This window comes from Blastococcus litoris (assembly GCF_003075095.1).
Taxonomy (GTDB): domain Bacteria; phylum Actinomycetota; class Actinomycetes; order Mycobacteriales; family Geodermatophilaceae; genus Blastococcus_B; species Blastococcus_B litoris.
On the sequence record NZ_QCZF01000005.1, the window covers coordinates 1 to 54,903 of the forward strand.

The 54,903-nt window shown below is 75.3% G+C and carries 54 protein-coding genes and 1 pseudogene (1 of these 55 only partly in view); 32 read left to right on the plus strand and 23 right to left on the minus strand.

Going from position 1 to position 54,903, the window contains the following annotated elements; all coding sequences use genetic code 11:
- Positions 1-1,611: thiamine pyrophosphate-binding protein (locus tag DCS98_RS11700; RefSeq protein WP_206340210.1), on the plus strand; the 1,611-nt coding region annotated here is incomplete at its 5' end.
- Between the two features lie 3 nt (positions 1,612-1,614).
- On the opposite strand, the gene DCS98_RS11705 is transcribed toward DCS98_RS11700, so the two are convergent.
- From DCS98_RS11705 to DCS98_RS11720, 4 genes are all read right to left on the minus strand, one after another.
- A complete protein-coding gene (locus tag DCS98_RS11705) occupies positions 1,615-2,250 on the minus strand; it encodes an NUDIX hydrolase (protein WP_116451573.1) in 636 nt (211 codons plus the stop codon).
- Positions 2,225-2,980: a DivIVA domain-containing protein gene (locus DCS98_RS11710; protein WP_116451574.1), complete on the minus strand. Its 756-nt coding sequence runs from the start codon at positions 2,978-2,980 to the stop codon at positions 2,225-2,227. Before DCS98_RS11710 ends, DCS98_RS11705 begins: the two co-directional genes overlap by 26 nt.
- A complete protein-coding gene (locus DCS98_RS11715; RefSeq protein WP_116451575.1) occupies positions 2,977-4,116 on the minus strand; it encodes a globin domain-containing protein in 1,140 nt (379 codons plus the stop codon). The genes DCS98_RS11710 and DCS98_RS11715 overlap by 4 nt, the downstream gene beginning before the upstream one ends.
- 61 nt (positions 4,117-4,177) lie before the next feature.
- On the minus strand, positions 4,178-5,434 hold the full coding sequence (locus tag DCS98_RS11720; RefSeq protein WP_116451576.1) for a globin domain-containing protein: 1,257 nt from the start codon (positions 5,432-5,434) through the stop codon (positions 4,178-4,180).
- 140 nt (positions 5,435-5,574) lie between these two features.
- On the opposite strand from DCS98_RS11720, the gene DCS98_RS11725 reads away from it, so the two are divergent.
- The gene (locus DCS98_RS11725; protein ID WP_116451577.1) at positions 5,575-6,318 is read left to right on the plus strand and encodes a sulfotransferase family protein; all 744 of its coding nucleotides are present in this window, start codon (positions 5,575-5,577) and stop codon (positions 6,316-6,318) included.
- Here the strand turns inward: DCS98_RS11725 and DCS98_RS11730 are convergent.
- Complete coding sequence (locus DCS98_RS11730) at positions 6,284-7,276, minus strand: YihY/virulence factor BrkB family protein (protein ID WP_116451578.1); 993 nt, start codon at positions 7,274-7,276, stop codon at positions 6,284-6,286. The genes DCS98_RS11725 and DCS98_RS11730 overlap by 35 nt on opposite strands.
- 111 nt (positions 7,277-7,387) lie before the next feature.
- Between DCS98_RS11730 and DCS98_RS11735 the strand changes: the two genes are divergently transcribed.
- Together DCS98_RS11735 and DCS98_RS11740 are read left to right on the plus strand one after the other, a co-directional pair.
- On the plus strand, positions 7,388-7,717 hold the full coding sequence (locus tag DCS98_RS11735) for a hypothetical protein (protein ID WP_116451579.1): 330 nt from the start codon (positions 7,388-7,390) through the stop codon (positions 7,715-7,717).
- Between the two features lie 44 nt (positions 7,718-7,761).
- Entirely contained in the window at positions 7,762-9,705 is a 1,944-nt protein-coding gene (locus DCS98_RS11740; RefSeq protein ID WP_164704526.1) for a M12 family metallopeptidase, read from the plus strand.
- A gap of 1 nt (position 9,706) precedes the next feature.
- Here the strand turns inward: DCS98_RS11740 and DCS98_RS11745 are convergent, their stop codons facing one another.
- Entirely contained in the window at positions 9,707-10,483 is a 777-nt protein-coding gene (locus DCS98_RS11745) for a glycoside hydrolase family 16 protein (RefSeq protein ID WP_116451581.1), read from the minus strand.
- A gap of 17 nt (positions 10,484-10,500) precedes the next feature.
- Between DCS98_RS11745 and DCS98_RS11750 the strand changes: the two genes are divergently transcribed.
- Positions 10,501-11,028 carry a GNAT family N-acetyltransferase gene (locus DCS98_RS11750; RefSeq protein WP_116451582.1) on the plus strand — a complete coding sequence of 176 codons (528 nt, stop codon included), beginning with the start codon at positions 10,501-10,503 and terminating at the stop codon, positions 11,026-11,028.
- On the opposite strand, the gene DCS98_RS11755 is transcribed toward DCS98_RS11750, so the two are convergent.
- Positions 10,995-11,864, minus strand: coding sequence for a hypothetical protein (locus DCS98_RS11755; protein ID WP_116451583.1), 870 nt, complete (start codon positions 11,862-11,864; stop codon positions 10,995-10,997). The two genes, DCS98_RS11750 and DCS98_RS11755, sit on opposite strands and share 34 nt — an antisense overlap.
- A 136-nt stretch (positions 11,865-12,000) precedes the next feature.
- Between DCS98_RS11755 and DCS98_RS11760 the strand changes: the two genes are divergently transcribed.
- From DCS98_RS11760 to DCS98_RS11775, 4 genes are read left to right on the plus strand one after another with little or no spacing between them, the layout of a single operon-like run.
- A complete protein-coding gene (locus tag DCS98_RS11760; protein WP_116451584.1) occupies positions 12,001-13,275 on the plus strand; it encodes a hypothetical protein in 1,275 nt (424 codons plus the stop codon).
- Positions 13,272-14,021, plus strand: a complete 750-nt coding sequence (locus DCS98_RS11765; protein ID WP_206340211.1) for a glycosyltransferase family 2 protein — start codon at positions 13,272-13,274, stop codon at positions 14,019-14,021. The genes DCS98_RS11760 and DCS98_RS11765 overlap by 4 nt, the downstream gene beginning before the upstream one ends.
- Positions 14,018-14,857 (plus strand): ChbG/HpnK family deacetylase, encoded by an 840-nt coding sequence (locus tag DCS98_RS11770; protein ID WP_206340212.1) that lies wholly within the window; start codon positions 14,018-14,020, stop codon positions 14,855-14,857. The genes DCS98_RS11765 and DCS98_RS11770 overlap by 4 nt, the downstream gene beginning before the upstream one ends.
- Positions 14,854-15,522 carry a class I SAM-dependent methyltransferase gene (locus DCS98_RS11775; protein WP_116451585.1) on the plus strand — a complete coding sequence of 223 codons (669 nt, stop codon included), beginning with the start codon at positions 14,854-14,856 and terminating at the stop codon, positions 15,520-15,522. Before DCS98_RS11770 ends, DCS98_RS11775 begins: the two co-directional genes overlap by 4 nt.
- A gap of 9 nt (positions 15,523-15,531) precedes the next feature.
- On the opposite strand, the gene DCS98_RS11780 is transcribed toward DCS98_RS11775, so the two are convergent.
- Both DCS98_RS11780 and DCS98_RS11785 read right to left on the minus strand, forming a co-directional pair.
- Positions 15,532-15,906 (minus strand): VOC family protein, encoded by a 375-nt coding sequence (locus DCS98_RS11780; protein WP_116451586.1) that lies wholly within the window; start codon positions 15,904-15,906, stop codon positions 15,532-15,534.
- Between the two features lie 52 nt (positions 15,907-15,958).
- Complete coding sequence (locus DCS98_RS11785) at positions 15,959-17,575, minus strand: tetratricopeptide repeat-containing diguanylate cyclase (RefSeq protein ID WP_241037727.1); 1,617 nt, start codon at positions 17,573-17,575, stop codon at positions 15,959-15,961.
- Positions 17,576-17,712: 137 nt separating this feature from the next.
- On the opposite strand from DCS98_RS11785, the gene DCS98_RS11790 reads away from it, so the two are divergent.
- The gene (locus tag DCS98_RS11790) at positions 17,713-18,741 is read left to right on the plus strand and encodes an LLM class flavin-dependent oxidoreductase (RefSeq protein ID WP_116451587.1); all 1,029 of its coding nucleotides are present in this window, start codon (positions 17,713-17,715) and stop codon (positions 18,739-18,741) included.
- Here the strand turns inward: DCS98_RS11790 and DCS98_RS11795 are convergent.
- The gene (locus DCS98_RS11795) at positions 18,738-20,273 is read right to left on the minus strand and encodes an ATP-dependent DNA ligase (RefSeq protein ID WP_116451588.1); all 1,536 of its coding nucleotides are present in this window, start codon (positions 20,271-20,273) and stop codon (positions 18,738-18,740) included. The genes DCS98_RS11790 and DCS98_RS11795 overlap by 4 nt on opposite strands.
- A 45-nt stretch (positions 20,274-20,318) precedes the next feature.
- On the opposite strand from DCS98_RS11795, the gene DCS98_RS11800 reads away from it, so the two are divergent.
- The 6 genes from DCS98_RS11800 (at position 20,319) to DCS98_RS11825 (ending at position 26,164) form a co-directional block, all read left to right on the plus strand.
- The gene (locus tag DCS98_RS11800) at positions 20,319-21,545 is read left to right on the plus strand and encodes a saccharopine dehydrogenase family protein (RefSeq protein ID WP_116451589.1); all 1,227 of its coding nucleotides are present in this window, start codon (positions 20,319-20,321) and stop codon (positions 21,543-21,545) included.
- Between the two features lie 82 nt (positions 21,546-21,627).
- Complete coding sequence (locus DCS98_RS11805; protein ID WP_206340213.1) at positions 21,628-22,479, plus strand: SGNH/GDSL hydrolase family protein; 852 nt, start codon at positions 21,628-21,630, stop codon at positions 22,477-22,479.
- A 65-nt stretch (positions 22,480-22,544) separates the two neighbouring features.
- Positions 22,545-23,747, plus strand: a complete 1,203-nt coding sequence (lhgO, locus tag DCS98_RS11810; protein ID WP_116451591.1) for an L-2-hydroxyglutarate oxidase — start codon at positions 22,545-22,547, stop codon at positions 23,745-23,747.
- A 110-nt stretch (positions 23,748-23,857) separates the two neighbouring features.
- On the plus strand, positions 23,858-24,451 hold the full coding sequence (locus DCS98_RS11815; RefSeq protein WP_116451592.1) for a hypothetical protein: 594 nt from the start codon (positions 23,858-23,860) through the stop codon (positions 24,449-24,451).
- A 586-nt stretch (positions 24,452-25,037) separates the two neighbouring features.
- Positions 25,038-25,760 (plus strand): dienelactone hydrolase family protein, encoded by a 723-nt coding sequence (locus DCS98_RS11820; RefSeq protein WP_116451593.1) that lies wholly within the window; start codon positions 25,038-25,040, stop codon positions 25,758-25,760.
- A 32-nt stretch (positions 25,761-25,792) separates the two neighbouring features.
- On the plus strand, positions 25,793-26,164 hold the full coding sequence (locus DCS98_RS11825) for a DUF6221 family protein (RefSeq protein ID WP_116451594.1): 372 nt from the start codon (positions 25,793-25,795) through the stop codon (positions 26,162-26,164).
- On the opposite strand, the gene DCS98_RS11830 is transcribed toward DCS98_RS11825, so the two are convergent.
- Positions 26,122-26,463: a hypothetical protein gene (locus DCS98_RS11830; protein WP_206340214.1), complete on the minus strand. Its 342-nt coding sequence runs from the start codon at positions 26,461-26,463 to the stop codon at positions 26,122-26,124. The two genes, DCS98_RS11825 and DCS98_RS11830, sit on opposite strands and share 43 nt — an antisense overlap.
- Positions 26,464-26,530: 67 nt before the next feature.
- Here DCS98_RS11830 and DCS98_RS11835 point away from each other — a divergent pair, with 67 nt between their 5' ends.
- Genes DCS98_RS11835 through DCS98_RS11850 form a run of 4 tightly spaced genes read left to right on the plus strand, consistent with a single transcriptional unit; the run spans position 26,531 to position 30,253 of the window.
- Positions 26,531-28,189, plus strand: coding sequence for a bifunctional 3'-5' exonuclease/DNA polymerase (locus DCS98_RS11835; protein ID WP_206340215.1), 1,659 nt, complete (start codon positions 26,531-26,533; stop codon positions 28,187-28,189).
- Positions 28,190-28,249: 60 nt separating this feature from the next.
- Positions 28,250-29,389, plus strand: a complete 1,140-nt coding sequence (locus DCS98_RS11840) for a zinc-dependent alcohol dehydrogenase (RefSeq protein ID WP_241037729.1) — start codon at positions 28,250-28,252, stop codon at positions 29,387-29,389.
- An 11-nt stretch (positions 29,390-29,400) separates the two neighbouring features.
- Positions 29,401-29,994, plus strand: a complete 594-nt coding sequence (locus DCS98_RS11845) for a hypothetical protein (protein WP_206340216.1) — start codon at positions 29,401-29,403, stop codon at positions 29,992-29,994.
- Positions 29,995-30,022: 28 nt separating this feature from the next.
- Positions 30,023-30,253 carry a hypothetical protein gene (locus DCS98_RS11850; RefSeq protein WP_116451597.1) on the plus strand — a complete coding sequence of 77 codons (231 nt, stop codon included), beginning with the start codon at positions 30,023-30,025 and terminating at the stop codon, positions 30,251-30,253.
- Between the two features lie 3 nt (positions 30,254-30,256).
- Here the strand turns inward: DCS98_RS11850 and DCS98_RS11855 are convergent, their stop codons facing one another.
- The 5 genes from DCS98_RS11855 to DCS98_RS11875 all read right to left on the minus strand — a co-directional run bounded on the left by DCS98_RS11855 (position 30,257) and on the right by DCS98_RS11875 (position 36,147).
- Entirely contained in the window at positions 30,257-31,735 is a 1,479-nt protein-coding gene (locus DCS98_RS11855; RefSeq protein ID WP_116451598.1) for a protein adenylyltransferase SelO, read from the minus strand.
- A gap of 34 nt (positions 31,736-31,769) precedes the next feature.
- Positions 31,770-33,974 (minus strand): MMPL family transporter, encoded by a 2,205-nt coding sequence (locus DCS98_RS11860; protein WP_116451599.1) that lies wholly within the window; start codon positions 33,972-33,974, stop codon positions 31,770-31,772.
- Positions 33,975-33,977: 3 nt separating this feature from the next.
- Complete coding sequence (locus DCS98_RS11865) at positions 33,978-34,592, minus strand: TetR/AcrR family transcriptional regulator (protein WP_116451883.1); 615 nt, start codon at positions 34,590-34,592, stop codon at positions 33,978-33,980.
- A 76-nt stretch (positions 34,593-34,668) separates the two neighbouring features.
- Positions 34,669-35,238: a dienelactone hydrolase family protein gene (locus DCS98_RS11870; protein ID WP_116451600.1), complete on the minus strand. Its 570-nt coding sequence runs from the start codon at positions 35,236-35,238 to the stop codon at positions 34,669-34,671.
- 51 nt (positions 35,239-35,289) lie between these two features.
- Positions 35,290-36,147, minus strand: a complete 858-nt coding sequence (locus DCS98_RS11875) for a LysR family transcriptional regulator (protein WP_116451601.1) — start codon at positions 36,145-36,147, stop codon at positions 35,290-35,292.
- A 70-nt stretch (positions 36,148-36,217) separates the two neighbouring features.
- Here DCS98_RS11875 and DCS98_RS11880 point away from each other — a divergent pair, with 70 nt between their 5' ends.
- The 7 genes from DCS98_RS11880 (at position 36,218) to DCS98_RS23610 (ending at position 42,733) form a co-directional block, all read left to right on the plus strand.
- Complete coding sequence (locus tag DCS98_RS11880; protein ID WP_206340217.1) at positions 36,218-37,207, plus strand: EamA family transporter; 990 nt, start codon at positions 36,218-36,220, stop codon at positions 37,205-37,207.
- Entirely contained in the window at positions 37,147-37,797 is a 651-nt protein-coding gene (locus DCS98_RS11885; protein ID WP_164704527.1) for a cytochrome b, read from the plus strand. Before DCS98_RS11880 ends, DCS98_RS11885 begins: the two co-directional genes overlap by 61 nt.
- A gap of 121 nt (positions 37,798-37,918) precedes the next feature.
- On the plus strand, positions 37,919-38,848 hold the full coding sequence (locus DCS98_RS11890) for a hypothetical protein (RefSeq protein WP_116451603.1): 930 nt from the start codon (positions 37,919-37,921) through the stop codon (positions 38,846-38,848).
- Between the two features lie 87 nt (positions 38,849-38,935).
- Positions 38,936-39,559 (plus strand): LysE family translocator, encoded by a 624-nt coding sequence (locus DCS98_RS11895; RefSeq protein ID WP_206340218.1) that lies wholly within the window; start codon positions 38,936-38,938, stop codon positions 39,557-39,559.
- Between the two features lie 105 nt (positions 39,560-39,664).
- The gene (locus tag DCS98_RS11900; protein ID WP_116451604.1) at positions 39,665-40,972 is read left to right on the plus strand and encodes an MFS transporter; all 1,308 of its coding nucleotides are present in this window, start codon (positions 39,665-39,667) and stop codon (positions 40,970-40,972) included.
- 125 nt (positions 40,973-41,097) lie between these two features.
- On the plus strand, positions 41,098-41,442 hold the full coding sequence (locus DCS98_RS11905; RefSeq protein ID WP_116451605.1) for a YciI family protein: 345 nt from the start codon (positions 41,098-41,100) through the stop codon (positions 41,440-41,442).
- Positions 41,443-41,461: 19 nt separating this feature from the next.
- Entirely contained in the window at positions 41,462-42,733 is a 1,272-nt protein-coding gene (locus tag DCS98_RS23610; RefSeq protein ID WP_116451606.1) for an RNA polymerase sigma factor, read from the plus strand.
- A gap of 60 nt (positions 42,734-42,793) precedes the next feature.
- Here DCS98_RS23610 and DCS98_RS11915 read toward each other — a convergent pair.
- Positions 42,794-44,077, minus strand: a pseudogene (locus DCS98_RS11915) (dihydrolipoyl dehydrogenase family protein); the annotation flags it as partial.
- A gap of 243 nt (positions 44,078-44,320) precedes the next feature.
- Here DCS98_RS11915 and DCS98_RS11920 point away from each other — a divergent pair.
- Positions 44,321-45,268: a redoxin domain-containing protein gene (locus DCS98_RS11920; RefSeq protein WP_241037732.1), complete on the plus strand. Its 948-nt coding sequence runs from the start codon at positions 44,321-44,323 to the stop codon at positions 45,266-45,268.
- A 4-nt stretch (positions 45,269-45,272) separates the two neighbouring features.
- Here the strand turns inward: DCS98_RS11920 and DCS98_RS11925 are convergent, their stop codons facing one another.
- From DCS98_RS11925 to DCS98_RS11935, 4 genes are all read right to left on the minus strand, one after another.
- Positions 45,273-45,998: an SDR family oxidoreductase gene (locus DCS98_RS11925; protein ID WP_206340220.1), complete on the minus strand. Its 726-nt coding sequence runs from the start codon at positions 45,996-45,998 to the stop codon at positions 45,273-45,275.
- A complete protein-coding gene (locus DCS98_RS11930) occupies positions 45,995-47,521 on the minus strand; it encodes an MFS transporter (protein WP_116451607.1) in 1,527 nt (508 codons plus the stop codon). Before DCS98_RS11930 ends, DCS98_RS11925 begins: the two co-directional genes overlap by 4 nt.
- A gap of 70 nt (positions 47,522-47,591) precedes the next feature.
- Positions 47,592-47,783: a hypothetical protein gene (locus tag DCS98_RS23010; protein ID WP_206340221.1), complete on the minus strand. Its 192-nt coding sequence runs from the start codon at positions 47,781-47,783 to the stop codon at positions 47,592-47,594.
- 39 nt (positions 47,784-47,822) lie between these two features.
- Positions 47,823-48,263, minus strand: coding sequence for a VOC family protein (locus DCS98_RS11935; RefSeq protein ID WP_164704559.1), 441 nt, complete (start codon positions 48,261-48,263; stop codon positions 47,823-47,825).
- Positions 48,264-48,511: 248 nt separating this feature from the next.
- Between DCS98_RS11935 and DCS98_RS11940 the strand changes: the two genes are divergently transcribed.
- Positions 48,512-49,105: a peroxiredoxin family protein gene (locus tag DCS98_RS11940; RefSeq protein WP_116451608.1), complete on the plus strand. Its 594-nt coding sequence runs from the start codon at positions 48,512-48,514 to the stop codon at positions 49,103-49,105.
- Between the two features lie 14 nt (positions 49,106-49,119).
- Here the strand turns inward: DCS98_RS11940 and DCS98_RS11945 are convergent, their stop codons facing one another.
- Positions 49,120-51,888, minus strand: coding sequence for a helix-turn-helix transcriptional regulator (locus DCS98_RS11945; protein WP_116451609.1), 2,769 nt, complete (start codon positions 51,886-51,888; stop codon positions 49,120-49,122).
- A 246-nt stretch (positions 51,889-52,134) separates the two neighbouring features.
- On the opposite strand from DCS98_RS11945, the gene DCS98_RS11950 reads away from it, so the two are divergent.
- Genes DCS98_RS11950 through DCS98_RS11960 form a run of 3 tightly spaced genes read left to right on the plus strand, consistent with a single transcriptional unit; the run spans position 52,135 to position 54,673 of the window.
- Positions 52,135-52,758, plus strand: coding sequence for a TetR/AcrR family transcriptional regulator (locus DCS98_RS11950; RefSeq protein WP_116451610.1), 624 nt, complete (start codon positions 52,135-52,137; stop codon positions 52,756-52,758).
- 55 nt (positions 52,759-52,813) lie between these two features.
- Entirely contained in the window at positions 52,814-54,277 is a 1,464-nt protein-coding gene (locus DCS98_RS11955) for an NAD(P)/FAD-dependent oxidoreductase (protein ID WP_116451611.1), read from the plus strand.
- 51 nt (positions 54,278-54,328) lie between these two features.
- Entirely contained in the window at positions 54,329-54,673 is a 345-nt protein-coding gene (locus DCS98_RS11960) for a hypothetical protein (RefSeq protein WP_116451612.1), read from the plus strand.
- Here the strand turns inward: DCS98_RS11960 and DCS98_RS11965 are convergent.
- Positions 54,670-54,903, minus strand: the final stretch of a protein-coding gene (locus DCS98_RS11965; protein ID WP_116451613.1) for a hypothetical protein. 789 nt of this gene lie beyond the right edge of the window; the window shows 234 of its 1,023 coding nt (coding positions 790-1,023); the start codon falls outside the window, past its right edge — the gene reads right to left on this strand; it ends in the stop codon at positions 54,670-54,672. The two genes, DCS98_RS11960 and DCS98_RS11965, sit on opposite strands and share 4 nt — an antisense overlap.

The window sequence follows — 54,903 nt, forward strand, 5'->3', positions numbered from 1 at the left end:
GTCGGGGAGGTCCTGGTCCGGAGCGGCCTCGGCACCGTCTTCGGCGTCGTGGGCTCGGGCAACTTCGCCGTCACCACCGCGATGGTCGCCGCCGGGGCCCGCTTCGTCGCCGCCCGGCACGAGGGCGGGGCGGCCACGATGGCCGACGCCCACGCCCGGATGTCGGGTGGGGTGACGGCCCTGAGCGTCCACCAGGGCTGCGGGCTGACCAACGCCCTCACGGGCATCACCGAGGCGGCGAAGAGCCGCACCCCGCTGGTCGTCCTGACCGCGGAGGCCACCTCGCGCCGGTCGAACTTCTTCGTCGACCAGCAGGCGCTGGCCGTGGCGGTGGGTGCGGTGTCCCTGCGCGTGGAGGTGGCGGAGGAGGCCGCCGCGACCGCCGCTGCCGCGGTGGCGACCGCCCGGGACGAGCGGCGGGTCGTCGTCCTCAACCTGCCGCTTGACGTGCAGCAGCTGCCGGCCCCGCCGGGCGGGGTCGTGGCGCCTCCTGCGCTGCGGGGGCAGCCCGCGGCGGACGAGGTGGGCCGGCTGGCCGATGCCCTGCGGCGGGCCCGCCGTCCGGTGTTCGTCGCCGGTCGCGGAGCGCGGGGGAGCGGGTCCCGCGCCGCCCTCGAGGAGCTGGCCGATCGGTGCGGGGCCCTGCTGGCGACGTCGGCGGTGGCGAAGGGGTTGTTCCGCGGGAGCCCCTGGGACCTCGACGTCTCCGGCGGGTTCGCCACCCCGGTGGCCGCGGAGCTCATCTCCGGGGCCGACCTGGTGGTCGGCTGGGGCTGCGCCCTCAACATGTGGACGATGCGGCACGGCCGGCTCATCGCCGACGACGCCGTCGTCGCGCAGGTGGACCTCGACCCCGAGGCGATCGGCGCCCAGCGGGAGGTGGCGTTCGGCGTGGTCGGCGACGTGCGGGAGGTCGCGCGGGCGGTCACCGGCGCCGTGCCCGGATTCGCCACGGGCTACCGGACGGCCGAGGTGCGCGAGCTGGTCGCCGGCCGCCGCCGCTGGCGGGACGAGCCGTTCGACGACGAGGGCGGCGCCGGGCTGGTCGACCCCCGGGCCCTCACGATCGCGCTCGACGACCTGCTGCCCGCCGAGCGCGTGCTCGCCGTGGACTCCGGCAACTTCATGGGCTACCCGAGCATGTTCCTCGACGTGCCCGACGAGTTCGGCTTCTGCTTCACGCAGGCGTTCCAGTCGGTCGGTCTCGGGCTCGCGACCGCCATCGGCGCCGCCCTCGCCCGGCCCGACCGGCTGCCCGTCGCCGCCCTCGGCGACGGCGGCGCGCTGATGGGTGCCTCGGAGCTCGAGACCGTCGTGCGGCTCGGCCTGCCGATGGTGGTCGTCGTCTACGACGACGCCGCCTACGGGGCCGAGGTGCACCACTTCGGTCCGGCCGGCCACCCGCTGGACGTCGTCCGGTTCCCCGAGACCGACTTCGCCGCGATCGCCCGCGGGTACGGCTTCGAGGCGGTCACGGTCCGGGACGTCCCCGACCTGCAGCCGTTGCGGCAGTGGCTGGCCGGCCCGCGGTCGGCGCCCTTCCTCGTCGACGCCAAGGTGACCCGGGACCGGCCCTCCTGGTGGCTGGAGGAGGCCTTCCGCGGGCACTGACGCTCAGCGCCAGGCGAACACCGGCTGCTCGAGATGGTCGACCCGGGCGACCTCGCCACGGCAGGCGATGCGGCAGAACTGGTGGATGACCGCGGCGGTCGGCGCGTGCAGGTGCCGGCCCAGCAGCGGCAGCGCGATCACCGGGGCGGAGGACTCCGGTATGCGGGTGAAGAGGGGCTCGACGTCCAGGTCGGCCAACGGGATCTGCAGGACCTCGGCCACCTCCGCCTCGTCACCCACCAGGTCACCCACCTCGCCGGCCCAGCAGACCACCGGTGTCATCACGTACCCGGAGCGGGTCACGTAGTCGTCGAGCACGCCCAGGACGTCGGCGGGGCCGACGGTCAGGAGCACCTCCTCCTCCAGCTCGCGGAGCGCGCAGTCGACGACGGTCTCGTCCGGGTCGAGGCGCCCGCCGGGCAGGGCCCACTGCCCGGCGTGCGCGCGGAGGCCGGCGGCGCGGCGGGTGATGACGAGGGCCGGCCGGCCCTCGTACTCGGTCACGCAGAGCGCCACAGCAGCCTGCCGGAGGTCGGGGCGGTGCGCCGGACGCCGCGGGAAGTCCCGCAGGCGCCCGGCCACCGCCGTCCGGTCGACCGCTCCGGTGGTGCCGTCAGACGGAGGAGGGGGAACCGGCATTGGCCGGGACGTCCTCCTCCGCGGGGGCGGCCTGCGCGACGGTGTTGTCCGAGAACGCGGTGGCCCCACCCTGCTGGGGCTCCCGGTTCGAGCGCTGCGCCGGTGGACGCGGTGGCCCCTGGGGGATGGCGGCGGGGTCGGCCCTGCCCCACTCGGTCTCCACGTCGGTGATCAGCGCCTCGAGGTAGGAGCGCAGCTGCACGCGGACCGCCGAACCGAACGCCTTGAGGTAGGCCACCTGCTCCTCGAGCTCCTCGACGCTGCGACCCGGTGCGTCCGCGCCGGCCGGCGCCGGCCCGGTCATGCGGGCCGCCGCCTCCTGGGCCGCCTGGATGATCGCGCCCGCCCTCTCGCGCGCCTCCTGGAGCTCCTCCTCGTAGACGCTGCGCGCCTCGCTGGTCATCTGCCGGCTGAACTCCTCCGCCTCGGCGACGTAGGCGTCCGCCGTCTGCTGCGCCGCCGACAGGATGCGCACCGCCTGGTCGCTCGGCGCCTCGTGCACCGGCGCGCCGTCCACGGCGGCCCGCAGCGCGCGCACCTCGTCGCGGAGCGCTGCCTTCTCGGCGATGTGCCGGGCCAGCTCCTCGGCCACCCGGCTCATCACCCGGTCGACCTCGGTGTCGACGTAGCCCGGCCGCAGCATCGAGGCACGGGTGAACCGCACGTTCTGGACGTCGGCCGGGTGCAGGCCGCGCTCCTCGCCGGTGGGCTCGTTCTGGACGCTGCTCATTCGGTCACCTCTCCGTCAAGACTGGGCCCCGGTCGGCTGGGGGCGAAGACCTCGCTGTGGATGCGCTGCGCGGGCACCCCGTGCGCCTGCAGCCGGGCGGTCGTGTCGTCGACCATCGCGCCCGGTCCGGCGACGTAGACCTCCCGGCTGAGCCAGGGGCCGTGCCGCATGACCACGTCACCCACGTCCCCGTGCTCGAGGGAGGAGACCTTGTCCTCGGAGACGGCCAGGGTGACCGTCAGCCACGGGTTCTCCTGCTCGAGCCGGCGCAGGTCCGCCCGGTCGTAGTGGTGGTCGTCGTTGCGGGCCCCCACGAACAGGTCGACCCGCCGGGCCGGCCCGTGGCGGGCCACCTGGTCGACCAGCGCCTTCAGCGGCGCCAGCCCCATGCCGCCGGCCACGAGCAGCAGGTCGCGATCCGACTCGCCGGAGAGCGAGATGTGCCCGACGGGCGGGCCGAGCCGCACGACGTCGCCCACCCGCAGCCTGCGGACCAGCGCGGAGCTCACCGGACCGCCGTCGCGGGCCTTGACGTGGATCTCCAGCAGGCCGTCGGGGCGAGGCGCATTGGCGGGGGAGTAGTAGCGCCACAGCCGTGGCCGGATGTCGGTCTCCAGCGACAGGGACTGCCCGGCCAGGTAGTCGTAGCGGGTGCGCGGCCGCAGCTGGAGGACGGCGACGTCGATCGCCCGCGTCTCGTGCCCGACGACGTCGGCGTCCCACCAGGCCGGTGCCTCGGCGGCCTCGTCGGCCGCCGCGATCATCACCTCGGCGACGAGGGTGTAGGCCTCGGTCCAGTCCTTGGCGAGCTCGGGGCTCCACTCGTCGTCGAAGTGCTCGAGGGTGGCCAGCAGGCTCGCCCCGACGGCCGGGTAGTGCGCGGCGAGCGTCCCGAACTTGCGGTGGTCGCGGCCGAGCTGCTGGAGGATCGGCACCAGCGCGTCGAGGTCGTCGACCCGCGCGACGACGTCGCCGAGCGCGCTGAAGAGCCGGTCGCGCTGGTGGGCCATCGAGACCGGGAACATCGCCCGCGTCTCGGGATGGCTCAGGAACAGGTGCGAGTAGAAGTACAGCGGGGCCTCGTCGCCGGTGGCCGCGGCCTTCGCGAAGTTGGCCCGCATCGCGGGGATGTCCACGCGCAGCTCCTAGAGGGAGACGCCGTCCGGGCGGTGCCGGACGGCGGGTGGGCAGGTCGGGTCAGGCGCTGTGGCGGCCGGCGCGCTCCGTGGCGCCGGGTGTCTCCTCCGTCGCGAGGTCGGCCTGCCACAGGTCGGGCCCGAACACCTCGTACTGGATGTCGCGGGCCGGGACGCCTCGCTCGATCAGCGCGCTGCGCACCGCCTGCATGAACGGCAGCGGTCCGCAGAGGTAGTACAGGGCGCCCCACGGCAGCTCCACGTCGCCCAGGTCCATCTGCCCCTGCCGCACGCCGTCGACCGGGAGCGAGCACTCCGCGCCGCTCTCGAACCAGACGTGCACCTGGCCGTTCGCCAGCTTCCGCACGTCGTCGAGCACCTGCTGGCGCAGCGGCCACGACGCCTCGTCGGCGTCGGCGTGCCACAGCCGGACGTCGAGGTGCGAGCCGGCCTCGACGAGGTGCGAGAGCATGCCGGCCATCGGGGTGATGCCGATGCCGGCGCTGGCGAAGACCACCGGGCGGCCGGAGTCGTCGAGGACGACGTCGCCGAAGGGCAGCGACATGGTCAGCCGGTCCCCGACGTCCACCGTGTCGCAGAGGAGGTTGGACACCTCGCCGTCGGGCTTGCCCCCGCCGCTGACCCGCTTGACCGAGAACTGGCGGTGCTGGCCGTCGTCGGCACGGGTGAGGCTGTACTGCCGCGGCTGCCGCACGCCGTCGGGCATGGGTACCTGCACGGTCACGTACTGGCCGGGCAGGGAGGTCTTCACCAGCCGGTCGTCGACCTTGCGCATCCGGAAGGTGACGACGTCGTCGGTCTCGCGGACCTTCTCCGCGACCTCCCACTCGCGCCAGACCGTCTCGGGGCGCACCCCGCGGGCGCTGTACAGCCCCCGCTCCTGGTTGATCAGGGCGTACGCCATCAGCCAGTAGACCTCGTCCCACGCGGCCGCCACCTCGGGCGTGACCGCGTCGCCGAGCACGTCGACGATGGCCCAGAACAGGTGCTCGTGGACGACGTCGTACTGGGCCGGCGTGATGCCGAGCGAGGCGTGCTTGTGCGCGATCCGCGACAGCAGGTGCTCCGGCAGCTGCTCGGGCACCTTCACCAGCGAGCTCGCGAAGACGGCCACCGAGCCGGCCAGCGCCAGCTGCTGGGTCTGCTCGGCCTGGTTCCCGCGGTTGAACACGCCGTCGAACAGCTCGGGGTGCTGCCCGAACAGGTGGCGGTAGAAGCGGGTGGCGATCTCCGGGATGTTCTCCGCGACCACCGGAAGGGTCGCCTCGATCACGGGACGGGATCGATCGGAAAGCACGTGTCCTCCTTGCCAGTCGACTAGCCCCCCGCTGGCGCGGTCACGTTCCGCTCTGCACCCGCTACCCGTCCGCACCGATCCCAGACGTACGAATTCCGCCCGGGCGTGTCGCGGAACTCCGCCGCGGGCACCCGCGGGGCGTGGACGGGATCGCCGGAGCGCTGCCGGACGTGGTGATCATCGGCGCGATGAAGTGCGGGACGACGTCGCTGCACGCCTACCTGGACGCGCACCCCGACGTGGCGATGTCCGAGCCCAAGGAGCTCAACTTCTTCGTCGGGCCCGCCGACCGCGCCGGGGACTGGACCGAGGGCAACTGGCACCGCGGGGTCGCCTGGTACGCCGGGCAGTTCGATGCCCGCGCCCGCGTGCGAGGGGAGAGCTCGCCGGGATACACGTCTCCGGACCACCCCGAGGTGGCCGGCCGGATGGCGGAGGTCGTCCCGGGCGCCCGCCTGGTCTACGCCGTCCGGGACCCGGTCGACCGGGCGGTGTCCCAGTACTGGCACCACCGGCGGGACGGGACCGAGCCCCGGCCGCCGGAGGAGGCGCTGCTGGACCCGGCGAGCCAGTACGTGGCGCGCGGCCGCTACCTCGAGCGGCTGGAGCCGTTCCTGGCGGCCGGAGCATTCGAGGGGCGGATCACCGTCGTGGCCCAGGAGGACCTCCGCGACCGTCCGCGGGCGACGATGCGCCGGCTCTTCGAGCAGCTCGGGCTCGACGACCACTGGTCGTCGGCCATGGAGCAGCGCCGCAACGCCGCTCCTGACCGGCCCGCGCCGGTGGACGCGGCCGTGCGGGAACGGCTGCGCGCGGCCCTCCGGGACGATGCCGAGCGGCTGCGCGAGGTCACGGGGGAGGAGTTCGCGGCCTGGTCGCTCTGACACCGTCCGGCGGGGTGCTGTCGGCGACGACGGCACCCCGCTCGCCCAGCGGCCGGTCGGGGCCGACCGTGGAGTCCCGGAGCGTCTGCCGCTCGGCCTCCGCGTTGACCGCCGCACCGAGGATCACCAGGAAGACGCTGATCCACAGCCACAGCATGCTGATCGCCACCCCGGCCAGCGAGCCGTAGGTCGACTCGTAGCTGCCCAGGCTCTGCACGTAGGCGAACAGGCCGATGGAGGTGGCCAGCCAGAGGACCGTCGCCACGGCGGCACCCGTGCTGGTCCACCGCCAGCGGGCCTGCCGCCGGTCGGGGGCGAACCGGTAGAGCACCGCCAGCACCACGGCCATGAGCGTGGCCAGCGCCAGCCAGGTGAAGGCGGGGCCCAGCGCACGGATCGTGGACGGCGCGCGGTCGAGCGCGTCGGAGATCACCTCGGCCACGGCGATCGCCCCACCCACCACCAGCGCGCCGCCCAGCACGAACAGGAGCCCGAGCCCCATGCGGCGCAGCAGGCCGCGGGTCTCCGTCTCGTGGTAGGCGAGGGTCAGCGCGTCGATGAGGTAGGTCGCCGCCGTCGTCGCCGTCCAGAGGGCGAGGACGAGACCGGTGATCCCGCGGACCGTGAGCACGTGCGTCGAGGCCGTCGTGATCGTCGTCAGCTGCTCGGCGACGAGCGGCTCCAGCTCGGGCGGCAGCGTCCGGGCCACCCCGGAGAGCTGGTCGAGCGCCTCGGCCGGCGTGGTCACCGCTCCGTACACCGACACGGCGGTGACCAGCATCGGCGCGATGGACAGCAGCGCGAAGAACGAGATGCCGGCGCTGAGCAGCAGAAGCCGGTCGTTGAGGACGTGCCGCACCACGCGCCGCAGGATGCTGCCCCAGTGCCGCGCCGGAATGCGGTGCGGCCACGAGGCGTCGCTCGCCCGGCCCCGGGAGCCGCTGTGCACCTCCGCCATGCGCTGACGTGTTCCCCCGTCGCGGGCCGCTGACCCGTCGCCGTGACGCTGCGGTGACGCCGGCCCACGAGGCTGACCGGCACGGGCCGGTGTCACGACCGGGGGGAGCCCATGGATCTCGAGCTGCGCTTCGACGGGCTGGACGACGACGTCCTCGACGCCGTCGTGGACGTGCGCGTCGCCGACCTCGCGGTGGCCGACGCGCCGGCGGACGGCCCGGCCGCCTCGTCGTCCGATCTCACGGTGACGGCGGCCCGGCCGACGGTCCGGGTGACCCTCGACCTGCCGGTCGGCGGCGGGATGTACGAGCCCGGGCTGCTGGTCCGGGTGCGGGGCCGGACGGCGGACGACGCCCGGGTCGAGTTCTTCACCACGAGCGCCACCCCGGTGGCGGAGCCGGCGGCGGGTCCGGTGCGGGTGCACCTGTCCCGGATCGCCTGACACCTGCAGCACGACACGGCAGCACGACCTTGGAGATGGTGGGCATGAGCACGGACGACGACAGGCAGCTCGGCGGGATCGACCACATGGCTGCCAGCCCGGTGAGCGGGGCCGGGTTCCTCACCGGCCCGGGCCTCGTCGAGCACCCGGTCAGGTTCGCGGTCGTAGACGGCCGCGCCATCCACGACGGCTGCATCGACATGGGCCCGGTGGAGGAGGTCGAGGCGGAGGCCGCCGAGATCGCCCGGCGCCGCGAGCTCCGGCTGACGACCGCGTTCGCCGGCAGCGAGGACGGCGCGCTCACCGTCGGCCCGCTGGGCATCGGTCTGCCCACGGACTCGAGCTTCCTGTGGACCAACGGGCAGGTGGCCTACGCCGTCGACGCCGGGGTGCCCGACCAGCAGCGGGTGACCGACGCGATCAACCACATCCAGGCGAACACCGGCATCCGCTTCACCCTGCGCACCTCGGCCAACGCCGGCTCGTGGCCCAACTGGATCCAGGTCGTCAGCAACGGCAACGCGTCGTCGAGCTCGTCGCCGATCGGGATGCGCGGGGGCCGTCAGGACCTGCGCCTGGCCGACGGCCACCCGTGGGGGGTGCTCGCCCACGAGTTCCTGCACTCCCTCGGCGTCTACCACGAGCAGTCCCGGTCCGACCGCGACTCGTTCGTGGAGATCAAGTGGGACAACATCAAGGACGGGCCGCCACCCGAGGGCGAGGACGACGCCCGGCACAACTTCCAGACCAAGCCCGGGTCGACCGACTACTTCGACTACGACTACGGCTCGCTCATGCACTACCACGCGACGGCGTTCGCCAAGGACACGTCGAAGCCGACGATCGTGCCGCGGCGGTCGGGCGTGACCATCGGCCAGCGCACCGGCATGAGCTTCGGCGACCGGCAGACCGTCGCGAAGATGTACGAGCGGTTCTCCGAGAAGGGCTACTCCGGGGTGTGGCGGGCGGGCACCGGGCGCTACGCGCTCTGGGTCAACGACACCTGGGAGGGCTTCGCGGCCAAGTGGCAGCAGTGGAGCGCCGACGGCCTGCGGCTGGTCGACGTCCACGTGCGGCCGGTGGCGAACGGCGCCCGGTACTCCGGGGTGTTCCTCCCCGGCACCGGCGGCCACGCCCTGTGGGCCAACGCGAGCTGGGAGAGCTTCCAGGCCAAGTGGGACGAGTGGAGCCGGCAGGGCCTGCGGCTGCACGACATCCACATCGCCAACGTCGGCGGCCAGGACCGCTACACCGGTGCCTTCCTCGCCGGCAGCGGCGGGCACGCGCTGTGGGTCGGCGCGAGCTGGGACAGCTTCCGGGCCAAGTGGGAGCAGTGGAGCGGGCAGGGCCTGCGGCTGCACGACCTGCACGTGCACCAGGTGGGCGGCCAGGACCGCTACACCGGCGTCTTCCTGCCCGGCACCGGCGGCCACGCGCTGTGGGTCAACGCCTCGTGGGCGAGCTTCGTGGCCAAGTGGCAGGAGTGGGCGGGGCAGGGCCTGCGGCTGGTGGACCTCAACCAGCACCGCGTCGGCGGTGAGATCCGGTTCTCCGGCGCCTTCCTGCCGGGGCAGGACGGCTACGCGCTCTGGGCCAACGTGACCTGGGAGAGCTTCCGGGCCAAGTGGGAGGAGCTCGCGGGCCAGGGGCTGCGGCTGGTGGACTTCGAGTTCGTCAACCCGCCGGCCGGCGCGCTGCTGGACGGCGCCGACACCGCGGAGCTGCCCGCCGCGGACGAGGTGCCCGAGCCCTTCGGCGGCATCGTCGACGCCGTGCGGACCGAGGCGGCCGACGACGGCTACGGGGCCGCCGAGCTCGACGGCCGCGTCCCCGCGACGGTCGGCGCGGGCGGCGCCGAGCTGCCGAACGTGGTCATGCCGCGCACGGCCGGCGACGACGAGGGCGCCGGCGGCCGCGCCGGCGACGACACCGCCGTGCCGTCGGGGGCCGGCGCCGGTGCCGGGGGGATGGTCCGGGACGACGGGTGAGCTAGTTCTCCGAGCCGCGGAGGTGGTCGACGACGAGCAGCGGGACGGCGTCGTCGTCCGCCTCCGGGGCGCGGTCCGGGAAGTCGAAGACCGCGACCATCATCTGCACCGGGTAGGCCGGTGGCTGCGGGCAGCTGCGGACCACCTCGCCGTCGACGGAGAACTCCGCCCGCTCCGGGGTCCAGTCGACGGCGTAGGTGTGGAACTCCGCCACGTCGATCGGCAGCCGGACGGCGGCGAAGTCCTCGGGCGTCGCCGGGTCGCGGAAGGCGTGCAGGCCCATCCCGACGGCGGCCGAGACCCCCGGCTCGACGGCGTCCCCGAAGACCTCGAACACGCAGATCTCGGCGGAGTGCTCGGGCACGTCCTCCAGGCCGACCATCCACCAGGCGGCCATCGACCGGGGCGTCAGCTCGGCGCGGGCCCGCATCTCCAGCCGCCCGTGATCGGGCGTCCAGCCCCAGAACGTCTCCTGCTCCTCGCGGACGACGGCGCCGTCCCGCCACGGCTGCTGGCCGGTCGTGCTGCCGGCCGGCCCGGAGAAGTTGCCCGACTGCACGCCCGAGACCCGCAGCGGCGGTTCGTGCTCGCCGGGCAGCCAGAGCCCCTGGTCCCGCGGGATCGACAGGCGCAGGCAACCCTCTCCCACGTGGTACGTGGCCGCCGTGGCCGCGCGCGAGCTCCACGCCGGCAGGTAGTGCGGCAACCAGACCGACCGGTCGAGCGCGGTGCCGTCGAACTCGTCGGCGAAGACGGGGCTGGTGGTGGACGGCGGCATGCCCCGATCCTGGCACCGTGCGCGTCGTGATCCGGACCGACCGGTTGCTGCTGCGCGAGCTGTCGATGGACGACCTGGACGCGCTCGCCGCGCTGTACCGGGACCCGGAGGTGCGGCGGTACTTCCCCGACGGCACCCGCACGTACGAGCAGACGCGCGAGGAGCTGGCCTGGGTCATCGACGTCTACTACCGCCGGTACGGCTACGGGCTCTGGGCCGCGGTCGACAGGGGCACCGGCTCCTTCGTGGGCCGGTGCGGTCTGCTGCCCTGGGAGATCGGCGGCCGGACCGAGGTGGAGGTCGCCTATCTGCTCGATCGAGCCGTGTGGGGCCGTGGCCTGGCCACCGAGGCGGCCCTGGCGATCGCCGGGCACGCGTTCGCCACGCTCCCGGTGGACCGCCTGATCGCGATGGTCGACCCCGCCAACACCGCCTCGCGACGCGTCGCGGAGAAGATCGGCATGACGCTGCTCTGGCCCGGCTTCGTGGACGAGTACGGCACCTGCGACGTCTACGCCGTCCAGCGGACGCCGTCAGCGGGCTGAGCCGCGGGCGTGTCCGGTTCGGCATCGGGGACACCGAAGCGGGCCAGCAGCAGGGCGCAGCCCACCGTGACGACGAACCCCACGGCGGCCAGCCAGCCCAGGCCCTCGGCCGGCCGGTCGCCGACCAGCAGCCCCAGCACCGAACCCAGGGCCGCTTCGGTCGCCACCATCGTGGTGGTCACCGCGACCACGGTGCCGCGCTGGAGGGCCAGCGCACCGGCGAGCAGGCCGGTGAGCGCGGCGATCCCGCCCGCGTACGCGCTCGGATCGGCGAGGACGCCCGGCAGCTGCACGGGACCCAGGACGCGGGCGGCCAGCGCGCGGACGCCGAAGGAGCACCCGGCCAGCGCGGCCAGCAGGGCCGCGGCGCGAGGAGAGGGCCGGCTCGGGCTCGCCACGAGCGTCAGGCCGGCGACCAGGACGGCAGCGGCCAGCACCAGCCACCGGACGAGGTCGGACACCTCGGCGGGCCCCTGCGGTGCCGCCGCCAGCGCGACGGCCACCAGGCCCACGCCCACACCGCCGAGCGCCAGCTTCTCCGCGCGGAGCAGCCGGGAGCCGAGGAAGACGGCGGCCAGGACGGCGGTCACCCCCAGGCTGGACGCCCGCCCGGCCTGGACCACGAACAGCGGCAGCGCGCGGATCGCCACGACCGACAGCAGGAAGCCGGCCGCGACCAGCGCGAGGCCCACGAGGTAGCGCGGGTCCACGGCCAGCCGGCCGAGCAGTCCCCCCACGCCGGTCCGTCCCGACCGGGCGACCGCGGCCGCCTGGAACACCGCGGACGCGCCGTAGCAGAGCGCCGCCCCGGCGATGGCGAGGACCGAGAGGACCACCGCGACCTCGTTTCCGTGACGTTGGTGCCGCATCGCCCGGGCCGTCAGCAGTCCGGCCCGTCCCACCCGTACCGCCTGTGACGACACCGCGAGTGCGGCTGTACTCGATTCCGTCCGCCGACATAGATTGCCGGACGTGACGCAGCCGACGGGGGAGAGGCTGGCGAGCGTGGTCCGGCGCCTGCCTCTCTACACCCTGGGCGCGTTCCTGCTCATGACCGCCGCGCTGTCCGCGGTGGCGTGGACCACCTACCGGTCGGTCGGAACGCTGCCGGGGCGCGACTTCCTCGACGGCCCGGGCTGGCTGGACGCGTGGTTCCAGGGCGACTCGGGCTGGTACCACCTGATCGCCTCGGAGGGGTACTCCTACACCCCGGGACGGCAGAGCCCGATCGCGTTCTTCCCCGTCTACCCCCTGCTGGTGCACGTCGCGGGACAGCTCCTGGGCGGCGACTTCTCCACCGCCGCCGGGCTGGTCACGCTCGCCTGCGCGGCAGGGGCGGCGATGCTGTTCGCCGCCTGGGTGCGGGCGCGGCTGTCGCCGCGGGCCGCCGTCGTCGCCGTCGTCCTGCTGCTGGTCTACCCGTACAGCTTCTTCCTGTACGGCTCCGGCTACAGCGACGCGTCGTTCCTGCTCACCACGCTGGGGGCGTTCGCGCTGCTGGAACGCCGGCACTACGTGCTGGCCGGCCTGGTCGGCGCCCTGGCGACCGCCGGCCGGCCGGTGGGGATCGCCGTCGCGGTGGGCCTGGTCGTGCGCGCGGTCGAGATGATCGCCCAGGACCGTGCGGCCAGCCGCGAGCCGGTGCTCGTCGGCGCCGGCGGACCCGCTCCGGACGCCCCGCCGCCCACTCCGTCCGGCCCGCTCCCGTGGCGCGCCCTCGTGCGGGCGGTGCCGGCGGTGCGGTGGCGGCACGCGGCGCTGCTGGTCTCCGGCGCCGGGCTGCTCGCGTGGATGGTCTACCTGGGCGTGCGGTTCGGCGACCCGCTGGCCTTCGCGACGGTCCAGGGGGCGCCCGGGTGGGAGCAGCCCGGCGGGCCGCGCACCTGGTTCAAGGTCGCCTTCTTCGGCCTCCTGTACTACCGCGACTGGGACGTCGCCGTCCTCGTGGTGCCGCAGGCGCTGGCCTGCCTGGCCGCGGTGCTGCTCGTCCGGGTGGTCTGGCGGCGGTTCGGCTGGGGCTACACCGCCTACACCGTGGTGTCGCTGGCCATCCCGATCATCGGCACCAAGGACTTCATGGGGTCGGGCCGGTACGTGCTGGCGGCCTTCCCGGTGATCGCCGCGGCCGCGGTGGTGCTGGCCGGCGACCGCCGCCCGCGCTGGCTGGCACCGGCGGTGGCCGCGGTGCTCCTCGTGGGGACGGTCGTGGCCACGATCGCTTTCGTGCACGGCGTGGAGGTCTCGTGAACCGGTCGGCCAAGGTCGAGCTGCTGTCGGTCTTCTTCCCCATGTGGAACGAGGAGGACTACGTCGAGCGGGCGGTGCGCGCCGCCGAGGAGGAGTGCCAGCGCCTCATCGACGTGGGCGAGATCGCCGCCTACGAGCTGGTGATCATCGACGACTGCTCGACCGACCGGACGCCTGGGATCGCCGACGCGCTCGCCGCGGCCGACCCCCGGGTGCGCGTGGTGCACCACCCGGTCAACCGGGGCCTGGGCGGCAGCATCAAGACCGGGTTCGACGCGGTCCGCGGTGACGTCGTCCTCTACACCGACGCCGACCTGCCGTTCGAGATGCTCGAGCTCGGCCGGGCCCTGCGGGTGCTGCGCCACTACGAGGCCGACATGGTCAGCGCCTACCGGCTCGACCGCACCGGCGAGGGCCCCCGGCGGGCCGTCTACTCGTTCGTCTACAACGCGCTGGTGCAGATGCTGTTCGGCACCCGTGTCCGCGACATCAACTTCGCGTTCAAGCTGGTCCGCCGGCACGTCCTCGAGGCGGCGCGGCCGGTCAGCGAGGGCTCCTTCATCGACGCCGAGCTGGTCATCCGCGCCCAGCGGCTGGGCTTCCACATCGTGCAGATCGGCGTCGACTACTTCCCGCGCTCGCGCGGGGTGTCGACGCTGTCCTCCGGGTCGGTCATCCGGCGCATGCTCTCGGAGATGCGGAAGCTGCGGTCGGAGCTCGACCGGTTGCACCCGATCACCCGGTGAGCCGCCTCCTGGTGGTCAACGCCGACGACATGGGACTCACGCCCGGTGTCTGCCGCGCCGTCGCGCGCGCCCACGAGGGGGGTGTGGTGACCTCGACGTCGGTGCTGGCGGTGGGGACGGCGTTCGAGCAGGCCGCCGACGCCGTGCGCCAGGCCGGGGACCTCGGGCTCGGGGCCCACCTGGCGATCGTCGGCGAGGACCCCCCGCTGCTCTCGGCGCGGGAGATCCCCACGCTGGTCGACCGGCGGGGCCGGTTCCCGCTGTCGTACCGCACGGTGGTCGCCCGGGGCGCCGCCGGCCGGATCGACGCCGACGACGTGGCCCGGGAGTTCCGCGCCCAGCTCGACCGGGTGCGCGGCATCGGCGTCCCCGTGACCCACCTCGACACCCACCAGCACACCCACCTGTGGCCGGCCGTCGCCCGCGTCGTCGTCGACCTGGCGCGGGAGGGCGGCATCCCGTGCGTGCGGCTGCCCGCGAGCGCCCGTCGCGGGCCGCTGGGCTCCGGCGTGCGGCTGCTGGCGGGGCGGCTGCGCCGGCGGCTGGAGGGGGCCGGCCTGGCGACCACGGAGGCCTACGCCGGTCTCGACGAGGCCGGGCACCTGGACGGCGCACGGTTCGCCGCGGCGCTGCGCCGCCTGACCGCCGGCACCGCGGGCACCGCCGAGATCAACACCCACCCGGGCGAGGCCGGCGACCCGGAGCTGGCCCGGTTCGCCTGGGGCTACCGCTGGGCCGACGAGCTGGACGCGCTCACCGCCCGCACGACCCGTGAGCTGGTGAACCGGCTCGGCTGGCGGCTGGGTACCTTTGCCGACGTGGCGGGTACCGGGTGAGCCGCTGGCCCGATCCGGCCGCACGGCAGGCGCTGCAGGCGTACCGCACCGCCCCGCCGGGCGACCGCGCGCACGTGCTGGTGCGCTGGCTGAGCTGCCCGTTCCCGCCGGTGGTCGACGCGCTCCCCTCCGCCGGGCGGGTGCTCGAGGTCGGCTGCGGCCACGGGTTGTTCAGCGCCTACCTCGCCCGTCGCCGCCCGGGCCTGACGGTGCACGGGGTCGACATCGACGCCGCCAAGGTCGCCGTCGCGACCGCGTCGGAGCGCGTCGAGGGACGGCTCGACTTCGCCGTGGCCCCGTCGGGCGCCGTCCCTCCCGGGCCGTGGGACGCCGTGGTCCTCGTCGACGTCCTCTACCTGCTCGACGAGGCCGGCCAGCGGGCGCTGCTGGAGTCCTGCGTCGCGGTGCTCGCGCCGGGCGGGGTGCTGGTGGTGAAGGACATGGCCACCACACCGGCGTGGAAGGCGCGCTGGAACGCCGCGCAGGAGGCGCTGTCGGTGCGGGTCCTGCGCATCACCGAGGGGTCCCCGGAGTTCACCTTCGTGGAGCCCCGGGAGCGCGCCCGCTGGATGACCGGCGCGGGCCTGGTGGACGTCCGTGAGGAGCGGCTGGACCGCGCCCGGGTGCACCCGCACCACCTGCTCGTGGGCCGGCGCCCCGCCTGAGCGCCCGGCTCAGCCGCCGTAGGGCCGGGTGATGACCTCGAGGACGTGGCCGTCCGGGTCGTGCCAGTAGACGCCGCGCCCGCCGTCGTGGGTGTTGATCTCGCCGGGCTGCTGCTGGAAGGGGTCGGCCCAGTAGTCCAGCCCCCGCTCGCGGATCCGGCCGAAGATCGCGTCGAACTCCTCCTCGGACACGAGGAAGGCGTAGTGCCGCGCCACCACGTGCGGATCGTCCATGAAGTCCAGCGACACGTCGTTGTCCAGCTCGACCACGGCGAACGGGCCGTAGGTGGCCGGCGGACCCAGCCCGAGCACCTCGGCGAGGAAGCGGGCCGACCGCGCCTTGTCGCTGGCCGCGACGATCGTGTGGTTCAGGTGCACGGGCACGCGCGCATGCAAGCACGGTGCCGGCCGGTCCGGGAGGCCCTCGTGCGCGGGGTCAGGACGGGTCGCCGACCACCCTGTCGCGGCCCTGGCGCTTGGCCAGGTACAGGTGCCCGTCGGCCCGGCCCAGGAGGTCGGCCGGCGCTGCGGGGGAGCTGCCGGAGGTGCCGGCCGAGCCGATGCTGACCGTCACGGGGAGGTCGCCGAGCAGCTCGTGCCACGGGTGCGCGGCGACGGTCGCGCGCAGGTCCTCCAGCCGTCCGGCGGCGGCCCGCGGAGCGGCCCCGACCTGCACGAGGAGGAACTCCTCGCCCCCCATGCGGGCGGCGAACGAGCCGTTCCCCGACGAGCCGGCCTCCTCCAGGAGCTCCGCGACCGCCCGGAGCACCTGGTCGCCGGCCTCGTGGGAGCGGGTGTCGTTGACGGTCTTGAAGTGGTCGAGGTCGAGCAGTGCCACGGTCACCGGCACGGAGCCCGCGGCGGCGCGCTCGAGCAGGCGCGGGAGCTGGTCGTCGACGTAGCGGCGGTTGTAGAGCCCGGTCAGCGGATCGCGCAGCGAGAGCTCGCGGTAGCGGCGGGTCTGCCGTCGCGCCTCGGTGGTCTCGTACATCGCCTGCAGCGCGCGGGCCCGGGCGTCACGCTCGGCGGACTGCAGGTCCATGAGCTCGTCGGTGTAGAGCCGGTGCTCCTCGTAGGCCAGCCGGAAGTCGCCGGCGGCGGCGTGCAGCTCGGCCTGCTCGCGCCGCGCCCGGACGCGGATCGAGGTCAGCCCGTGCCGCTCGCACCGGCGCACGCACTCGTCCAGGGTCGCCTGCGCCTCGTCCAGCGAGCCGCGGCGGCGCCGCACCTCGGCCAGGGTGAGCAGGAAGTCCGCGCCGGCGTCCCCGTCGAGGGTGCGGTCGAGCACCTCGGGCGCCGTCCCGGGCAGCAACGCCTCCTCGGCGTCCTCGAGCCGGCCGAGCTCCACGAGCGCCCGGCCCACGGTGTCCAGCCGCCCCACGCTCATCGGCACGTCGTGGCGGGCGGCCAGCTCCTGCAGCTGCGTGCTCCAGACCAGCGCTTCCTCGTACGCGCCGACGACGGTCTCGCAGTAGGCACGGTTGTTGAGCACCAGCAGCTGGCGGTCGACGTCGCCCAGCTCCTCGGCCAGCGCCAGGACCGTGTCGTAGCGGTCGCGGGCGGCGACGTCGCCGCCGAGGCCCAGGCAGTCGGCCAGGCGGGCCAGGTGGTCGATGCGGGTCTCGGGCAGGACGTCGTCGCCGAGCAGGTCCACCGCGCGCACGGCGTGCTCCAGGGCCAGCGAGAGATCGCCGAGCTCCTGGAAGACCGACGCCAGCACGAAGGAGCTGCGCGCGAGCAGGTGCCGCGCGTCGTGCTCGGTGGCCCAGCGCTGGATCTCCTGGGCGCGGCGGCCGGCCTCCGCGACGTCGCCCCGCCGGCGGAGCAGGTCGGCGCGCACCAGGCGGGCGCGCTGGGCGAGCTCCGCTGCGCCGAGCGCCTCGGCCGCGTCGACGGCGCGCGACGCCCGCTCGTCGACGTCGGCACGGTCGAACCGGGAGAGGTTCTCCAGCTCGCCGACGGACAGCGACAGCTCCAGGACGCCGGGCACGGGCGCGGGCACCGCGTCGCGGCAGCCCTCACCCCCGTTGCGCAGGTCCACGGTGCTGGTCACAGCAGTCCATCGGCGCGATGTCGTTGCAGCTTGAGACCTTCTCCGACGTGATCTGGCCCGCAGCGAACAGGGGCCGAGCCGGCCGGCGGTCCTCCCCGGCCGGTGGTGCGGTCGTGGGGGCCTGTTTGACTCGGCCCATGCACCTGGGCATCGACAGCTTCGTCTCGGCGGTCACCGACCCCTCGACCGGCCGGGTGGTCGGCCCGGCCGAGCGGATGGAGCACCTGCTCGAGGAGATCGAGCTCGCCGACCGGGTGGGCCTCTACTCGTTCGGCATCGGCGAGCACCACCGCAGCGAGTACTACGACTCCGCCCCGCCGGTGATCCTCGCGGCCGCGGCGGCGCGGACCTCCCGCATCCGGCTGGGCAGCGCGGTCGCCGTCCTGAGCGCGGCGGACCCGGTGCGGGTGTTCCAGCAGTTCGCGACCCTGGACCTGATCTCGAAGGGCCGCATCGACCTCGTCGTCGGCCGCGGGTCGTTCACCGAGGCCTTCCCGCTGTTCGGGCTCAGCCTGCGCGACTACGACGAGCTGTTCGCGGAGAAGCTCGACCTGCTGCTGCGCATCCGGGAGTCCGAGCACGTCACCTGGTCCGGGCGGCACCGCCCGCCGCTGACCGGGCAGGGCGTCTACCCGCGGCCGGTGCAGGACCCGCTGCCGATCTGGGTGGGGGTCGGCGGGACGCCGGAGTCCTTCGTCCGCGCCGGGCTGCTGGGTCTGCCGCTCATGGTGGCGATCATCGGTGGCCAGCCGCGCCAGTTCGGTCCGCTGGTCGACCTGTACCGCCGGGCCGGCGAGCAGGCCGGGCACCCGCGGGAGCGGCTGCAGGTCGGGCTGCACGTGTTCGGGTTCGTCGCCGAGAGCACGCAGGCCGCCGCCGACACGATCTACCCCGGCTGGCACGAGATGTTCGAGAAGGTCTCGCGCGAGCGCGGTTTCGCCCCGCCGTCGCGTGCCCAGTTCGACGCGACCAGCGGCCCCGACGGCGCCTTCTTCATGGGCGACCCGGAGACGGTGGCCGAGAAGCTGGTGCGGATCGCCGGCCAGCTCGGCGGGGTCGACCGGATCTCGCTGCAGATGACCAACCCGCGGCTGGCCCACGCCGACCTGCTGCGCGGCATCGAGCTGCTGGGCACCGAGGTGGCGCCCCGCGTGCGCGAGGGCTAGCCGAGCATCGCGCGGATCGTGTCGACGGTGTCGGCCTCGGCCGCCGTCTTGTCCGGCCGGTAGCGGAGCACCCGGGCGAAGCGCAGGGCGACACCGCCGGGGTACCGGGTGCTGCGCTGGGCGCCGTCGAGGGCGATCTCCACGACCAGCTCCGGCCGGAGCTGCACGCCCCACTCGGTGTGCTCGGCGGCGTGCTCGGGGAAGGTCCGCGTCTGCCACTCGAGCAGCTCGTCGGTCATCCCCTTGAACGTCTTGCCGACCATCACCGGCGGGCCACCGTCGGGGTCGCGGGCGCCGAGGTGGATGTTCGACAGCTTCCCGGTGCGGCGGCCGTAGCCCCACTCGGCGCCGATGACGACCAGGTCGAGGGTGTGCACCGGCTTGACCTTCTGCCACGCCTTGCCGCGCCGGCCCGCGGCGTAGGGGGCGTCCAGCGCCTTGACCACCACGCCCTCGTGACCGGCGCTCAGGGCGCCGTCGAGCACGCCGGCCGCCTCGTCGGGGCCGGGGGAGCGGACGCCGGGCATGCGCAGGGCCGCGTGCTCGTCGTCGGCGAGCAGCAGGGCGAGGGCGTCGAGCCGGACGTGCAGCGGCTCGTCGAGCAGGTCGCGGCCGTCGAGGTGCAGCAGGTCGAAGAAGAACGGGCTGAGCAGCACCTCGTCCGTCGCCCTGTCGTCCGGGAGACTGCCGAAGCGGCTCATCGTGTCCTGGAACGCGCGCGGCCGGCCGTCGTCGTCCAGGGCCAGTGTCTCGCCGTCCAGGACGGCGGTGGTGCAGGGCAGCGCCCGGACCCGCTCGACCAGCTCCGGGACGCCGTCGGTGACCTCGCGGAGGGTGCGGGTCCAGACGCGCACCTCGTCGCCGTCGCGGTGGACCTGGATGCGGGCGCCGTCGAGCTTGAACTCCACGGTGACGTCGGGGCCGAGGTCGGCGAGCGCCGCGTCCAGGGAGGAGCCGGGGCTGGCCAGCATCGGGCGCACCGGGCGGCCGACCTCCAGTCGGACGGCGCCCAGGGCCTCGACCCCGCCGGCGAGCGCGGCGGCCGCCGTCGCGTCCAGCCGGCCGGAGAGCATGAACGCCCGGCGGACGCTCGCAGCGGGGACGTCGGCCGCCGTCGCGACCGCGTCCAGGACCACTCCCTCCAGTGCCCCCTGCCGCAGCTCACCGCCGATGAGCCGGATCAGGAACTGCTGCTCGTCGGCGGTGGCGGCCGCCAGCAGCGAGGTGAGGACGGCGTCGCGCCGGGCGGCCGACCCCGCGCCGGTGGTGCCGGCGAGCTCGGCGAGGGCGCCGTCGACCGCGGCCACGGTCAGCGACGGGCTGTCCGCGGGGGAGCCGCCCAGCCGGGACAGGGTGCGCCACCCGACGCCGAGCCGGCCCTGCCGGACCTCGCCGGACAGCCACGCGGTGACCGGCCGGACCTCGTCCGGGCCCGCGGCCCGCAGCAACTCCGCGATCGTGCCGGCCTTCGCGGTGCGCGACCGGGTGGCCGCCACGGCAGCGGAGGCGGTGACGACGTCGCTGAGCAGCACGGGGCCATCGTGGCAGTGACCGCGGGCGCAGGTCAGGATGGGCCCATGGCCGACCAACGGAGCTTCGACCTGGCAGTCTTCGGCGCGACCGGTTTCGTCGGGAGGCTGCTCGCCGCCTACCTGGCCGACCACGCCCCCGAGGGCACGCGGATCGCCCTGGCCGGGCGGTCCCGCAGCCGCCTGCTCGAGGCCCGGGCCGCGCTCCCGGCGGCCGCGCGCGAGTGGCCGGTCGTCGAGGCCGACTCCGGGGACCCCGCGTCCCTGGCCGCGCTGGCGGGGCAGACGCGGGTCCTCGCCACCACGGTCGGGCCCTACGCCCGCTACGGCATGCCGGTGGTCGAGGCGTGCGCCGCGGCCGGGACGCACTACGCCGACCTCACCGGTGAGGTGCTGTTCGTCCGCGAGGCGATCGACCGGGTGGACGCCGTCGCGCGGGGGACCGGCGCGCGCATCGTGCACGCCTGCGGCTACGACTCGATCCCGTCCGACCTCAGCGCCTACCTGCTCGCCGAGCGGGCCCGGGCGGATGGCGCGGGCGGGCTGTGCGACGTCCGGCTCGTCGCCACCCTCCGCGGCGGGTTCAGCGGCGGCACGATCGACTCGATGCGCGCCCAGGTCGAGGCGCTGCAGGAGGACCCGTCGCTGCGCCGGGTCGCCGGGCACCCTTACGCGCTCAGCCCTGACCGGGCCGCCGAGCCGGACACCCGGCAGCCGCGCGACGCCGTCCCGCCCGCCCGCACGGACGACGGCCGGTGGACCGCGCCGTTCGTGATGGCGCCGTTCAACACCCGGATCGTCCGGCGCAGCAACGCGCTGCAGGACTGGGCGTACGGCCGCGGGTTCAGCTACGGCGAGGTGATGGGGGTCGGCCGGGGCCCGGTCGGCGCCGTCACCGCCGCCGGGCTCACCGCAGGGCTGGCCGGCACGCTGGCCGCGATGAGCTTCGGGCCCACCCGCGCCGTGCTCGACCGCGTGCTGCCGGCGCCGGGGACCGGGCCCAGCGAGGAGGTCCGGCGGAAGGGCTGGTTCCGGATGACGGTGGACGCCACGACGGAGAGCGGCCGCCGCTACCGCGCCGTCGCCGGCGGGCAGGGCGACCCCGGATACGCCGCGACCGCGGTGATGCTGGGCGAGGCCGGCCTCGCCCTGGCGCTCGACGGCGACCGGCTGCCCGGCCGCGCCGGTTCCCTCACGCCGGCGACGGCGATGGGCGCCGTCCTGGTCGAGCGGCTGCGGGCGGCCGGCCACACCTACGAGGTGAGCGAGCGCTGACTGTGTCCGTGTGACACGCGTAACCCATCGGCGAGTCGGCCGTTGTGCTGTCCAACAGTCCCCGGCCCCGATGGAGAAGCCCGTGCGCCGACTCGCCGCCTGCGTCCTCGCCGTCCTCGCGTTCCTGCTGTTCGGCGCACCGTCGCCGGCCGGTGCGCACTCGCCCATCCGGTACGTGGCGCTGGGGGACTCCTACAGCGCGGCGTCCGGCGTGCTGCCGCCCGACCCGACGGCGCCGCCGCAGTGCCTGCGCTCGACGAGCAACTACCCGCACGTCATCGCCGCGGCGACCGGCGCGCAGCTGACCGACGTCACCTGCGGCGGGGCGGACACCGGTGACTACGTCGCGGAGCAGTACCCGGGGGTCGCCCCGCAGCTCGACGCGCTGGCGCCGGACACCCAGCTGGTCACGATGACCATCGGCGGCAACGACAGCGGGGTGTTCATCAACTCGATCGTCCAGTGCGGCGCCGCCGGCCTGTCGACGCTCGGCCAGGGCAGCCCGTGCAAGGACCGGTACGGGTCGTCGTTCGAGGACACCATCCGCAACGTCACCTACCCGTCCCTGGTGACGACGCTGCGCGCGGTGCGGGCCGAGGCGCCGCGGGCGCGGGTCGCGATCCTCGGCTACCCGTGGATCATGCCGCGCACCGGCGGGTGCTTCGACCGGATGCCGGTCGCCGAGGGCGACGTCCCGTACCTGCGCAGCCTTCAGGCGACGCTCAACGACGCCGTCCGGCGCGCGGCCGCCGCGACCGGCGTGACCTACGTGGACATGAACCGGGTGTCGGAAGGACATGACGCCTGCGCCCCGATCGGCGTCCGGTGGATCGAGCCGGTGCTGCAGGGCACCAACCCGGTCATCGTGCACCCGAACGCGCTGGGCGAGCAGGAGATGGCCGCGCAGGCGATGAGCGTGCTGCGGCTGCGCTGAGACGGCGGGGCACCGGCGCGCGGGGCGCCGGTGCCCCGCTCTGCCGTCCCCCCGATGATGACGGCGTGGACCGGATCGGTGTCGTCGGTGCCGGCATCGTCGGCCTGGCGGTGGCCCGGCGGCTCGCGGAGCTCCGGCCCGGTGCCCGCATCACCGTGGTGGACAAGGAGGACGACGTCGCCGTCCACCAGACGGGCCGCAACAGCGGCGTGGTGCACGCGGGCCTGTACTACGCGCCCGGCTCGCTGAAGGCCCGGCTCTGCACGCGCGGGCGCGCCCTGCTGCAGGAGTTCTGCGCCGAGCACGGGCTGGCGTACGAGGAGGTCGGCAAGCTCGTCGTCGCCCGGAGCGAGGCCGAGCTGCCCGGGCTGGACGAGATCGGGCGGCGCGCCACGGAGAACGGGGTGCCCGGGCTGCGCCGGCTCTCCGGTGCCGAGCTGCGTGAGGTCGAGCCGGAGGCGGTGGGCGCGGCCGCGCTGCACTCGCCGCGCACCGCGATCGTCGACTTCGCGGCCGTCGCGCGGGCGATCGCCGGGGAGCTGCGGTCCGGCGGCCACGACGTCCGGCTGGGTTTCGAGGTGACCGGTGTCCGTCGCGATCCGCTCGGGGGAGTGGTGGTCTCGTCGGGCAGCGAGGAGGTCACGGTCGACCGGCTCGTCGTGTGCGCCGGCCTGCAGACCGACCGGGTGTCGCTGCTGGCCGGTGACGACGCCGAGCCGGCGATCGTGCCCTTCCGCGGCGAGTACCACCGGCTCGTCCCGGAGCGCACCGGCCTGGTCCGCGGGCTGATCTACCCGGTGCCCGACCCGCGCCTCCCGTTCCTCGGCGTGCACTTCGCCCGCCGGGTGGACGGCAGCGTCGACATCGTTCCCAACGCCGTGCCGGCCGCGGCGCGCGAGGGCTACGGCTGGGGCACGGTGCGGTTGCGCGACGTCTGGGAGACCGCGACCTGGCCGGGGGTGCGCCCGCTGCTCCGGAGGTACTGGCGGACCGAGCTGGCGGAGATCCGGGCGTCCCTGTCGACGCGGCGGTACCTCGCCGCGGCGCGGGAGTTCGTGCCCGCCCTCCGGGACGACGACGTGGTGCGGGCCCCCGCCGGGGTGCGCGCCCAGGCGGTCGACCGCGACGGCACGCTGGTCGACGACTTCCGCATCCACCGGGTCGGGCCGGTGGTGACCGTGCGGAACGCCCCCTCGCCCGCGGCGACCTCGGCGCTGGCGATCGCGGAGCACGTGGCCGATCAGGTGCTGGACCCACGCACCGGGTGACCTCGGGATTCACAGCCGGAGGCGGGGGCTGCTCACAGGTCCACCACAGGCACGGTCCCCAATCTGAGCCGGATCGGCCGGGACAGCCCGGCCCGGACCGAGGAGTGCACGTGCGGAAGAAGCTGATCCTCGCCACGACGGCCGGAGTGCTGACCCTGGGTGGTGGCCTGGCGTTCGCGGTACCGGCGCTGGCGGACGACGAGACGGCGACGACCCGGGAGGACCGCATCCGCGACGCGCTGGCCGACCTCGTGGAGGACGGGTCGATCACCGCCGAGCAGGCGGACGAGGTCGCCTCGACGCTGGCCGACGTGGCCGTGGGTGGTCCCGGCGGCGGTCACGGCGGTCCCGGCGGCGGGTTCCGGCCGGGCCTCTCGGCTGCGGCGACGGCGCTCGGGATGACCGAGGACGAGCTGCGCGAGGCGCTGCGGGCCGACGACACCTCGCTGGCCGACGTCGCGCAGGCGCAGGGCGTCGAGGTCGGCGTGCTGGTGGACGCCCTCGTCACCGAGGCGCAGGAGCGGATCGCGCAGGCGGTCGAGGACGGCGACCTCACCCAGGAGGAGGCCGACGAGCGGCTCGCCGACCTCGAGGCGCGCATCACCGAGCGCGTCAACAGCGACGACCCGGGCCACCACGGACCGGGTGGCCCCGGTGGCCCCGGTGGCCCCGGTGGCCGCGGCCACCGCGACGCGGAGGACTGACCGCTCCAGCGGCAGCACGACCGAGCGGCGTCGACCCCACGGGCGGCGCCGTTCCGTCGTCCTCAGCTCCGCAGGGGTGTGCTGACGACGATCTCGCTGTCGTCGGGGCGGAAGGTGCGGCATCTCCCGTCGGGTCCTCGCTCGACGCGGAACCCGTGGTGGACCCATGCGCGAGTGCCGCCCGCACAGGAGGGCCGCGTTCTCCCGCGACGTCTCGCCGCCGGCGATCCAGTGGACCAGGTGGTGGACGTCGCACCAGTGCCTCGGGGCGCCGCAGCCGGCGACGACGCAGGCCTGGTCGCGGAGTTCGACGGCCTTGCTCAGGTGCGGCGGGACCACCCGCTCGGTGCGGCCCAGGTTCAGCGGTGCCCCGTCCCCGTCGGTCAGCACCGGGGTGATCGATCCACCTCCAGGACTCGAACGCCTGCACGAGGACCAGGGGCGTCGAGCCACGGTCAGCGTCGCGAACCCCCGCTCAGGGCCCTCTGCACAGCTGCCGTCGGCCGCTCGACAGGGGCGTTCGGGGTGCCGCTCGCCGAGCGATCCGCCAGGCTGTGCCGGCACCCGCCCACGAACGAGGAGACCCATGCCCGAGGTCCTGATCCCCGGCGGCGCGAGCGCGCCCGAGCTGCGCGCCCACCTCGCCGTCCCGCCGGTGGGGGAGGGCCCGTGGCCGGGCGTGGTCGTGGTGCACGAGGCGTTCGGGCTCAACGACGACACCCGCGACCAGGCCGACCGCCTCGCTGCGGCCGGCTACCTGGCGGTGGCGCCGGACCTGTTCACCGCCGGTGGCGCCGTGCGCTGCCTCCGCTCGACCTTCGCCACGATGCTGCGCGGCAACGGGCCGGCCTTCGGCGACCTCGAGGCCACCCGGTCGTGGCTGACCGACCGCACCGACTGCACCGGGCGCATCGGCGTCGTGGGCTTCTGCATGGGCGGTGGGTTCGCGCTGCTCGCCGCGACCCGCGGCTTCGACGCGGCGGCGCCCAACTACGGCCTCGTGCCGCGCAAGGCCGAGGAGGTGCTGCGCGGCGCCTGCCCGGTGGTCGCCAGCTACGGCCGCAAGGACCTCGCCCTGCGCGGAGCGGCCGGCCGCCTCCGGGGCGCCCTCGACGCCCTCGACGTCCCGAACGACGTCGTGGAGTACCCCGGCGCCGGGCACTCGTTCATGAACCGGCACAACAGCGGACCGTTCGGCGTCCTGGAACGCGTCGCCGGCTTCAGCTACCACGAGCCCTCGGCGCAGGACGCCTGGGCGCGCATCCTGCGCTTCTTCGGCGAGCACCTCCAGCCGGCGGCCACGACCTGAACGCGGACGCCTCGCGGCGGCAGGATGGCGGCATGGACTTCGAGTCGGGACTGGAACCGGACATGCAGCCGGACCTCGACCAGTTCCTGCTGGCCCGCATCGCCGAGGACAAGCGCATCGCCACCGATGCCGCGGCCGGCGGGGACGAGTGGGGCGAGGGCTCCGAGCACGTCCGCCGGCACGACCCCGCGCGCGTGCTCGCGGAGTGCACCGCCAAACGGCGGCTCGTGCTGGCCTGCCGCGACGCCCGGCCGGACCGGGCGTTCCTCGGCGCGCGCCCGGAGGGTCTGGCCGACTTCCCGCTGACCCCGGCGGACCAGCACCAGCTGGCTGCCCTGACCCTGGCGCTGCTCGCCCTGCCCTACGCCGACCACCCGGAGTACCGCCCGGAGTGGCGCCCCTGAACCGGTTCGGCACCCCGTCCCCCGAACAGCCGCTCGACGTCCGCTGCCCGCCGCAGCTCCACCGGCCGGCCGGCCCGCCCGGCTGCCTCGAGGTGGTCCTGCAGCAGCTCGACCGCCCGGGTGGACAGCGAGGTGACCGAACCGGCGTCGATGCCGTCGACCCGCGCCGGTTCCAGGCCGTAGCGCCGCTGGAAGGAGTCCACCGCGGCCGCGTCCACCTCCCCGGCCAGGACCAGCATCCGGCCGCCCGCGGTGTTGAGCAGGCGGACGATGCCGCGGGCGGGCGTCGGCGAGGTCACTCCCGCAGTGTCCCGCCGTCCGCGCCGTGCCGCCGCCCGTGTCGGACCCGTGGGTGACACTGCAGCGGTGAACCGGCTCGTCCTCGTGCGCCGCGGCGAGGGCGGGGTCGAGGCCCGGGAGTGCGCCGACGACGGCACCCCCGAGGGCACCACCCGCCTGCCCGCCGCCGACCTGCCGGCCTTCGTGCGCGACCGGGAGCGCGAGCCGGTGCGCTGGGTCTGGGACGACACGACGCGCTGGTACCCGGCGCTGCTCGGGGCCGGCGTCCGCGTCGAGCGCTGCACCGACCTGCGGCTCACCCACGCGGTCCTGCGGCGGTCCCCGTTCGTGGACCAGGAACTCCTGGCCACCGCCGACACCGCGGGCTGGGACTCCCTCGCCCCGGTCACGGCCACCGACGAGGCGCTGTTCCCGCTGGCGGACCCGGCCGACCGGCTGGACGTGCTCCTCGAGCACGAGCGCCAGCTCTCCGCGCTCGCGGCCTCGCCCGAGCGCGGCCGGCTCGGGCTCCTCGTGGCGGCCGAGTCCTCGGGTGCCCTGGTCGCGGCGGAGATGACCCACGCCGGTCTGCCGTGGCGGGCCGACGTGCACGACCGGCTGCTCACCGACCTGCTGGGCCCCCGGCCGGGAGGCGGGGGCCGCCCCGCGGTGCTCGAGCGCCTGGCCGGCGAGGTCCGCGCCGCACTGGACGACCCCGGCCTCAACCCGGACTCGCCCGTCGAGCTGGTCCGCTCGCTGCAGCGGGCCGGGCTGCCGGTCGCCGACACCCGCTCCTGGACCCTCGAGCAGGTCGACCACCCCGTCGTCGCGCCGCTGCTGGAGTACAAGAAGCTCTCGCGGCTGCTGCAGGCCAACGGCTGGAACTGGCTGGACACCTGGGTGCGGGACGGCCGCTTCCGGTCCTGGTTCCTGCCCGGCGGCGTGGTCACGGGCCGGTGGGCCGCCACCGGCGGAGGTGCCCTGTCGGTCCCGCTCCAGGTCCGCCCGGCCGCGATCGCCGACGACGGGTGGCGGTTCGTCGTCGCCGACGTCGCCCAGCTGGAGCCGCGGGTCCTCGCCGCGATGAGCGGCGACACCGCGATGGCCGAGGCCGCCCGGGCCAGGGACCTCTACGAGGGGATGGTCGCGAGCGGGGCGGTGGCCAGCCGGGCCGACGCGAAGCTCGGCATGCTCGGCGCCATGTACGGCGGCACTCGCGGGGAGAGCGGCCGCATGATGCCGCGCCTGACCCGCCGGTACCCCCGCGCGATCGGCCTGGTCGAGGAGGCGGCGCGGGCGGGGGAGCGCGGCGAGGTCGTGCACACGCTGCTGGGCCGGGGGTCGCCCCGGCCGGGGGCCTCTGCCGGGAACCCCGACGAGCCCGGCGAGCCGCCCGGGGCCGCCGAACCCGCCGCCGACCGGGACCGGCGGCGCCGCGCCTGGGGCCGCTTCACCCGCAACTTCGTGGTCCAGGGCACCGGCGCGGAGTGGGCGCTGTGCTGGCTGGCCGACCTGCGCAACCGGCTGTGGCGGCTCGGCGGCGAGGGCGCGCTCGAGCAGCGGCCACACCTGGTCTTCTTCCTGCACGACGAGGTCGTGGTCCACGCGCCCGGGCACCTGGCCGACGCGGTCGCCGACGAGGTGCGCGCCAGCGCGGCCGAGGCCGGCCGGCTCCTGTTCGGCGGGTTCCCGGTGGACTTCCCCCTCGACGTGGCCGTCGTCAGCTCTTGGGCGGACGCGGGCTGACCGGTCCGGAACTGGGGGTGTCGACGTGCGCGCGCTGGGCACAGGCATCCCATGCGAGCGATGGTCTACCGCGGCCCGTACAAGGTGCGCGTGGAGGAGAAGGACGTCCCGGCGATCGAGCACCCCAACGACGCGATCGTCCGGGTGACGCTGGCGGCGATCTGCGGCTCCGACCTGCACCTCTACCACGGGCTGATGCCGGACACCCGCGTCGGCCACACCTTCGGCCACGAGTTCATCGGCGTCGTGGAGAAGGTCGGCTCGTCGGTGCAGAACCTGCAGGTCGGCGACCGGGTGATGGTGCCGTTCAACATCTTCTGCGGCTCGTGCTGGTTCTGCGCCCGCGGCCTGTACTCCAACTGCCACAACGTGAACCCGAACGCGACGGCCGTCGGCGGCATCTACGGCTACTCGCACACCACCGGCGGCTACGACGGCGGCCAGTCCCAGTACGTGCGGGTGCCCTTCGCCGACGTCGGTCCCGTTCCGATCCCCGACTGGATGCACGACGAGGACGCCGTCCTGCTCACCGACGCCGCTGCCACCGGCTACTTCGGCGCGCAGCTCGGCGACATCGCCGAGGGCGACACGGTCGTCGTCCTCGGTGCCGGCCCGGTCGGGCTGATCGCGGCGCAGTCGGCCTGGCTGATGGGCGCCGGCCGGGTGATGGTCGTCGACCAGCTGGAGGAACGGCTGGAGAAGGCGCGGACGATGGCCCACGCCGAGACGTTCAACTACACCGAGTACGACGACATCGTCGTCGAGATGAAGAAGCAGACCGACCACCTGGGCGCCGACGTCGTCATCGAGGCCGTCGGCGCCGAGGCCGACGGCAGCCTCCTGCAGCACGTCACCGGGACGAAGCTGAAGCTGCAGGGCGGGTCGCCGATCGCGCTCAACTGGGCCATCGACTCCGTGCGCAAGGGCGGGACGGTCGGCGTTGTCGGTGCCTACGGGCCGGTGCCGAACGCGGTGAAGTTCGGCGACGCCCTGAACAAGGGGCTCACCCTGAACATGAACCAGACGCCGGTGAAGCGCCAGTGGCCCCGCATGTTCGAGCACGTGCGCAACGGCTACCTCACGCCCCGGGAGATGGTGACCCACCGGTTCCCGCTGGAGGACATCGCCGAGGCCTACCACGTGTTCTCCGCCAAGCTCGACGGCTGCATCAAGCCGCTGATCCTGCCCAGCGCGGCCTGAGAGGAGCCCCCGTGCCCGACGCCAAGGACATCCCCAGCGCGTACGTCAAGGACAAGAGGACCTCCACGCCGAGCCGCGAGGAGCTCCGCGCCCGCATCCCCGGCTGGGGCGTCGACCTCGACCCCGCCGACCGGCCCTCCAGCCGCCGGCTGAACTACGCCCCCGACACGACCGGGGCGCACTGGGACTTCCCCGACCGGCAGCCGGAGCGGTGGCCGCGGGAGCGCTCGATCGAGCACGCCTTCGTGACGCCGGTGTTCGGGACCGGCCAGCCGCCCAAGGGGCTGTCCGGCGCCATCCGGAAGTTCTCCTACGCCCGGTACAGCGAGGCGCGGGTCGGGCACTGGCTGCTGCTCATCCTCGCCGACCGGGTCGACGCCTGGGAGGAGCACCTGCGCTCCTTCACCACGACCCGCCCGGACAACCCGTTCACCGAGACCGGGATCAAGGGCGAGTTCACCCACTCCGGCCTGCGCTCCCGCAGGGGCCGGGCCGACGCCCGCCACCAGTTGCTCGACCCGGTGGTCGTCGGCGGTCCGTGGCTGGCCGCCGCGTGGGTGACCACCTGGGGCGTCCGCCGACTGGTCCGCGCCGGCCGGCGCTGAACGCCCCACCGACGAGAGGAGCACCGTGATGTCGCACCCGGCCGGAGAGACCGACCCCGACGACCGGTCGGGCCGCCGCGACGGGATCGACCCGCGCCGCGGGCGGAGGCTCGTCCTCAGCACCGCCGTTGCGGCGATCCTGGTCGTGGCCGCCGTGTTCCTGTTGCTCTACCAGTGCGGCAGCAGCGCCGACGACGTCGAGGGCAGCGCCCTGCGGGCGGCCGCCGGGGCGGCCGGCCTCCTCCGCTCCGGAGGCTGAGGTTCAGGTCCCGCAGAAGGTGCGGTACGCGCCGAAGTCCTGGGGGGCCGGGGCCGCGTAGCGCTCGAGCCCCGGCCGCTCGTCGTACGGGCCGGTCACCGCGTCGAGCAGCCGGTCGAGCGGGTCGAGATCACCTGCGGTCGCCGCGTCGAGGGCCTCCTCGACGAGGTGGTTGCGGGGGATGTAGACCGGGTTGACCCGGTCCATCGCGTCGGCGTCGGGGCCCAGCTCCCGCCAGCGCGCCGTCCACGCGTCGAAGCCCGCGAGGTCGAGGAACAGCAGCCGCGCGGGCTCGGCGTCGCCCCGGGCGGCCGAGGCGAGCGCCCGGTAGAACGACGTCGAGTCGACGTGGTCGCGGGCGAGCAGGGACAGCAGGTCGTCGACGAGGGGGCCGGCCACCGCCGGGTCGAGGTCCTCCGGCAGACCGAGCTTGGCGCGCATCCCGGCCGACCAGGTGGCGTTGTACCGCGGACGGAAACCGCCCAGCGCCTCGACGGCCACCGGGATCGCCTTGTCCTGGTCCTCGTCGAGCAGCGGCAGCAGCGCCTCGGCCAGCCGGGCCAGGTTCCACTCGGCGACGACCGGCTGGTTGCCGTACGCGTAGCGGCCGCTGTGGTCGATCGAGCTGTACACCGTGGCCGGGTCGAAGGCGTCCATGAACGCGCACGGCCCGTAGTCGATGGTCTCGCCGGAGATCGTCATGTTGTCGGTGTTCATGACGCCGTGGACGAACCCGACGAGCATCCAGCGCGCCACCAGGTCGGCCTGCGCGGCGACGACGGCCTCGAAGAACGCGAGGTAGGGGAGCCCGGCGTCCGCCGCTCCGCCTCCACCCGACCCGGCCCAGTGCCGGGCGATCGCGTGGTCGGCCAGGCGGCGCAGCAGGTCGACGTCCCCGGTGGCCCGGGCGTACTGGAAGCTGCCCACCCGCAGGTGGCTGGCCGCGACACGGGCCAGGACGGCGCCGGGGAGCAGCGTCTCCCGGTGCACGTGGCGCCCGGTCCCGACGACGGCCAGCGAGCGCGTCGTGGGGATGCCGAGGGCGTGCATCGCCTCGCTGACGACGTACTCGCGCAGCATCGGCCCGACGGCGGCCAGGCCGTCCCCTCCGCGCGCGAACGGCGTCCGGCCCGAGCCCTTAAGGTGCAGGTCGCGACGGCTGCCGTCGGCGGCCACGAACTCGCCGAGCAGCAGGGCGCGCCCGTCGCCCAACCGCGGGGTGTAGCCGCCGAACTGGTGCCCGGCGTAGGCCTGGGCCACCGGGTGGGCGCCGGCCGGGACCGCGTCGCCGACCAGGAAGCGGAGGCCGTCCGGGGACCGCAGCTCGGCCGGGTCCAGCCCCAGCTCGGTGGCCAGCGGCTCGTTGAGCACCAGGAGCCGGGGGTCGGGGGCCGTCTCGGCCTGCCAGTCGAGCGCGAGCTCGGGGAGGTCGCGGGCGAAGCTGTCGTCGAGGGTGACGCTGGGCGCCGGCGCGATGCTCACCCCGTCCAGGGTACGAGCGACCGCGCCGGCCCGTTCAGCGTTCGCCGGCGCCGACGGCTGCCGTCTCCCGCTCGGCAGGGGCGGGCGCCGCCTTCTCCAGCGCGGCCCCCTCCACGTCGAGCACGGGCAGCCAGCGCAGCCAGCGCGGCAGCCACCAGGCCCGCTCGCCCAGCAGCGCGAGCGCCGCCGGCACCAGGACCATCCGCACGACGAAGGCGTCGAACAGGATGCCCGCGGCGAGGGCGAACGCGATCGACTTGATGGTCGCCTCACCGGCCGGCACGAAGCCGGCGAACACCGAGAACATGATCAGCGCGGCCGCGACCACGACCGGGGCCGCCTGCCGGAACCCGGTGCGGATCGCCTCGAGCGGAGCGGCGCCGTGGCTGTGCGCCTCGTGCATCCGGGACACCAGGAAGATCTGGTAGTCCATCGCCAGCCCGAAGAGGATGCCGATGACCAGGATCGGCGTGAGGCTGATCAGCGGCCCGGTGGTGTCCAGGTTGACCACGTCGGCCAGCCAGCCCCACTGGAACACCGCCACGGTGGCCCCGAGCGAGGCGCCGATCGTGAGCACGAACCCGAGCACGCCGACCAGCGGGACGAGGATCGAGCGGAAGACCAGCACGAGCAGCACCAGGGCCAGCCCCACGACCAGCAGCAGGTAGACCGGCAGCGCCTCGTCGAGGCTCTGCGCGACGTCGACGCTCACCGCGGTGGCGCCGGTGACCGCGGCGTCGACGCCGTCCAGGGTGGCGAGCTCGGCGCGCAGGTCGGCCACCAGCTGCTCGGTGGCCGGATCGGTCGGCCCCGACTGCGGGATGACGGTGAGCAGCGCCGCGGTGTCGTCGGCGTTGGGGATCGGCGGCGTGACCACCGCGACGTCGTCGAGCTCTGCGATCGCCGGGCTCTCGCCGGCGGCCGCCGCCGAGGCGCCGTCGCCCTCGAACAGGATGGTGATCGGCCCGTTGAAGCCCTCGCCGAAGCCGTCGGCCAGCAGCTGCTCCGCGCGCGCCTGCGTGCTGTCGGTCGGCGGGATCTGCACCAGCGTGGTCTGCATGGAGAAGAACGGGACGGCGATCGTCGCGAGTGCGGCCACGGCCAGCACCAGCGACAGCACGCGCTGCCGGGTCACGGTGGTGGCCCAGCCGACCAGGAAGCCGCGACCACCCGTCGGGACGGCGGACTCCGCGGTCGCCGCAGCGGCGGCGGTGCGCTGCTTCTTCGGCAGGGCGCGGTAGCCGAGCCAGCCCAGGACGGCGGGCACGAGGGTCAGCGCGACGAGCACGGCGACGACGATGGTCGCCGCCGCGGCGATGCCCATCTGGGTCAGGAACGGAATGCCGACGACGAACAGGCCGACGAGGGCGATGACCACGGTGAGGCCCGCGGTGACCACGGCGGAGCCGGCCGTCCCGACGGCGGTCGCGACGGCGGTCGGCACGTCGGAGCCGTGCCGGAGCTCCTGCCGGTACCGCGTGACGATGAACAGCGTGTAGTCGATGCCCACGGCGAGGCCGAGCATGGCGGCCAGGGTCGGGGTGGTCGACGACAGGTCGATGAACCCGGTCGCGATGGTGACGCCGAGGACGCCGATGCCGACGCCGACCAGCGCGGTCAGGAGGTTCATCCCGGCGATCGCCAGGGCGCCGTAGGTCACGGCCAGGACGACCAGGGCGATGACGACGCCGATCGCCTCGGCCGGGCCGCCGACGTGCGGCGCCTGCTGGGTGGCCTCGCCGGCCGCCTCGACGGTGAACCCGCCGTCACGCGCGGCGTCGATCGTGTCGAGCAGGGCGTCCTGCTGGGCGGGCGTCACCTCACCCGGGGCCGCGTCGTAGGTCAGCGTGCTGTAGGCCGTCGTCTGGTCCCGGTTCACCGAGGGTGCGGCCGGGTCCAGCGGGTTCGTCGCCGACACGACACCGGGGAGCTCCTGCAGCTCGGCCACGAGGTCACCCAGCGCGGCGGCGTTCTCCGGTGTCGTCAGCGTCTGGCCGTCGGGAGCCACGACGACCACGCGTGCCGTGGCGCCCTCGCCACCGCCGCCGCCGAACTCCTCGCCGATGCGGTCCAGCGCGGTGGTGGACTCCTGGCCGGGGATGGAGAAGGAGCTCGAGGTCTCGCCGGACAGGGTGACCGCGCCGACGCCGCCGCCGACGAGGACGAGCAGCCAGACGAGGACCACCGGGAGGCGGTGCCGGTGCGAGAACGCACCGAGCCGGGACAGCAGAACAGCCATGGGTCAGGCCTCCACCTGATCGGGAACGGGAAGAGCGGCGCCGGGGCCCGGGTGACGGGTCGTGTGGTGGCCGAGCGCGTCGAAGCAGGTGGCGACGATGTAGGGCCGCCACGCGCTCGTCTGGTCCTGGGCGTGGGCGGCGAGGGTGAGCACCGCCAGCGCGGTCAGCGAGCCCACGACGCGGATGGCGCGCTCGGACGGCGGCGCGTCGGGGTCGACCCCGAAGGCCAGCAACGCCGCTGCGCCGGCGGCGTCCAGCTCGGCGACCGCCGGCTCCTGCTCGCCCTGGGTCAGCGGTGCCAGGAGCATCGCGACGAGCCCGGGGTGGGCGAGCGCCACGTCGACGAGGAATTCGAGGACGTGCCGGTCGCGGGCGGGACCGGCCGGCAGGTCGTCCACCTGGTCGACCACCCGCCGCCCGAGGGCCTCGGCCTGACCGAGGACCGCCTGGTGCAGCGCCTCCTTGCTGGGGAAGTGGTGCAGCAGGCCGGCCTTGGAGAGGCCGACGGCGTCGGCGAGGTCCTGCACGGAGGTCTTGGCGAAGCCGCGTCGCGCGAACAGCGCGGCCGCGGAATCGAGGATGCTGTCCTCGATCTGGTCGCGGAACGGTCGGGCCACGGCGACCACCGTACGGGGCTACCGACCGATCTGGTCGGTAGCCCGACCGAAGTGGTCGGTAATGTTCCTCACACGGTCAGCGAGCGAGGAAGCCCAGTACCCGCTCGGTGAGGAGCTCCGTGGCGGCCGCGTCGTAGGACGGCAGCGAGCTGTCGGCGAAGTAGTGCTGGTCGCCCGGGTAGAGGAACAGCTCCCCGTCGCCGGCCTCCTCGACCAGCTCCCGCGCGGCGTCGACGTCGCCCTCGCCCACGAAGATCGGGTCGGCGTCCATGCCGTGGATCTGCACCGGCACGCCGGCCGGCCAGCTGCCGAACTCCGACGGGGGGAGGCACGAGTAGAAGAACAGCGCCCCACGCGCGCCGGCCCGCGTCTGGGCCAGCCGCTGCGCCGGCACGACCCCGAGCGAGAACCCGGCGTAGACCAGCTCCGCCGGCAGCCCCTCGACAGCCCGGACGCCCCGCTCCGCCACCTCGCCGAAGCCGAGCTCCCGCACGTGCGCCATCCCGTCGTCGAGGGTCGCGAACGTGCGGCCCTCGAACAGGTCGGGCACGTGCACGGTGTGCCCGGCCGCCCGCAGCTCGTCGGCGAACGCCGCGATCCCGGGGGTGAGTCCCTGCGCGTGGTGGAACAGCACGACCTCGGCCATCGACGGCCTCCTCCCTCGTGGACTGGTGTCGCGGGCACTCTAGGGACGGGGTCAGACATCCCCGTACTGCTCGCCGAGGAGCCGGCGGAGCGCGCCGAGGTCCGGGGGCGGGCTCCCTCGCCACCAGGCCAGCCGGACGGGGACCGGCGGCGCGTCCCGCACCGGCCGGTACACCACACCGGGACGCCGGTGCTGCGCGGCGGTGGCCTCGGCCGAGATGCCCACCGCCTGCCCCGCGGCGACGACGGTGAGCCAGTCCTCGATGCCGCGGACCGCGCGCGTCCCCGCAGGCGCCGCGGCCGGCGGCCACAACTGCTCGCTCGTCGTCCCCGTGCGGTCGTCGACGGCGATCGTGCGCCCGGCGAAGTCGGCGAGGACCAGGCTGCGGCGCCGGGCCAGCGGGTCGTCGGCGGCGAGGGCCGCCCAGCGGCGCTCGTGCCCGAGCAGGGCGGTCTCCACCCGGTCGTCGTCCACCGGGCGGCGCAGCACGCTGGCGTCGGCGAGCCCCTCCGTCAGGCCGGCCGTCGGGGTGTTGGACTGCACCAGGACGAGCGTCGACCCCGGGTGCTCCTCGGCCCAGCGCCGCTGCACGGCGGCGGTGTGCCGGCCCAGGGCCGACCAGGCGTAGCCGATCCGCACCTCGCCGCGCGCCTGGTCCGCCGCGCGCCGGATCGCCGCCACCTCCTCGACCACCCGGCGGGCGTGCCCGACGACGCGGGCGCCGACCGCGGTCAGCGACACCTCCCGGGTGGTGCGGTGGAGCACCCGCGCGCCCAGCGCGCGCTCGAGCGCCGCCACGGTCCGGGAGACCGACGCCTGCGACACCCCGAGGACGTCGGCGGCGCCGGTGAAGGTGCCCGCGTCGACGACCGCGAGCAGCGCGCGCAGCTGGCGGACCTCCGGATCCATTCGCGAACCGTATCGCCGGGTGCGTGTCGGGCATTTCCCTCGTGCCCACGGCGTGCTGATACTCCGACGAGTGCAGACCGAGGCCGCCCCCGCGCAGCACCCGTCCGCCCTCCGCGGCGTGGCGATCATGCTGGGCGGCGCCTCCAGCAGCCAGGTCGGCGCCGCCGTCGGCGCGCACGCCTTCGGCGCCGTCGGCCCGGCCGGTGTGGTCGGGGTCCGGCAGGTCGTGGCCGCGGCGGTGCTCATGCCGGTCGCGCGTCCGCCCCTGCGGCGCATGACCTGGTCCCAGTGGTGGCCGGCGCTGCTGCTGGCCGTCGTCTTCGGCTGCATGAACCTCGCGCTCTACACGGCGATCGACCGGCTGGGCCTCGGTCTGGCCGTCACGCTGGAGTTCCTCGGGCCGCTCGCCGTGGCGCTCGCCGCCTCGCGCTCCCGGCGCGACCTGCTCCTGGCCGCGGCAGCGGCGGCCGGCGTCTACGTCCTCGTGCTCCCCGGCCCCTCCAGCGACTGGGTGGGCATCGGCATCGGCGCGCTCGGGGGCGCGAGCTGGGCGGCCTACATCGTGCTCAACCGGGTGGCCGGCGCGCGGCTGCCGGGCCTGCAGGCGCCGGCTCTCGCGGCACTGCTGTGCGCCGTGGCCTACCTGCCGGTCGTCGTCCTGCTCGCCGTCGCCGGCCGGTTCACCTGGGCGGCGCTGGGCTTCGCCGTCGTCGCCGGGCTGCTCTCGTCGGTCGTGCCGTACGCGGCCGACCTCACCGCGCTGCGTTTCGTGCCGACGCGCTCCTTCGGGGTGTTCATGAGCGTCCACCCGGTCCTCGCGGCCCTGGTCGGCACGGTCCTGCTGGGCCAGCACCTGGCGGCGCACGAGTGGAGCGGCATCGCGGTGGTCGTGCTGACCAACGCCCTGGCCGTCGCCGGGTCGCCCGCCCGCGCCGACGAGATGCCGGGGACCTCGGGGACGGGAACGATGACCGTCCCCGACCCGGACGGAGCGGACCTGTGCACCTGCGCAACGGCGCCCACGGCTACGGGGTCGTCACCAAGGCGCTCCACTGGCTGACCGTCGCGGCGATCGCGGCCCAGTTCGGGGTGGGCCTGGCGATGGACCTCGACGACGTCACCGACCGGGCCGAGGACCGCCTCGGCGCCGAGGAGGAGCGCCTCGAGGAGGGGGCCGAGGGGCGCGGCGAGGCCGCGGAGGAGCAGGCGGAGGCGGAGATCGAGCGTCGCGAGGACGCCCTCGACGCCCGTGCGGACGACGCGGCCGGCGACGTCGTCACCGACGTCGTGGGCGGGGACGCCGTCGCCGACGGCCTCTCGCTGCCCGAGCTGCACGTCGTGCTGGGGCTGTCGATCGTCGCGCTCGGCGTCGTGCGGCTCCTCTGGCGTCGCGCCACGCCGCTGCCGCCCTGGGCCGAGCACCTCAGCGCGGGGGAGCGGCGCCTGGAGGGCGGGCTCGAGAAGGTGCTGCTGGGTTCGCTGCTGGTCGTCCCTGCGACCGGCCTCCTCCTCGTGGCGGCCGGCGACGACTGGCTGCCCCTGCACGTCACCGCCCAGCTGGTCTTCCTCGCGGCGATCGCCGGCCACGTCGGCCTGGTGCTCCGGCACACCGTCCTCCGGCGGGACCGGCACCTCGCCCGCATGCTCTGACCCCGGCACCACCGCCAAATCCCCTTGCTCCCGGAGCCCGGGCGCGCGACCCTCGGACCGCCGAACGGATCCCCCGGTCCGGCGAGGTGTGCCCGCGGGCACGGTGACCAGGCGGCGGCGGATGGACACAGTCGAGGCCGAGCAGCCCGGCGACGTCCGGCCCGGTACGCGGTGGCTGCTGGTCGCGTTCACCGTGCTCACCCTGCTCGCCGTGTTCCAGCTCCTGCTGCTGGCCGACGTCGCCGACCGGTACTGGGCCTGGACGATCCGGACGGAGCTGACCGCCGCCTTCCTGGGCGCCGCCTACGGCGGGGGGTTCGTGCTCGCGGTCGTCGCCCTGCGGCAGCGGGAGTGGAGCCGGATCCGGCTGCCGGTGATCACCGTCGCCGCCTTCACCTGGCTGACGGCGGTCGCGACGCTGATCCACCTGCACCGGCTGCACCTGCTGGACGGCGGTCCGATCGCCCGGGTGGTGGCCTGGGTGTGGCTGGCGGTCTACCTCGTCGTGCCGATCGCCTGCCTGCTCGTCGTCGTGGCGCAGGAACGGCGGCGGGTCCGGGTGCCGGTGCTGCGGCCGCTGCCGGACGGGCTGACCGTGGCCCTCGCCGTCGAGGGGGCGGTGTTCTTCGCCGCGGGTGTGCTGCTGTTCGCCGGCGGGATGACCGTGCACCACGACGAGCCGCGCAGCGCCGCGGCGTTCTGGCCCTGGGAGCTGACCCCGCTCAGCGCCCAGGTCATCGGCGCGTGGCTGATCGCGCTCGGTGTCGCCGCGGCGCTGGCGCTGGTCCAGGGCGACGTGGGCCGGCAGCTGGTGGCGGCGACGACCTACACCGCGTTCGGCCTCTTCGAGTTCGTCGCCGTGGCCTGGTACTGGCCGCAGCTGAACCGGCACGACGCCTGGCTGTGGGTGTACCTCACCTTCCTCGCCGCCGTCGTCCTCACCGGGGCGCTCGGCGTCCGGGCGGCCCGGCGCGGGGCCGCCGCGGGAGCAGCCGGCCCCTCCTCGGCTGCGCGGACGACGACCACGACGAGCGGTCGCCCGGCCGCCTGAGCCGCGGCGCATCCCGGCGGGACCCCGGCGCCTCCTGACAGCGAGGCGCCGGCTCGGGACCGGGGCCGTCGTGGATCGGGGTCCCCGGTGGACGGCATCTGGGCGTTCGTCGCGATGACCGTGCTGCTGTCGGTCTCCCCGGGGCCGGACGACGTCCTGGTCCTCCGGGCGGCCCTGCGCGGCGGAGCCCGGCTGGGTCTGGCCACCACGGCCGGCGTCGCGGTGGGCACGCTCGCCTGGGGCGTGGCGGCTGCGGTGGGCCTGGCGGCGGTGGTGGGGCGGTCGGCGCCCGTCCACGACGCGCTGAGCCTGGCCGGCGCGGGCTACCTCGTCCTCCTGGGCGTCGTGCCGCTGGTGGCGGAGCTGCGCGGACGAGCGGCACCCGTCCCCGTACCCCCGCGCTGCTCACGGGGAGGGGCCGGACGGGCGTTCGCCGCCGGTCTCGCCAGCGACCTGCTCAGCCCGAAGATCGGGGTGTTCTACCTCGCCGTCGTGCCGCAGTTCGTGCCGGACGGCGCCTCGACCCTGCAGTGGTCGCTGCTGCTGTGCGCCCTCGACGTCGCCGTGGCGGTGGGGTGGCTGACCGGGTTGTCGTGGCTGGCGCACGCCGCGGTGGCCTGGCTGGAGCGACCGGCCGTCGTGCGGTGGACCCAGCGGGCCTTCAGCGCGTCGCTGATCGGCATCGGCTCGGCCTCGGTGGTCGGCCTCTGAGCGCATCCTTGTGGCCCAGGTCACGCCGCCCCTAGTCTGCCGCTGACCACGGGGCGTCACTCCTGCGTGACCAGCCGGCCGGCCACACGGAGCACGGGGAGAGCGATGTCGGTCGTGCCGCAGCCTGCCGGGGTCACCGCGCCGAGGCCGGGACCGCGCCTCGGCCCGGAGGGGCACGACCCGCAGGAGACCGCACGGGTGCCGGTCACCGGCCGGCTGCGGCGGCTGCTGGTCTGGTACGGGTTGGCCAGCCTCGGCGTGTACCTGTCCCTCGGAGCGGTGAACAGCGTCCTGCTGCCCCTGCAGGTCGAGGCGCTCGACCCCGCCCAGAAGGCCGCGAACCTCGGTCTGGTCAGCGCCGTCGGGGCGGTGGGCGGCATGCTCGCGCAGCCCATCGCCGGCCTGCTGTCGGACCGGACGCGCACCCGGTGGGGACGGCGGGCGCCGTGGATCCTCACCGGGGCGCTCGGCGCCGCCGCCTCGATGGTGGTCCTCGGCGGGACGAGCGGGCTGGCCGGGATTGCCGCGGTGTACCTGCTGGTGATGGTCTCGCTGAACCTCTACTTCTGCCCCAAGTCGGCGGTGATGCCCGACCGCGTGCCGCGCGGGGTCCGGGGCCTCTTCTCCGCCGCCGGCGGGCTCGGCGTCCTCGTCGGGATCACCGGCGGCATGGGGCTGGGTGCGGTCCTGTCCGGGACGCCGGGCGTCGGGTACGGCGTGCTCGCGGTGCTGGTCGTGCTGGCCGGTGGCGGGTTCGTCCTGTTCAACCCCGACCACGACAACCGCGACGAGCCGCGCGAGCCCGTGCAGTGGTCGGCCTTCGTCCGCACCTTCTGGGTCAGCCCGCGGGCGCACCCCGACTTCGCGTTCGGGTTCCTCGGCCGGCTGCTGACCATGACCGGCTTCTACGTCACGACGACGTTCCAGGTCTACCTGCTGCAGGACTACGTCGGCCTCGGCGACGACGCCGTCGACGTGCTGCCGCTGATCTCCGTCGTCTCCCTGCTCGCCACCCTCACCAGCACGCTGATCGGCGGACCGCTGAGCGACCGCATGGGCCGCCGGAAGCCGGTCGCCGTCGTCGCCGGCCTGCTCATCGCCCTGGGCCTCGTCGCGCCCTGGGCGATGCCCACCATCCCCGGGGTGCTGGTCTTCGCCGTCCTCGCAGGGCTGGGCTTCGGCTCCTACCTGGCCGTCGACCAGGCGCTGCTCTCGGAGGTCCTGCCCACCACGGAGGACAACGGCCGCTACCTCGGCGTCCTCAACATCGCCGTCACGCTGCCGCAGGCGCTGGCGCCGGCGATCGCCGGGCTGATCGTCAGCACCCTCGGCTACGCCGCACTGTTCCCGATCGCGATGGTCGTCGCCACGGCCGGTGCGCTGGCCGTCCTCCCCATCCGCTCGGTCCGCTGACCTGGTAGAACGCCTGCGCGGGTGGGGCCGGGAAGTTTTCTCGCGCGAGCTGTCGATCCTGGTCCCGGGCGCGTGTCGTAGGGATGTGGGCCCGAATCCGCGGGCCGCGGACCCGAGGGGACGAGATGACGAAGTACATGATCCTGATCTACGAGGACGAGGCGTCCTACGCCACGGCGACGCCGGAGGTCATGGGCGAGGTGATGCAGGCGCACGACGAGTTCTCGGCCGGCGTGGAGAAGTTCGGCGCCACGCTGCTCGGCGGAGAGGCCCTCGAGCCGACGCCCACCGCCACCAGCGTGCGCGGCGGGTCGGAGGTGACCGACGGCCCGTTCGTCGAGACCAAGGAGGCGCTGGGGGGCTACTACGTGATCGACGCCCCCGACCTCGACACCGCGCTCGCCGTCGCCCGGACGTGCCCGGCCCGCTTCGGCGGCGTCGAGGTCCGGCCGGTGATGACGTTCGACTGAGCCGGCGGACCGACGCGCCATGACCGTCGCGGACAGCTCCGCCGTCGCCGCCGCGGTCGCCGACGCGCACCGTCGCGAGTGGGCCTTCGTGCTCGCCGCGACGGTGCGCGTCACGCGCGACCTCGACGTGGCGGAGGAGTGCGTGCAGGACGCCTTCGCCACGGCGCTCGGCGACTGGCGCGCGCACGGGATCCCGGTGCGGCCGGGTGCCTGGCTGACCACCGCGGCCAGGCGGCGGGCGCTCAACGTCGTCCGCCACCGCGGCGTGGAGCACCGCTACCTGCCGCTGCTGGTCGAGGACGACGTCGTGCCGGGCCCCGACGACCTGGTGGCCGATGCCGACGAGGCGCCCATCCCGGACGACCGGCTGCGCCTGGTCGTGACCTGCTGCCACCCCGCGCTGGACCGGCCGGCGCAGGTGGCGCTCACCCTGCGGCTGATGTGCGGCCTGTCCACGGCCGAGGTGGCCCGCGCGTTCCTGGTCAGCGAACCGACCATGGCCGCCCGGATCACCCGCGCCAAGAAGAAGATCGCCGTCGCGCGCATCCCGTACCGGGTGCCGCCCGCGGCGGAGCTGCCCGAGCGGGTGGACGCCGTCCTCTCCGTGGTGCACCTGCTGTTCACCACCGGCCACACCACGCCTGCCGGGGCCGAGCTGGTGCGGCGCGACCTCGTGGAGCGGTCGGTGGAGCTGGCGCGGATGCTGCGCCGGCTGCTGCCACGGGACGCGGCCGTCGCGGCCCTGCTCGCCCTCCTCCTGCTCACCGACGCCCGCCGCGAGACCCGCACCGACGGCGACGGCCGCCTCCTCCTGCTGGAGGAGCAGGACCGTTCCCGGTGGGACCGGGCGGCCATCCGCGAGGGCGTGGCGCTCGTCCAGGAGGCGCTGCGCGACCGGCCCCCGTCGCGGTACGCCCTGCAGGCGGCCATCGCGGCGGTCCACGCCGAGTCACCCACGTGGGACGACACGGACTGGGGCGAGATCCTCGCCCTCTACGAGCTGCTGACGACGCTGTGGCCCTCCCCGGTCGTGGCGCTCAACCGGGCGGTGGCCGTCGGGTTCGCCCGCGGCGCGGCAGCGGGGCTCGCCGCACTGGACGCCCTGACCGACGAGCCCCAGCTCGCCGGCTACGGCTACCTGTCAGCCGCCCGGGCGGACTTCCTCCGCCGGCTCGGCCGCGTGGCGGAGGCCCGGCTGGCCTACGGCGAGGCGCTGGCGCTGACCGGGAACGCCGTCGAGCGCGAGTTCCTCGCCGGGCGACTGCGCGCCCTGGGACCCGAGCGGTCCTGAGCCGGCCCGCGAGCGCGGGCGCCCGAGCTCCGTGCGCAGCTCGAGCAGCGCGTGCAGGAACGCTTCCGAGAACGTCGGGAACGGCTGGATGACGTCGTCGAGGACGTCGAGGGGCACCCGGGCCCGGATGGCGAGGGTCGCCTGCTGCAGCCACTCGCCGGCCTCGGGGCCGAGGCCGTACGCACCGGTGAGCCGCTCGCCGTCGGACACCAGCGTCAGGAACCCCGGCTCGGTGGCGTAGCTGCGCGTGTAGGTGGCGGTGCGGGCGACGCCGGAGAGCGGGACGGTGACCACGACCGGCCCCTCCGCGTCGCCGACCGCCGCCGCCTCCGGGTCGGTGAACATCACGCGCGGGACCGCGGAGTAGTCCGCGTGGCGCGGCCGGCCGAGGATGTTCGACGCCGCGATGCGGGCCTGGTACTTGCCCACGTGGGTGAGCGGGAACGGCGTCATCACGTCGCCGACCGCCCACAGCCCGCTGCCCGCGTTCATGCGCGAGTCGACGCGCAGCTGCTCGATGCCGAGGGTCTCCAGCCCGACGTCGCCCACCCGGGGGCGCCGGCCGGTCGCGACCAGCAGCCGGTCGCCGCGCAGCGGCTCCCGCCCGGCGAACTCGAGCACGTACTCGTCGCCGTCCAGGCGCGCCCTCGACGCCATCTCGCCGAGCACCAGGCCGATGCCCTCGGCGGCGAAGGCGGTGCCGAGGGCATCGCCCAGCGGCCGCGGTTCGCGGGGCAGCAGGTGGTCCATGCCCTCGACGACCGTCGCCGTGCCACCCAACCGCGTGACGGCCTGGGCCATCTCCACGCCGACAGCACCGCCGCCGAGGACGATCAGGTGGCGCGGGACCGCGGACATGCTCGTCGTCTCCCGGCTGCCCCACACCCCGGGCAGCTCCCGCAGCCCGGGGACCGGCGGCACGAACGGCTCCGAACCGGTGGCCAGGACGACGTGGGCGGCCGTGTGCACCTCGTCGCCGACCGCCACGCGGCCGGGGCCGGCCAGCCGGCCGTGCCCGCGGATCACGTCGATGCCCTCGCCGGCCGCCCAGGCGGCCGCCCCGGAGTCGTCGTAGCCCGACACCATGAAGTCGCGCCAGGCCAGCACCGCGGCCACGTCGATCTCCCCGGTCACCGCCTGCGCGGCGCCCGGCGCCCGCCGCGCGGCCGCCAGCGCCTGGCCGGGCCGCAGCAGCGTCTTCGACGGGATGCAGGCCCAGTACGAGCACTCGCCGCCGACCCGCTCGCGCTCGACGATGGCGACCCGCAGGCCGCCCTCGGCCAGCCGTGCGGCGCAGTGCTCGCCGGGAGCGCCGCCGCCCAGGACGATGGCGTCGTAGTTCATGGCCGCTCCTGTCGGTGCCGCACGCGGTGGGGGACGACCCCGACCGTCGCGTCCCACCGAGGACCGTCGCGCCCGTGGAAGTCCCTGGTGTGGACCGGCCCGGGCGGAGTCGCGGACCAGGGGGTTCCACGGGCGCGACCGCCGGCAGCACGCGGGAGGGTCGGGACCGCGCCCGACCCGCCGCTCCGAGGAGGCAGCCGTGGATCTCTCCCGCCTCGCCGTTCCGCGCCCCGGGAGCTGACCGTGTTCCGCCGGCTGCACATGCCGTCGCTGGACGGGGCCACCGCGTGGCTGAACTCCGAACCGCTCACCCCCGAGGCCCTGCGCGGCCGGGTGGTGCTGGTCAACTTCTGGACGCTGACCTGCATCAACTGGCTCCGGCAGGAGCCGTGGGTCAGGTCGTGGGCGCGGGCCTACCGGGACGACGGGCTGGTCGTCCTCGGCGTGCACACCCCGGAGTTCTCCTTCGAGCACGACGTCGAGGGCGTGCGCCGGGCCGTCCGCGACCGGGACATCGACTACCCGGTCGCCGTCGACGACGGCTACGAGATCTGGAACGCCTTCACCAACCACTACTGGCCGGCCCTCTACTTCGTCGACCGCGAGGGGCTCGTCCGCGACAGCCAGTTCGGCGAGGGCCGCTACGAGGAGTCCGAGCGCGTGCTCCAGCGGCTGCTCGGCGTGGACCGGGAGCCGCTCCGCGTCGAGGGGACCGGGGTGGAGGCGGCCGCCGACTGGGCGAACCTGCGCACGCCCGAGACCTACCTCGGGTACGCGCGCGGTGAGCAGTTCGCCTCGCCCGGAGGAGCCGCCGTCGACCGCAGCCAGGGATACCAGCTGCCCGGACGCCTGCGGACCGGTCAGTGGGCGCTGGACGGGCGGTGGACGGTCGGCCGCGAGGCCGTCGTCCTGGACGAGGCCGGCGGCAGCCTCGCCTGGCGCTTCTCCGCCCGCGACGCGCACCTCGTCCAGTCGGGCGGGGGAGGGGAGCCCGTGCCGTTCCGCGTCCTCCTCGACGGCGAGGCACCCGGCGCCGACCACGGCGTCGACGTCGACCCCGAGGGCGACGGCGTGCTCCGCGAGGGGCGGATGTACCAGCTCGTCCGCCAGCGGGACGGCGTGCGGGAGCGGACCGTCGAGGTCACCTTCGCCGCGCCGGGCGCCGGGGCCTACTGCCTCACCTTCGGCTAGCCGCTCACACCAGCTGCTGGCCGCCGTCGACGTCGAAGGTCGCACCGGTCAGCGCGTCGTTGGTCATCACGTGCAGCGCGAGGGCGGCGACGTCCTCGGGCTGGACGACGCGACGCACCGGCAGGGTGGCCCGCAGCTCCGCGCGGCGCGCCTCGAGGCCGTCGCCGAGCAACCGCGCCGACAGCGGCGTGTCCACGAAGCCGGCGGCGATCAGGTTGACGCGCACCGGGGCCACCTCCAGTGCCAGGTTCGCCACCAGCGCCGGCATCGCCGCCGTGAGCGCACCGATCAGGCTCAGCCCCACCCCGCGGCGACGGCCGCCGGTACCGCCCACGAACAGCAGCGTGCCGCCGGGCCGGACGGTGCCGACGGCCGCGCGCGCGACCCGCATCGGCAGCCACAGGTGCGCGTCGACGTCGCGCTGCCCCTGGTCGAAGTCGAACTCGGCCAGGGGCGCGTAGTAGGGCCCGCCGCCGGTGACCAGCACGTGGTCCACCGGGCCGGGCAGGTCGCGGAAGAACGCCTCGAGGAGGACGGGGTCGGTCGCATCGAAGGCGGCCGTGGCCAGCGGCGCCAGCTCGTCGGCGGCGGCGCGCAGGCGGCCGGGGTCCCGTCCGGTGAGGACGACGTCGGCTCCGGCCGCCCGCGCGGCCCGGGCGGTGGCCAGGCCGATGCCCGCGGTGCCGCCGAGCACGACGACGGTCGTGCCCTTCAGCGGCTGGGCGGTCACGGCCGCGCCGTCCCGGTCAGCGTCGGGCCGTCGACCGGGAGGGCGCAGCTGTGCACGCGGGGTGGGACGGGCATCGGCGGCAGCGGGGCGGGCCGGTCGGAGACGAACACCGCGGTGACCGCCGCGGCGGCCAGGGTCAGCCCGCACATCACGAGCATCGCGGGCCGGTAGCCGTCGGCCAGCGCGGGCCCGAGCTCCCCGGAGCCGACGCCCACCAGGACCGGCACCAGTGCGACCAGCAGGAGCGCGCCGACCCGGGACGCGGCGTCGTTCACGGCCGAGGCCTCGCCGAGGTCCTCGTCGCTCACGGCGGCGAGGACGCCGGCGGTGAGGGGCGCGACGGTGAGCCCGAGGCCCAGGCCCCACAGGAGTGCGCCCGGCAGGACCGCCGCGACGTACCCGTCGCCGGCCTCGACGGCGGAGAGCGCGAAGAAGGCCCCGGCCATGAACAGGATCCCGACGACCATCAGGCGCCGGGGACCGAACCGGCCGACCAGCCCGCCGACGACGGGGGAGACGAGCAGGAACACCACCGACTCGGGGATGAGGATCGCCCCGGCCGCCGTCGCGCTGTAGCCCAGTTGCAGCTGGACCTGCAGCACGAGCAGGTACCCCCCGGCGGCGAGGGCGCCGTAGAGCAGGAGCGTCGTGACGTTGATGGCGTCGAACTGCCGGGAGGCGAACAGCGACAGACGCAGCATCGGGCTCTCCTGACGCCGCTCGACCGGCACCAGCGCGACCAGGCAGAGCACGCCGACGACGCCCGGCAGGAGGACGCGGACGCTGAGCCACCCGGCGGCCGGTCCGGCCATCAGCGCGTAGATCGCCCCGCCGAGGCCGGCCACCGACAGGACGGCCCCGGCCACGTCCAGGGAGAGCGGGCGCCGGTCGCTGTGGACGTCGGGCACGTGGCGCAGCACCGCCAGCGCGCCGAGCACCAGCGGCACGTTGAGCAGGAACAGGTAGCGCCAGGAGGTGACGTCGACGAGCCAGCCCCCGGCGTACGGGCCCAGCGTCATGCCGATGGTGGCCAGCCCGGCCCAGACGCCGATGCCGCGAGCGCGCTCGGCCACCCGCAGCGTGCCGTTGAGCAGGGCGAGGCTGCTCGGCACCACCAGGGCCGCGCCCGCGCCCTGCACCAGGCGGGCACCGATCAGGGTGCCGGTCGTCGGGGCGACCGCGCACAGCACCGAGGCGACGAGCATGACCAGCAGGCCCGCGACGAGGACCCGGCGGCGCCCGAAGTGGTCGATGACCGCGCCGGCCGGCAGCAGGAGCGCCGCCGCGGTGAGCAGGTAGGCGGCCACGACCCACTGGACACCGGCGACGCCCGCGCCCAGGCTGCGACCGATCGCCGGCACCGCGACGTTGACCACGGAGGCGTCCAGGAAGGCCACCATCGACGCGAGCACCGTGCCGGCGATCAGCGCGACGCCGGGCCGGCTCCGCAGGGTCACCAGGGAGTCGGTGCCGGCGCCGCGAGCCGCGGCCGGGGCGGTCCGCCGGGGGCGCACGAGGTTCATGGACAACCCACCTCCGGGCGGATCGCGAGCGGGCGGCCGTGGCGGGCGGCGCGGGGCCGCCCGGCCGGGCTCAGCGGGGGGCGCCCTCGACGACGAGGGTCGCGTCGGCGACGGCCTGCAGATCGCTGCGGCCGTGCTGGCGGGCGACGATGTAGCCCGCGTACCAGTCCGACCAGTGGTGCGGCGGCGCGGTCGCCTCGTACGCGCCGTGGTGCTCCTCGGCCTCCCGCAGCAGGGCGGTCAGCGTGGCGACGTCCATCATGGTCGTGGTCCTCTCGGGTCGGTCTGGCCGCCGGCCGGCTCAGCGGCCGGGCAGCCGGGTGGTGAGCTCCTGGAGCACGAAGGTGTTGCCGTCCGGGTCGTCGAACGTGGCGTAGGAGGCGTAGCTGCGGCGTTCGGGATCGGGACCGGGCGCGTGCGTCGCGGGGTCCGCGCGCACGGCGAGACCGCCGCCGGCGTCGTGGTAGATCTCGCTGACCTGCGCCCCGTGGTCGAGGAGCTCCGCGCGTGCGGCCTCGATGTCGGTGACCGCCAGGAACATGCCGGCGATCGAGCCGGGCGGGGCCGGCGGCAGCCCGACGCCGAAGTGGATCGAGCAGGTGGAGCCGGGAGGCGTCATCTGGACGATGTGGAACCCCTCGTCGACCAGGAAGTCGGCGTCCTCCCGCCAGCCCAGGCCCTTGTAGAACTGCTTCGAGCGGTCCACGTCGGTCACGGGCACGACGACGGCCTCGAGTTTCATGTCCACGGTGCGCTCCTCGTCCTGTCGGGGGTCTCTGGTACCGGGATGCCGGTCCGACGAGCCTCGCGCGGCCCTCCGGCGCCTCGCCCCAGGGGAAGTCCCTGGTCTGCCTCCCGGGCCCACCCGCCCGTCGCCGACGGTGGGGAACCAGGGGGACCGACGGGCGCGAGGGCGGCGGCGGACCGTGCAGGGTCGTCGCACCGGGCGTCGAGGGCCCGGGCAGCGCGGCGAGGCCGGAGAGGTGGGCCATGCGTTCCGACATCACGCCCGGCGGCGTCTTCCCCGACTACCGGCTGCCCGACCACACCGGCACCGACCGCACGTTGAGCGAGTTGCAGGGACGGGATCCGATGGTGCTCACGCTCGCCCGCGGGCACTACTGCCCCGAGGAGCACCAGCAGCACCTGCAGCTGGCGGCGCTGCAGCCCGTGCTCGCCGTCGCCTGCACGCAGGTCGTAACCATCACGACCGACGAGCGGCGCACCCTCCAGGAGTTCCGGGCGTCGGTCGGCGCCCGGTGGACGTTCCTGTCCGATCCCGGCCGCATCGTCCAGCGCGACCTCGACATCCAGGAGTACACCGACCCCCGGAACGACCCGATGATCCCGCACACCCTGGTGCTCGAGCCGGGGCTGGTCGTCCACACGGTCTACAACGGCTACTGGTTCTGGGGCCGCCCCTCGATCGCCGACCTCTGGCACGACCTGCGGACGGCGTCGGCGGGGAGCCGGCCGGACTGGGACCTCGGCACGCCCGGCCTGCGTGAGGCGTGGGACGCCGGCGAGTGGCCGTCCTTCCCCGGCTGGGACCGCCGTTCCCGGGACGCCGTCCCGGCGGGGTGACGGTGCGCGCCGCGTCAGGCCGAGGTGCGGGCGAGGGCCGCGACGAGCTCGCGCCGCGAGCTGACGCCGAGCTTGGTGAACACCTTGCGCAGGTGCCACTCCACCGTGCGGGGGCTGAGGAACAGCTGCGTGCCGATCTCCGGGTTGGTCAGCCGCTCGCCGGCGAGCCGGGCGATCTGGGCCTCCTGGGCCGTCAGGTCGTCCAGCGTGGCGACGACGCGTCTGCGGGCCGTCGCGCCGGTGGCGGTGAGCTCCTGCCGGGCCCGTTCGGCGAAGGCCTCCATGCCGATGTCGACGAACGCGCGGTGGGCCGCGCGCAGCTGCTCGCGGGCGTCGGTCCGGCGGCCCTCGCGCCGCAGCCACTCGCCGTAGAGCAGCCGGGTCCGGGCGAGGGCGACCTGGACGCGGGTGCGGGCCAGCCGGTCGACCGATTCCCGGAAGAGGGCCTCGACCTCGTCGTGCCCGGCGAGCAGGGCCCGGCACCGGGCCTCGACGCCCAGTGCCCAGTCGCTGCCGCTCGCCCGGGCGAACCCCGCGAAGTGCGCCGCCGGACCGGTGGCCCGCTCGGGGTGGCCGCTGCGGACGGCCGCCTCGACGACCTCGGGCCACACCCAGGTCCAGAGCTCGAGCCCCTCGGCGTGCCGGGCTGCACCCTCCGCCGCCTCGAGGGCCTCCCCGTACCGGCCCAGGCCGATCAGCAGCACGGCCATGGTCCAGTCGGCCGAGATCAGCCAGAGCCCCTCCCCGCGGCGCAGGACGTCGGCGCGGCCGGCCTCGATCAGCGCCCGGGCCTCGGCCTCGCGCCCGCGCCAGGTCGCCAGCGAGACCGAGCCGTACGGGGTCACGCGGCTGCCGATCGCCTCCGTGACCGCGGCCGCCTCGCCCGCCAGCGCGGTGGCGGCGGAGAGGTTGCCGGCGAACAGTTGCATGCTGAATCGCTCGGTCAGCGCCGTCGGCAGCAGGGACAGTGCGCCGGTGCGGCGGGCGACCTGCACCTGGCGCTCCGAGAGCACGTCCCAGCTCGCGTCGTCGAAGAGCGCGCGGGCGGTGCGGCAGGCCAGCCACAGCCAGCGCAGCGCGTCCTCCTCGTCGATCTCGTCGTCCCGGAAGGCGGCGAGGGCACCGTGCAGGACGGGGACACCGGCGGCGTAGCCCTCGGTGACGAGGAGCGCCAGCCCGTCGAGGAGCAGCCCGCACGGACGCGGCAACCCGGCGGCGTCGGCTCCCCACCCGGCGGCGAGGAAGGCGGTGGCGACGTCGCGCAGGTCCGCGGCGTGGGCCTCCCGTCCGGCGGCGACCGCGGCGGTGAAGGCATCGAGGTAGGTCGCCCGCGCGAGCGTGGTGTCCAGCGGCTCGAGCCGCCGGGCGGCCGAGAGGAGCAGCCCGGGGGCGTCCCGGCCGTGGGTGGCGGCGAACGTGATCTGGGCGTGCAGCAGGTCGGCCCGTGCCTCGTCCAGCTCGTCCAGCGGCCCGGACCGGGCCGTGGTGAGCAGCTCCAGCGCCCGCTCCGGCGCCCCCGCGAGGTTCTTGCCGTGCGCCGCGGCCAGGGCGCGCCGTGCCCGGCGCGCAGGATCCGGGGTCAGCGCCACGGCCCGCTCGAGGAACGCCGCCGCGGCCGCCTGCCCGCCCCGGGCGCGGGCCCGCGCCGCCGAGCGCTCGAGCTCCTCGGCCACCTCCTCGTCGAGGCCCGCGGTCGCCTGCGCCCGGTGCCAGGCGCGGCGGTCGGGATCGGTGCCGGGGTCGATCGTCGCGGCCAGGGCACCGTGGGCAGCTCGTCGACGGTCCGGGGACGCGGCCCGGTAGACCGCCGACCGCACGAGCGGGTGCCGGAACCGCACGCTCGTGCCGATCTCGACGAGGCCCGCCCCGGTCGCCGGTGCCTCGGCCCCCGCGTCGATGCCGAGCCGCTCGGCGGCGCGCCAGACCAGCACCGGGTCCCCGACCGGGTCCGCCGCGGCGATGAGCAGGAGCTCACGCGTGTCGGCCGGCAGGGGCTCGAGCCGCCGGCGGAAGCTGTCCTCGATGCGCCCCGCCAGCGGCGCCGCCTCGGGCAGGCCGAACCCGCCGGCGAGGTCGGCCGGCGTGTGCCCCTGCGGCAGCTCCAGCAGCGCGAGCGGGTTGCCGTGGCTCTCGGCGACGATGCGGTCGCGGACGCGGGGGTCGAGGGCCCCGGTCACGGCCGACTCCAGCAGCGCGGTGGCGTCGCCGGTGCTCAGCCCCCGGACGACGAGCTCGGGCAGGCCCAGGAGGAGCGGTTCCCGGTCGGAGGGCCGCACGGCGAACACCACGGCCACCGGCTCCGCGGCCAGGCGTCGGGCGACGAACTCCAGCGTCTGCGCCGAGGCCTGGTCCAGCCACTGGACGTCGTCCACCACGCAGACCAGCGGTCGCTCCTCGGCCACCTCCGAGAGCAGCGTGAGCACCGCCAGGCCGACCAGGAAGCGGTCGGGGGCGGAGCCCGAGCGCAGGCCGAAGGCGGTGCCGAGCGCCTCCTGCTGCGGGCCGGGGAGCGTGGGGAGCCGGTCCAGGAACGGCCCGCAGAGCTGGTGCAGACCGGCGAAGGCCAGCTCCATCTCCGACTCCACACCGGCGGCGCGGCCGATCCGGCACCCGGTCGCGCGCAGCAGCAGGAAGTCCAGCAGCGCCGTCTTGCCGATCCCCGCCTCTCCGCGCAGCACGAGGACCTGGCTGCGCCCGGCCTTGGCGGCGCCCACGAGGCGGCTCAGGGCCTCGCACTCGTCCCGGCGCCCGAGCAGACCGGGCCAGGAACTGGTACTCCGCATGCCGCGCACCGCCAGGGCTGGGGGAAGGGCAGGGTGGCCGGACCGGCGGCACGCGCGGGTACGCGGGACGCCGACGGGAGTGAGAGTCCCTCTCGCGACCGCCCGGCGGAACCGGCCCGGCTCCCCGGCCGGGGCGAGCCGCCCCTGTGGCGGGTCGCCGTCACGCTGTGTCGCCACGCCATGGGCCGTACGCTCGGGCCGCGCCGACGCGGTCCCGTCCGACCCGCCGGCGGGCTGTGAGGTGCCATGCGGGGGACGTCGGGGCGCGCCCGGTCGCGCGAGCAGCGCACCGCCCGCATCGAGCAGGTCGCCCTCGAGCTCTTCCGCAGCCGCGGGTTCGACCGGGTGACGGTCGAGGACGTCTGCGCCGAGGCGGGCGTCGGCCCGGCGACCTTCTACCGGCACTTCGGCACCAAGGAGGGGGTCGTCTTCTCCTACCGGGATGCCTTCACCGCGGCGCTCCGGGCGTCGATCGAGGCGGCCGCCGGTGCCCCGGCGCCGGCCCGCCTCGGTGCGGTCCTGGGCCGGTTCGCCGGCTTCCTCGAGACGCAGCGCGAGCTGCTCGCCGTCCGCGACGAGATCGTCCTGGGGAACGAGCGGCTCCTGCACCGGACGCTGGTCGTGCAGCGCGACATGGAGGCGCAGCTGGCCGAGGGCCTGGCCGCCCTGCGCGGGGTGCCGCCGTCCGACGCCCTCGTGCGGCTCGAAGCGGGGCTCGGCGTCCTCGTGCTCCGTACTGCCGTCCGGTCGTGGCGGGCGGGGGAGGAGGACGCGCTCCCGGCCGCCGTGGACCGCGCCCTGGCGGACGTGCGCGGCCTGCTCGCACCCCCACCGCGGGTGACCGGTCCCGGGGACACCCTCCGGAGCTGACGCGGACGCGTCCGGAGGGGTGTCGGATCGGTCGGCAGCGGAGGAGCCTGCCCGCATGACCGGCACGACACCTCGCCGCCGTCCCTCCCTCCGTCTCCCGCGGCCGCGGCGTGCGGCCGAGGGCCGGGACGGTGAGGTCGACCCGGCAGGCGGTGCCGGGCGCCCACCGCGGGTGGTGGTCGTCGGCGGCGGCTTCGCCGGCTTCTACGCGCTGCGCTCGCTGCAGCGGCACCTGCCGCGGGGACGTGCCGAGCTGCTCCTGGTGAACCCCAACGACTACTTCCTCTACAGCCCGCTGCTGCCCGAGGTCGCCACCGGCGTGGTCGAGGCCCGGCACATCGCCGTGTCGCTGCGCCGGCCCCTCCGGCGGGTGCGGCTGGTGCTCGGTCGCGTGCAGGACGTGGACCTCCCTGAGCGGACGATCACCGTGCGCCGCGGCGACCTGGAGCAGCGGTTCGGGTGGGACCACCTCGTCCTGACCCCCGGGTCGATCACCCGCCAGTTCGAGATCCCCGGCGTCCCCGAGCACGCCCGCGGGCTCAAGACCCTGGTGGAGGCGGTCTACCTGCGCGACCACCTGCTCGAGCAGCTCGACCTCGCCGACGCCCAGCCCGACACCACCGAGGGGCGGGCGGCGCGGGCGGCCATGCTCACCGTCGTCGCCGTCGGTGCCGGCTACACCGGGACGGAGTTCGTCGCGCAGGCGCACCGCTGGCTGACCCGCATCGAGCGCCGCTGGGACCACACCCGTGCCCGCGACGTCCGCTGGGTGCTGGTCGACGTCGCCCCGGCCGTGCTGCCGGAACTCGGCCCCCAGCTGGGGGACCACGCCCTGGGCGTGCTCCGGCGCAGGGGCGTCGACGTCCGCCTGAACACGAGCGTCCGCTCGGCCGACGACAGCGGCGTCGTCCTCACCGACGGGACCTCGATCGCCACCCGCACCCTGGTGTGGGGCGCCGGTGTCGTGGCCAGCCCCCTCGTCGGCGGTCTCGGCCTGCCGACGCGGCGGGGCCGCCTGGTCACCGACCCGGACCTCTCGGTGCCCGGGGTCGAGGGGCTGTGGGCGGCAGGGGACGCCGCCGCCGTCCCCGACCTGGCCGCCGGCCCGGGTGACGACGGCGAGCTGCCCGACACCCAGCCGACGGCGCAGCACGCGCAGCGGCAGGGCACAGCGGTGGGACGCAACATCGCCGCCGCCCTGGGGTTCGGCACGGCACGCGAGTACCGGCACCGCGACCTGGGGCTGGTCGCGGACCTCGGCGGCTTCGACGCGGTGGCCAGGCCGCTGGGCATCCGCCTGACCGGGCCCGTCGCGAAGCTGGTCACCCGCGGGTACCACCTGCTGGTCCTGCCGTCGGTGTCCAACCGCGTCCGGGTGGCGCTCGACTGGGCGTTCCAGACCCTGCTCCCGCCCGACGAGACGCAGCTGTCGGTGGTCCGCGAGGAGGACGCCCGCCTGGCCAGCGCGCAGGCCACGGCCATCTACGGCCCGGGGGAGGAGCGGCGATCGGCGGTGTGACCGGACCTCCCGGTGGCGGCCCGGCGGCGGGGCCCTACCGTGGTGGGGGCCATGCCGAACACTTCCCACGGCCGTCCCCCCGGGACCGCAGGCTCCCCGCCCGCGGACCGGGACGACGACGCCTCGCCGGCCGCCCCCGCCATCCCGTCCTTCGCCTCGCTGCGGGCACCGCGCCGGCGCACGGCCGTCGACGTCCTGCTGCCCGAGGCGCCACCGGCCCAGCCGGAGCCGACGCCGGCGGCGGGGCCGCGGCCGGCCGAGTACGCCGACCTCTGGCTGCTCGGCGTGCGCACCGCGCGCGTGTTCGCCGGCCTCCCGTGGCGGGTGGCCTCCTGGTCGGTGCGCGCACCCGCCGCCTGCGTCGGGCGGCTGCTCGGCCGCCCGCAGCAGAGCTAGGCGGCGCTCCTGCCGCGCTGGCCGGCGGCCACCCTGGTCGCCGACCGCCACGGGACCGCGTGCGCGCCGATGCGGTCATGGATGCGGTCGAGGTAGCCCCGGGCGGCAGGGGCCGACGGGGCGGGCAGCTCCGGGCTGCTGCCCGGCTCGGCCAGCAGCTGCGCGCGGCGACGCTCGAGCTCGGCCACCTCGGCCTGCAGCACGGCGCGCCGTGCGGCGGCCTCGCGGTC

What these genes read in the sequence shown, in the direction of transcription:
- DCS98_RS11950 (WP_116451610.1), top strand. Translation starts at nt 52,135, where the DNA reads ATGCGGGGGACGTCGGGGCGCGCCCGGTCGCGCGAGCAGCGCACCGCC.
- DCS98_RS11745 (WP_116451581.1), bottom strand. Translation starts at nt 10,483, where the DNA reads ATGCCGCCGTCCACCACCAGCCCCGTCTTCGCCGACGAGTTCGACGGC.
- DCS98_RS11710 (WP_116451574.1), bottom strand. Translation starts at nt 2,980, where the DNA reads ATGAGCAGCGTCCAGAACGAGCCCACCGGCGAGGAGCGCGGCCTGCAC.
- DCS98_RS11860 (WP_116451599.1), bottom strand. Translation starts at nt 33,974, where the DNA reads ATGGCTGTTCTGCTGTCCCGGCTCGGTGCGTTCTCGCACCGGCACCGC.
- DCS98_RS11735 (WP_116451579.1), top strand. Translation starts at nt 7,388, where the DNA reads ATGGATCTCGAGCTGCGCTTCGACGGGCTGGACGACGACGTCCTCGAC.
- DCS98_RS11825 (WP_116451594.1), top strand. Translation starts at nt 25,793, where the DNA reads ATGGACTTCGAGTCGGGACTGGAACCGGACATGCAGCCGGACCTCGAC.
- DCS98_RS11705 (WP_116451573.1), bottom strand. Translation starts at nt 2,250, where the DNA reads ATGCCGGTTCCCCCTCCTCCGTCTGACGGCACCACCGGAGCGGTCGAC.
- DCS98_RS11790 (WP_116451587.1), top strand. Translation starts at nt 17,713, where the DNA reads ATGCACCTGGGCATCGACAGCTTCGTCTCGGCGGTCACCGACCCCTCG.
- DCS98_RS11890 (WP_116451603.1), top strand. Translation starts at nt 37,919, where the DNA reads ATGGACACAGTCGAGGCCGAGCAGCCCGGCGACGTCCGGCCCGGTACG.
- DCS98_RS11955 (WP_116451611.1), top strand. Translation starts at nt 52,814, where the DNA reads ATGACCGGCACGACACCTCGCCGCCGTCCCTCCCTCCGTCTCCCGCGG.
- DCS98_RS11740 (WP_164704526.1), top strand. Translation starts at nt 7,762, where the DNA reads ATGAGCACGGACGACGACAGGCAGCTCGGCGGGATCGACCACATGGCT.
- DCS98_RS11820 (WP_116451593.1), top strand. Translation starts at nt 25,038, where the DNA reads ATGCCCGAGGTCCTGATCCCCGGCGGCGCGAGCGCGCCCGAGCTGCGC.
- DCS98_RS11945 (WP_116451609.1), bottom strand. Translation starts at nt 51,888, where the DNA reads ATGCGGAGTACCAGTTCCTGGCCCGGTCTGCTCGGGCGCCGGGACGAG.
- DCS98_RS11960 (WP_116451612.1), top strand. Translation starts at nt 54,329, where the DNA reads ATGCCGAACACTTCCCACGGCCGTCCCCCCGGGACCGCAGGCTCCCCG.
- DCS98_RS23010 (WP_206340221.1), bottom strand. Translation starts at nt 47,783, where the DNA reads ATGATGGACGTCGCCACGCTGACCGCCCTGCTGCGGGAGGCCGAGGAG.
- DCS98_RS11840 (WP_241037729.1), top strand. Translation starts at nt 28,250, where the DNA reads ATGGTCTACCGCGGCCCGTACAAGGTGCGCGTGGAGGAGAAGGACGTC.
- DCS98_RS11870 (WP_116451600.1), bottom strand. Translation starts at nt 35,238, where the DNA reads ATGGCCGAGGTCGTGCTGTTCCACCACGCGCAGGGACTCACCCCCGGG.
- DCS98_RS11935 (WP_164704559.1), bottom strand. Translation starts at nt 48,263, where the DNA reads ATGAAACTCGAGGCCGTCGTCGTGCCCGTGACCGACGTGGACCGCTCG.
- DCS98_RS11905 (WP_116451605.1), top strand. Translation starts at nt 41,098, where the DNA reads ATGACGAAGTACATGATCCTGATCTACGAGGACGAGGCGTCCTACGCC.
- DCS98_RS11800 (WP_116451589.1), top strand. Translation starts at nt 20,319, where the DNA reads ATGGCCGACCAACGGAGCTTCGACCTGGCAGTCTTCGGCGCGACCGGT.
- DCS98_RS11875 (WP_116451601.1), bottom strand. Translation starts at nt 36,147, where the DNA reads ATGGATCCGGAGGTCCGCCAGCTGCGCGCGCTGCTCGCGGTCGTCGAC.
- DCS98_RS11730 (WP_116451578.1), bottom strand. Translation starts at nt 7,276, where the DNA reads ATGGCGGAGGTGCACAGCGGCTCCCGGGGCCGGGCGAGCGACGCCTCG.
- DCS98_RS11900 (WP_116451604.1), top strand. Translation starts at nt 39,665, where the DNA reads ATGTCGGTCGTGCCGCAGCCTGCCGGGGTCACCGCGCCGAGGCCGGGA.
- DCS98_RS11850 (WP_116451597.1), top strand. Translation starts at nt 30,023, where the DNA reads ATGTCGCACCCGGCCGGAGAGACCGACCCCGACGACCGGTCGGGCCGC.
- DCS98_RS11940 (WP_116451608.1), top strand. Translation starts at nt 48,512, where the DNA reads ATGCGTTCCGACATCACGCCCGGCGGCGTCTTCCCCGACTACCGGCTG.
- DCS98_RS11930 (WP_116451607.1), bottom strand. Translation starts at nt 47,521, where the DNA reads ATGAACCTCGTGCGCCCCCGGCGGACCGCCCCGGCCGCGGCTCGCGGC.
- DCS98_RS23610 (WP_116451606.1), top strand. Translation starts at nt 41,462, where the DNA reads ATGACCGTCGCGGACAGCTCCGCCGTCGCCGCCGCGGTCGCCGACGCG.